This is a genomic window from Sphingomicrobium sp. (genome assembly GCA_036563485.1).
Classification (GTDB): domain Bacteria; phylum Pseudomonadota; class Alphaproteobacteria; order Sphingomonadales; family Sphingomonadaceae; genus Sphingomicrobium.
On sequence record DATCMI010000001.1, the window covers coordinates 1,284,685 to 1,339,922 of the forward strand.

Genomic DNA, 55,238 nt, shown 5'->3' on the forward strand with positions numbered 1-55,238 from the left:
GTCACCCACAATGCGGTGACGATGAGCCGCATGCACCGGCTCTACGGCGTGACGATGATCGAGAAGGGCGTGAGCCGGCTCGTCTCGGTCGATCTGCAAGGCGCGGAGACCCTGCTCGCGGCCGAATGAGCAATAGCTAAGTTCCGCTATTGCGAATGACTATCAATAACACTAGAGAGCGTGGCGACCGTCCTAAGGGGAAACAATGGACCGCCTGCCTTTCGTACTCGCTGCGGCGCTCGCCTGCGGCATCACTCCAGCTTACGCAGCCGAGGTGGATGAAGCTGCCGCTCCTGCTGCCGGCGCGGAGACCGAGGCCACCGACCAGCCCGACATCATCGTCACCGGCGTTCGCGAAAAGGGTTACAAGCGGGACCGCGCGAGCAGCGCGACCAAGATCGATGCGCCGCTTCGCGATATCCCGCAGACCGTCAATGTCGTCACCCGCGAGGTGATCGAGGACCAGCGTGCCCTGTCGATCCAGGACGTGCTCAAGAACGTGCCCGGGGTCGGCTTCTCGTCGGGCGACGGCCAGCGCGACCAAGTGTCGATCCGCGGGTTCACCGCCATCGCCGATCAGTTCGTGGACGGCATGCGCGACGACGCGCTTTACTTCCGCGACCTGTCCAACATCGAACGGGTGGAGATCATCAAGGGCCCTGCATCCGTTCTTTATGGACGCGGGTCGTCGGGCGGGCTGATCAACCGCGTTCGCAAGATCCCGCGCGATACCCATGCGACCCTGATCGGCAGCTTCGGCTCGTTCGAGAACCGCCGCGGCGAGTTCGACGTCGGGGTTGCCAGCGGCATGGTCGCCGGCCGGCTGACCGGCGCCGTCGAGAAAGCGGACAGCTATCGCGACAAGGGCTTCCTCGACCGCAAGGCCATCGCGCCGTCGCTGTTGTTCAAGCCGGCGACGAACCTCAGCCTGCTCCTCCAGGCCGATTATCTCGACGACGAGCGGATCACCGACTTCGGCATCCCGGCTTTTCAGGGCCGGCCCGTCGATGTCGACCCGTCGACCTATTATGGCGCCGCGAACGCGCGCGATGTCGACACCAGCCGCTCGAAAGTGTGGTCGGCCGGCGGCCAAATCGCCTACCAAATCGCGGCCGGCACCCAGCTGCGCAATTCCTTCCGCTATTATGATTACCAGCTGCGGCGGAACAACACGCTGGTCGGCTCGGTCAATGAGGTTGCGAAAACGGCCTCGCTCAACCGGTCGAACGTCAACCGCGACGAGCATGGCTGGTTCAACCAGACCGAGGTGACGCATGATGTGGAGCTCGGGTCGACCCGTCATCAACTGCTGGCCGGGGTCGAGTTCGGCCGGCAGGTGAAGGGCCAGTTCTTCGCCACGCAGAACAACATCGCCACGGTCGACCTGTTCAACCCGATGCTTCCGGTCCTGCCGCTGCTGGTGACGGTGGCGCCGTCGACCAACAACGTCGGCTACTTCAGGACGGCCGGCGTCTATGCCCAGGACCTCGTCAGCATCGGCGATCACCTGAAGGCGCTGGTCGGCGTCCGCTGGGACCGTTTCAGCCAGCGCACCGAACCGAGGATCGCGACCCAGCCGACGCTTTCGCGCACCGACCGCAAGGTCAGCCCGCGTGCAGGCCTGGTGTGGCAGCCGGACAGCCGGCAAGCTTATTATGCGTCGTGGAGCCGCTCCTTCCAGCCGTCGGGCGAATCCTTCCCGCTGGCGGCCAACAACACGGACATCGAGCCGGAGCGCACGACCAATTACGAGCTCGGCGCCAAGTACGACTTCTTCGACAAGAAGCTGAGCGCGACGGTGTCCGTGTTCCGCCTGCAGCGCGAGGGTATCAAGACCACCGATCCGGTCACCAAGGTGCTGATCCCGATCGGTACACAGCGGACCGACGGCGTCGAGCTTTCTGCCACCGCGGACCTGAGCGACGGTTGGGCCGCGGTTGCCGGCTACGCTTTCCTCGATGCCAAGGTGATCAAGTCGATCGGCGTGGATTCCGGTCAGCCGATCGAGGGCAAGAGGGCCACGATCACGCCCAAGCACAGCGCAAACCTGTGGCTGACCAAGAGCTTCGGCGACCGCTACGGCTTCGGCTTCGGCGGCAATTATGTCGGCGAGCGCTTCGCCAATCCGGGGAATACGGTGCGCCTGCCGTCATACTTCACGGCGGACGCGATGGCCTGGACCCGCGTCGGCCCGGCGCGGCTGCAGCTCAACGCCACCAACCTGCTCAACCGCCGCTACATCGTCTCCGGCCACGGCACGAACGGCAATCTCAACGTCCCCGGCGCGCCGCGCGCGGCGATGCTGACCGTACGGTTCGACCGCTAGGCCGATGCGGCGCGGGAAGCGCATCGCAGTCCAGGTCCACCTGTGGCTCGGCCTGATCGTCGGGCTGCTGTGGTCGCTGCAGGGGCTGACCGGTGCGACGCTCGTCTTCCACCGCGAGCTCGACCGCATCGCCCACGCCGAATGGCGGGGCACGCCCGGACCGCCGCTCCCCGCCGACCGGCTGATCGCGTTGGCAGAGCAGCAGACCGGCCAGCCGGTAACCGCGCTCGGCATCCTCGATTCCGGCCGCGACCTGCGCACCGCCACCTACAAGGATGCGTCCGGCACGCAGCGCATGCTGCTGATGGATGCGGCGACGGGCCGCGTCGTCGGCGAACGGCTTCCGCAGCCCGGCAAGCCCGAGGACGGGTCGACCTCGCGCTTCATCTACATGCTGCACGAGAAGCTCGTGTCCGGCGAAACGGGCGAGACGATCATCGGCACGTCGGGCATCCTGCTGCTGTCGAGCTCGCTGCTCGGCCTGTGGATCGCCTGGCCGCGGCCCGGCAATTGGCGCGCTTTGTTCTCCCCGCGCGGCTGGAAGACGCTGCAGCAGAAATTCTACAGCTGGCACCGGGTCGCGGGGCTCGTGTTCGGATTGCTCTACGTGCTGATCGCGATGGGTGGGGTCTACATGATCTTCACGGAATCGATCCGCCACGGCCTGGGCAAGGTCATCACCCTGCAGCAGCCGTACAAGGCGCCGGCTGACGCGCCAGCGGCGGGCGCGGCGGTGCCGGCGCAACAAGCGCTCGCCAGCGCCGAGAAGCTGTTCCCGAACGCGGAGTTCGTCCGCCTGGCAATGCCGGCGCCCGACAAGCCCTTCTACGTCATCCGCTTGCGCCAGCCGGGCGAGGTCCGCGCCTGGTCGGGCGCGACCAGCATCACGGTCGATGCTGCTAGCGGCAGGGTGGTGCAAGTGCAGGACGCGCTCGCCAAGCCGCCTGCCGACCGCCTCGCCGATGCGCAATATTCGATCCACAACGGCGAGATCCTCGGTCTCTTCGGGCGGCTGATGATCATGCTTGCGGGCTTGAGCCTGCCGACCTTCTACATCACCGGCGTATGGCTATGGTTCCGCAAGCGTCGGCTGACGCGGCAACGGCAGGCACCCGCAATCAGCGCGCGAGCTCAGCCGCTCGCTTCTTGATCCTTTTGAGGTCGTCGACGAAGCGCGCGCGTTCCTCGTCGCGGCGCTCGGGGTCGGGCATGCGCAGCAGGAAGCTGGGGTGCACGGTGACCCAGCATTCGCCGCCGTCGGCGAGCTGCAGCGGCTCCCCGCGCACCTTGCTGATGGTCACTACCTTGCCGATCAGCGACCGCGCCGCGGTTGCGCCCAAGGCTACCGTCAGCGGCGGACGGATCAGCTCGCGCTCCTGTTCCTGCCACCAGCGGCAGGCTTCGATCTCGCCGGCATCGGGCTTGCTGTGGATGCGCCTTTTGCCCCGCCGCTCGAACTTGAAATGCTTGACTGCATTGGTGACGTATACCGTGGCGCGGTCGATTCCGGCTTTCTCGAGTGAGGCGTCGAACAGCTGACCCGCAGGGCCGACGAACGGCCGTCCTTCCAGGTCTTCATTGTCGCCCGGTTGCTCGCCGACGAACATGATCGGCGCGTCGAGCGGGCCTTCGCCGAACACTGTCTGGGTTCCGCATTTGTAGAGCTCGCACCGGGTGCAATTGCGCGCGTCCTTCAGCAGCGCTTCCCACGCCGCGCGAAGGTTGCCGCCGGGCTGCACCGAGCGCTCCGCGGCCACGGCGTTCTCCAGGCCCTCCTTGGCCACCGAACGGTCGATCATCTCCAGCTCCCGTGCGCGCGCTCCGGCGATCAGCGGGGCAACGAGCGAGGTCTCGGGCATGTTGCGCCAATATTTCTTCGGCATCTCCTTCAGCATCGCGCCGACCTTCAGCCGCGCCGGGTTGAAGATGTTCGAATAATAGGTCCGCCAGGTCTCCTCGAGCGGATCCCCGTCGGGCGCATCGGCGCGGGTCGCGCCAGGGCCTTCCTCTAGGCTTTTGCCGTCCCAGTGCACGGACAGCTCCGGGGTCAGGATCGACCAGCACATGTTGGTGAAGCGGTTCACGAAGAAAGGCGCGGCGCGGCGGACGATATGATGGTCCGGCTCGAAGAAGGCGACGAAGCGGTCGTCGATTTCGCGGAAGCGGACGAAGGCATGCATCTTGTGCACGTCGCGCAGCACCTCCTTGGCGAGACCCTGAAGGCGCCGGACCAATGGATCGGCCTCGTCGTCGATGACGTGGCGGTCCGCCTTGATCCTGAGGAGGAGCGCGTAGAGCAGGGCGAACCGCTCGGGGTCCGAATGGCAGATGGCGGCCTTGGCCAGTTCGACGAACCCGCGCGGAACGGCGAAACTGGCGCCTTCGCGCGACGGCGCCTCGCTGCCGAACAGGTCTCCGGCATCGCCCTGCACCTGCCAGACCACCTCGCTCGCCGGCACATCGGCGTCGGCGAGGCCGCGCGCAGCGTCACGCCAGCCTTCGAAATCGTCGGGACGGGAGAGGCCGACGCGCCGCACGTCAGGCCGCGAACAGCTCCAGCTGCGTCTGCTTCGGCGCAATCAGCGAGCGCAAGTCGGCGCGGTCGGTGAGCAGTGTCGGCGCCCAATCGAGCGTGCTGATGAAGGGCCGCACCTTGGCGATCGACACGGTGAGCCGCGCGACATCGTCGAGCCGAAGCTTGCGCCAGCGCCGCGACGAGACGATCCGGTCGACCGCCTCGGTGCCGAGCCCCGGCACGCGCAGCAGCAGTTCCTTTGGGGCGCGGTTGATGTCGACAGGGAAGCTGTCGCGGAACTTGAGCGCCCAGGCGAGCTTCGGGTCGATGTCGAGCGGCAGCATACCGTCGTCGCCGGTGGCGGACTGCACTTCCGCCGGCTTGAAGCCGTAAAAGCGCATCAGCCAGTCGGACTGGTAGAGCCGGTGCTCGCGCATCAGCGGCGGACGCTTGAGCGGGAGGACGGCGCTCGCGTCGGGGATCGGCGAGAAGGCCGAATAATAGACGCGGCGCAGGCTGAAGCGGTCGTAGAGCGTGCTTGCGCGCGCGACAATGTCGCGATCGTTGGCACTGTCGGCGCCGACGATCATCTGCGTCGACTGGCCTGCCGGCGCGAACTTTGGGGCGGACTTGAAGCGCTTCGTGGCGTCCTTCGCATCGGCGATGCTCGACTTCATGTCGGCCATCGCGCCCTCGATTTGCGGCGCACTTTTTTCGGGCGCGAGGTCGGTAAGGCCGCGCTCGGTCGGAAGCTCGACGTTGATCGATACGCGGTCGGCATAAAGCCCCGCCTGCCGCACCAGCTCCGGATCGGCGTCGGGGATCGTCTTCAAATGGATGTAGCCGCGGAAGTCGTGGTCTTCGCGCAGGGACCGCGCCACCTCGACGATCTGCTCCATCGTATAGTTCGACGAGCGGATGATGCCGGACGAGAGGAACAGCCCCTCGATATAATTGCGCTTGTAGAAAGCGAGGGTGAGCTGAACGACCTCTTCAGCCGTGAAGCGGGCGCGCCGGACGTTCGAGCTCTTGCGATTGATGCAATAGGCGCAGTCGAAGATGCAGCTGTTGGTCAGCAGAATCTTCAGCAGCGAGATGCAGCGGCCGTCCGGCGCATAGGCATGGCAGATGCCCATGCCTTCGGACGAGCCCATGCCCTGGCCGCCGCGGCTGTCGCGCTTGCTCGTGCCCGACGACGCGCACGAAGCGTCATATTTCGCGGCATCGGCGAGAATCGCGAGCTTGGAACGGGTATCGAGCTGCGCCACACGTTCGATATATGTTCCAGAACTTCTGCTGTCCATACAGGCATTTAGCGGTACGCTTGCCGCGCTCCTCCGCGGCTCCTACCAAGCAGCAATGACCAAGCTCCCGCTGCGCCTCGCCGCCTCCGTCCTCCCCGTCTTCGCGCTTGCCGCCGGCCAGCCGCAGGCGCGCGTCACGCCGATGACGCCGGACGTCTATGCGAAGTACGAGAGCATTCGGCCGGAAGCGGACTTCATCCGCCGCGAAGCAATGGTGCCGATGCGCGACGGGACCAAGCTCTACACGGTCATCTTCATGAAAAAGGGCACGCGGAACGGGCCGATCCTGCTGTCGCGGACGCCCTACAACGCCGGCGGCAGCACCAATCGGACGGCGAGTCAGTCGCTCGTCGACGTGCTTCCGATCATGTACCGCGAGTTCGTCAACGACGGTTACATCATCGTCCAGCAGGACATTCGCGGGCTGCACAACAGCGAAGGCGAGTTCGTGATGAACCGCCCGATCGTGGGGCCGCTGAACAACACGGGCATCGACGAGAGTACCGATGCTTATGATGCCATCGACTGGCTGGTGAAGAATGTGCCGGAGTCGAACGGCCGTGTCGGCACGATCGGCTCTTCCTACCTCGGCTTCCTGACGTTGGCTTCGGAGATCAATCCGCATCCCGCGCTCAAGGCCGCGGTTCCGCAGAGCCCGATGGTCGACGGCTGGATGGGCGACGACTGGTTCCACAACGGCGCCTTCCGCACCAGCAGCCTCGACTTCGCGCTGGGGCAGAGCACCGGCAAGGCCGACGCGGGCGCGCAAGTCCCGCTTCATACCGGCGACGATTATACCCGCTACCTCGAAGCCGGCTCGATCGCCGATTATGCGCGCAAGTGGGACTTCGAGGACGTGCCTTTCGTCCAGAAGCTGTTCCAGAACCCGGCCTACACCGATTTCTGGCGGCTGCAGGCGGTGGACCAATGGCTCGCCGCTCGGCCGCTGACCGTGCCGACCATGCTCGAAGTGGGGCAGTGGGACCAGGAGGACAGCTACGGCGCCCCGGCCGTCTACAAGGCGCTCAAGGACAAATATGAAGGCAGCGGCCTTCTTCACCTGGTGATCGGCCCGTGGCGGCATTCCGGCGCCAACCATTATGGCTATGACCTCGGCGACCTGACCTTCGCCGGCGACACCGCGCTCGAGTGGCGCCGCGACTATCTCAAGCCCTGGCTCGATCATCATCTGAAGGGAAGCGCCGACCCCAAGCATCCGCCGGTGCTCACTTACGCGACCGGCATCGACAAATGGGAAGGCAGTCCGCGCTGGCCGATGGGCACGCCGACGCCCCTATTCCTGGGGGCGGGCATGACGGCGAGCTTCGCAAAGCCCGCGCAGGCCGGGCGCGACGATTATGTTTCAGATCCGGCAAGCCCGGTCCCGTACCTGCCGCGGCCGATCACCGGCGAGGGCTGGCGCAGCTGGCTGGTGCAGGACCAGCGCTTCGCGGACGGCCGCCCCGACGTGATCAGCTACACCACCGCGCCGCTCACCAAGCCGGTGCACATCATGGGGGCGCCCAAGGTCCAGCTGTTCGCCGCCACCAGCGGCACCGACAGCGACTGGGTCGTCAAGCTGATCGACGTCTATCCGAACGAGAATCCTGAGGATGCCGGCCAAGGTGCCAAGCGGGACATGTCCGGCTTCCAGCTGCCGATCGGCATCGAGATCTTCCGCGGCCGCTATGTCGACAGCTTCGCCAAGCCGAGAGCGCTCCGCCCCAGCAAGCCCGAACAATTTAATTTCGAGCTTCCGAACGTCGATCATGTGTTCCTTCCGGGGCACAAGATCATGGTCCAGGTGCAGTCGAGCCTGTTCCCCGTCTACGACCGGAACCCGCAGACCTTCGTACCGAACATCTTCTACGCAAAGCGCAGCGACTACCGCGCCGCGCGGCAGAGCGTCTTCACCGGTGGAGCGACGGCCAGCGCGGTCTACCTGCCGATCGTCCCGTAAGCCTACCGGCTTAAGGCCGTAGCCGGAACGCAGCCTCGCGCGCGCCCGTTTCCACTTGGAACCAAGTGGAGAGTGATCATGGCGGACGACCGCGAAATCGAAGAGAAATTCTGGGAGGAGCTGAAGGGCAGCCCGTTCATCATGCTCGGCGTCGAAGGCGAGCGCGACGGCGCGACCCAGCCGATGACGGCGAACTTCGAAGACCAGGACCGCGAGGCCGGCATCCTGTGGATCTTCACCGACAACACGCACGACCTCGTCAAGGCGATGGGCCAGTCGAGCCGAGCGCTCGCATCCTACACCGCCAAGGGCCACGACCTGTTCGCCAGCCTGCGCGGCACGCTGACAATCGACAACGACCGCGCGACCATCGATCGGCTGTGGAACCCGATGGTGGCCGAATGGTACGAAGGCAAGGACGACCCCAAGCTGACTCTGATCCGGTTCGACGTGGAGAACGCCAAAGTCTGGCTGAGCGACGTGGAAGGCTTCCTGAAGCCGGCGATCAACAAGCTGTTCGGCCGCAAACCGGAAAGCGGGATGGGCGAGAAGGTGGCCGAGCTCAGCCTCTAGGAAGCGACCGCTTCTTCGACCTTATTCTTGATGTGATCCGTCGGCGGCTTGTGAATCGAGCGGTAACGCGCTTCGACGATGCTGAACAATCCGAACAGCAGCAGGCCGCCGGCCACCCCATATTCGACCGGCCCGCGAAGCGCGTCGAGCGCCTCCTCGAGCCCGCCGGCCCCGGCCGCATCGTGGTTGAGCGCCGAGCGGGCGAGTAACCAGCCGACGGTGAGGAAGACGATCCCGCGCGCGGCATAGCCGGCGCGGCCCATCCACCTGACCCAGCTCTCGCGCGCCCTGGTGTCGAGATTGTCGAGGAAGGAGCAACTCCACACCTTGTACAGCTGGACCAGGCCGGCACCGATCAGCACCGCGGCTGCGACAATCAGGACCAAGGTCCCCGCGGGCATTTCCAGCGCATCGGCGGCATGCTTGTGCGCATCACCGGAGTCCGAGCGGCCCTGCGTCATGATCCGGGCTGCTTTATAGCCGAGGAACAGGTAGATGCCGCCGCTGAAACCGGCGGCAATCCGCTTGCGCGTCGACTTGGCGTTGTGGCGGCCGCTGTCCATGCCGAACGCGGCATCGCTCAGCCGCCACAGGCCGTAGCCGGCCATGCCGACGACGAGCACGACCATCAGCGTCGCGCCGAACCCGCGCTGCAGATATTCGAGCGCGCCCGTTACGTCCTCGGTGCGGCCGCTGACGAGCGCCAGCCAGGCGATGACGATGTACAGGATTCCCCGGACCACGAACCCGAACCGCGCCCACCACTGGAACTTGCTTTCGCGGGCGAGGTCGTCTGGCATGCAGGCGTAACGACCCGCGCGCCACCTATGTTGCACAACAAAAAAGCGGCGCCCCCGGAGGGACGCCGCCTTTTGATGTTCAGCTCAGGAGCGGACGCTTATGCGTCTTCCTTCGCCTTGTGATGAATGACGGCCGCCTTGTTCAGGATCTCGAGGATCTTGGCGAGCGCCGCCTTCTCGTCGGTCTGCTCCATCGCGGCCAGCTCGCGCGCCAGGCGCGAGGAAGCGGCTTCGAAGATCTGCCGCTCGGAATAGCTCTGCTCCGGCGCATCGTCGGGACGGAACAGGTCGCGGGTCACTTCGGCGATCGAGGTCAGGTCGCCCGAGTTGATCTTGGCTTCATATTCCTGGGCCCGGCGCGACCACATGGTGCGCTTGACCTTCGGCTTGCCCTTCAGCGTTTCGAGCGCATCCTTCATGGTCTTGTCCGACGACAGCTTGCGCATGCCGACCGAGTCCGCCTTGGCGACGGGAACCCGAAGGGTCATCTTCTCCTTCTCGAACCGGAGCACGTAGAGCTCCAGGCTGGTCCCGGCGATTTCGGTGCTTTGGAGTTCGATGACCCGGCCTACGCCATGCTTGGGGTAAACAACATAATCGCCGACATCGAAGCTAAGCGCCTTAGTAGCCATTGAGTACCTTTCCAGTTGCGGCGAGCGGAGCCGACACGTTTCGCATCGTCCCCCAAAACGACCCTTGCGGCCGTGGCTCTGCTGCCTGTTCTTGGCTTCCCTTGAAGATGGGCCGTGAATTTAGGGCCGCAGCTGAATCGCTGGCGGCCCCGTGTGACGATTTTATATCACAACTGACTTCAAATTGCGAGTCCGAGCTGGAGCGGCTGGCTCTGCGCGTCTTCACACAGATTATGAAGGCCAAGGCCAAGCAGCCTGATGCCTTTCGGCAGCGGATGAAGCGCGGCCAGCAGCGCCTGTCCAGCAGCGGTGAAAGCCGTAAGATCCTGAACCGGCGTGGAAAAGCTTCTTGACCGGGTGATCAGGGTGAAGTCGCCATATTTGACCTTGAGCGTCACGGTCCGGCCGGTGACGTCGGCGCGCTTCACCCGGTCCCACGCATAGCCGGCGATGCGCTCCAGCTCGGCCGCCAGCCGCTTGGGATCGGACAAGTCCTCGTCGAAGGTGCGTTCGGCGCTCACTGACTTGTACGGCCGGTCGGGCTTCACTTCCCGCTCATCGATCCCCCGGCAGATCCGATAGTACCAGCTGCCCGAGCTTCCGAACTGTGCTTCGAGCGCCGGCAGGCTCCACTCGCGAAGGTCGGCGCCGGTGACGATGCCCAGCCGCTCCATCTTGCTCGCGGTGACGGGGCCAACGCCGTGGAAGCGCGCGACGGGCAGGCTGGCGACGAACTCCGGTCCTTTTTCCGGCGTGATCACGCACAGCCCGTCGGGCTTGCGGTGATCGGAGGCGAGCTTGGCGATGAACTTGCAATAGGACACGCCCGCCGAGGCGGTGAGGCCCGTCTCCTCGCGAATGCGGCGGCGGATGTCCTCGGCGATGGCGCGCGCGGTGCCGAGCCCGCGCCGATCCTCCGTCACGTCGAGATAGGCCTCGTCGAGGCTCAACGGTTCGATGAGGTCGGTGTAGTCGGCGAAAATGGCGCGGATCTGGTGCGAGACGGCGCGATAGACGTCGAAGCGCGGCTTGACGAAGACCAGGTCCGGGCAGCGGCGCTTGGCGGTGACCGACGGCATGGCCGAACGGACGCCGAACTTGCGCGCTTCGTAGCTCGCGGCAGCGACGACTCCGCGATGGCCGCCGCCGACGGCGACCGGCTTGCCCTTCAGCGACGGATCGTCGCGCTGCTCCACCGACGCGTAGAAGGCGTCCATGTCGACATGGATGATCTTGCGTACGGGGCGGTCCACGCTTTGCATCACGGCGCTTACCTGATTAAGGCCCGCGGCCATGAACATCCACGAATATCAGGCGAAAGAGCTACTCGCGAAATATGGCGTGCCGGTCCCGGCCGGCCATGCGGCAATGAGCGTTGACGAGGCGGTCGAAGCGGCATCGAAGCTTCCCGGGCCCTTGTGGGTCGTCAAGGCGCAGATCCACGCCGGCGGCCGCGGCAAGGGCAAGTTCAAGGAGTTGGGCGACCAGGCCAAGGGCGGCGTCCGCCTCGCCCACTCGGTCGACGAAGTTCGCGAGCATGCGCAGGAGATGCTCGGCAAGACCCTGGTCACGGTGCAGACCGGGCCGCAGGGCAAGGAAGTCCAGCGCCTCTACATCACCGACGGCGTCGACATCGACAAGGAATTCTATCTCGCATTGCTGGTCGACCGGGAGACTGGGCGGATCGCCGTCGTCGCGTCGACGGAAGGCGGGATGAACATCGAGGATGTCGCCCACGAAACGCCGGAGAAGATCGAGACCATCACCATCGATCCGGCGACCGGGCTGATGCCGCACCACGGCCGCGCAGTCGCCGGCGCGCTCGGCTTGTCGGGTGACCTCGCCAAGCAGGCGGCTCGGGTGCTCGCGGAGGTCTATGATGCGTTCCTCGGCACCGACGCCTCGCAGATCGAGATCAATCCGCTGGCGGTCACGGACAAGGGTCAGCTGATGGTGCTCGACGCCAAGGTCGGGTTCGACAGCAATGCCGGCTTCCGCCACCCCGACCTCGAAGAGCTTCGCGACCTCACCGAAGAGGACCCGATGGAGGTCGAAGCGTCGAAATACGACCTTTCGTACATCAAGCTCGACGGGTCGATCGGCTGCATGGTCAATGGCGCAGGCCTGGCGATGGCGACGATGGACATCATCAAGCTGAACGGCGCCGAGCCCGCCAACTTCCTCGATGTCGGCGGCGGCGCCAACAAGGAGAAGGTCACTGCGGCGTTCAAGATCATCCTCAGCGACCCGGCCGTCAAAGGCATATTGGTGAACATTTTCGGCGGGATCATGCGCTGCGACATCATCGCCGACGGCATCGTCGCCGCCGCCCGGGAGGTTCAGCTCAACGTCCCGCTGGTCGTCCGCCTCGAAGGGACCAACGTGCAGCAGGGCAAGGACATCCTCGCCAACTCGGGCCTGCCGATCATCGCCGCCAACGACCTCGGCGACGCCGCCAGGAAGATCGTTGCCGAAGTGAAGCAGGTGGAACCCGCATAATCGTTTCCGTTCGGGCTGAGCTTGTCGAAGCCCTGCATTTCTTGAAGTGAAGGACAGCCCTTCGACAGGCTCAGGGCGAACGGTTGGAGAGTGAACGAATGAAGCTACTCGTCGCCGTCAAAAGGGTGATCGACTATAACGTGAAGCCGCGGGTGAAGATGGACGGCTCCGGCGTCGATCTCGCCAACGTCAAGATGAGCATGAACCCGTTCGACGAGATTGCCGTCGAAGAGGCGATCCGGCTCAAGGAAAAAGGCGTCGCGACGGAGATCGTCGCTGTGTCGATCGGCCCGGCCAAGGCGCAGGAGACTTTGCGTACCGCGCTGGCGATGGGCGCCGACCGCGCCATTCTCATCCAGACGGACGAAGAGGTGGAACCGCTCGCGGTCGCCAAGATCCTCGCGAAGGTCGCGGCCGAAGAGCAGCCGCAGATGATCATCCTCGGCAAGCAGGCCATCGACGACGACAATAATGCGACCGGGCAGATGCTCGCCGCTCTGCTCGGCTGGCCGCAGGGCACCTTCGCGTCGAAGGTCGAGCCGGCGAACGACAATGTCACCGTCACGCGCGAAGTCGACGGTGGCCTCGAAACCGTGAAGCTGAACCTGCCGGCGGTCGTCACCACCGACCTCCGCTTGAACGAGCCGCGCTACGCCTCGCTGCCGAACATCATGAAGGCGAAGTCGAAGCCGCTCGCGACCAAGACGCCGGACGATTATGGCGTCGACATTGCGCGGCGGCTGCAGACGGTCAGCGTCGCCGAGCCGGCCAAGCGCCAGGCCGGGATCAAGGTGGGCAGCGTCGACGAACTCGTCGAGCGCCTGAAGGGCATGGGGATCACCAAGTCATGAGCGTACTCGTTCTCGTCGAACATGACGGCAGCGCCATCAAGGATGCGACGCTCGCCACCGTCACCGCCGCAGCCAAGCTGGGCGATGTTCACGCGCTTGTCGTCGGCAACAATGTCGATGCGGTCGCGCAGGCCGCTGCAAAGATCGCGGGCGTCGGCAAGGTGCTTACGGCGAGCAGCGCCGCGCTCGAGCATCAGTTGCCCGAAGCCGCCGCGCCGGTCGTCGCCAAGCTGATGGACGGTTACGACGCTTTCCTCGCGCCTGCGACCACGACCGGAAAGAACATCGCGCCGCGCGTCGCCGCCTTGCTCGACGTCATGCAGATCAGCGACGTGCTGACCATCGAGAGCGCGGACACGTTCACGCGCCCGATCTACGCCGGCAACGCGATCGCGACGGTGAAGTCGAGCGACGCGAAGAAAGTGCTCACCGTCCGCACCACGGGCTTCGATAAGGCTGCTGCCGACGGCGGCTCCGCCTCGGTGGAGCAGGTCGATGCAGGTCAGGACAGCGGCGGCAGCACGTTCGTCTCCCTCGAGGCTTCGGAAAGTGAACGGCCGGAACTGACCAGCGCCGGCGTCATCGTTTCCGGCGGCCGCGCGCTCGGCAGTAGCGAGCAGTTCCATGCCTTGATCGATCCGCTCGCCGACAAGCTCGGCGCCGCCGTCGGCGCATCGCGGGCCGCCGTCGATGCCGGCTATGCGCCCAACGATTATCAGGTCGGCCAGACCGGCAAGATCGTCGCGCCCAACGTCTATATCGCGGTCGGCATTTCCGGCGCGATCCAGCACCTCGCGGGCATGAAGGATTCAAAGACGATCATCGCCATCAACAAGGACGAAGAAGCGCCGATCTTTCAGGTCGCGGACATCGGCCTCGTCGGCGACCTGTTCAAGATCATCCCGGAGCTGACCGAGAAGCTCTGACGCTGGACGGCTGACGCGCCCTGGGATAGCCTGAGCTTCGCTCGGTGCTCACAGGGGGAGTGTGCGGTCGTGCGTCGAAGAAATTTGATAGCGGGGTCGATCGTCGCGCCATTGCTGTTGGGCGCGTCGGAGCCGCTGCGCCTGCAGCCGTCCAGTCCGTGGGTGGTCGACTACGCCGACCAGAGCTGTCGACTGATTCGCACCTTCGGGGAGGGCAAGCAGCTGACGAAGCTTTTGTTCCAAAGCGAGGGACCGGGCTCAATCGAAATGATCGTGATCGGCGAGCCAATGCGAAGTTCTGGTCCGGTGATGCGGGCGAAGCTGATGCCCGTCGACAACAAGCTAAAACCGGGCGCGACCGCTATGACAGCCGATCGCAGGCAGACTGCAGCACTATGGTCAGATGTTGATTTTCTGCCGTCCGAGGCGATGGAGCGGGACGAGCAGGCGGCGCGCTATTACGCCGCAACGGGCATTCGCCCGCCGGCCGAGCCGCTGCCAATGCAAGCTGCGAAGAAGGCTGAGAGGCAGAGGTTTGCGAACTAAACGGTCGCCATCTCATTTGAGCCGGGGAAAGGCCGCAATGTCATTCTCGAAACGGGTTCCATGGGCGAACCGCTACAGGCTTTTGATCAGTGCGCTCGCGACTCACTGAAGGATTGGGGGGTTGATCCTGATCTGCAAGAGAAGATCGTGCGGCCACTTTGGGCCGCAGCATCACGCAATTGGATCGGTGCAGACGACTACCCAACGAAACTGGCGGTGCAAGGGGAGGAGTCGACAGTTGCAATTCGGCTTCTCGTCGATGCCACCGGCAAGCCCACAAAGTGCACAAGTCTGACGCACTACAGAGAAAAAGAATTCAATGAGATCACGTGCGCCAAGGCGATGGAGAGGCTGCGTTTCGAGCCGGCCGAGCTATCCGACGGCACAAAGGTACCAAGCTACTATACCCAGCACATCACATTCCGCTTGATGAACTGAATAGGCGCCGGCGCACGATCTTCGCCGCCGGTATCCGCCTCCCGATTAATCGCCGCTGACGTGCTCGGGTTTGCCCTTGCGCTTGGTCGAGGCCATTTTCTCGAGTTCTTTCTCGCTCATCGATTCGGCCATCGACTTTGACGCGCCCTTGAGTTTGCTCTTGGGCGTGTCGCCCCGCTTGGCGGACAAAGCGGCGCCGGCGGCTTTCTGCTGCGCTCCGGACTTAGCTGGCATGATCGCATCTCCTGTTGGTCAGGCTCCGCGAATGAAACGCTCCAGCTCCGCGAAGGCTTCGTCGTCCGGCACCTGACGCGGCGGGTGCTTGCAGAAGGCGGTCGACGGCGCGTGGATCGGTCCGGCCATGCCGCGGTCGAGCGCGACGCGGGCGCAGCGGATCATGTCGATGGCGACGCCGGCGCTGTTGGGCGAATCCTCAACCGACAGGCGCATCTCCAGGTTCATCGGTACGCCGCCGAACAGCTGCCCTTCCATGCGCAGGAAGCAGACCTTGTTGTCGTTCTGCCAGGCGACATAGTCGCTTGGGCCGACGTGGATGTTCTCGTCGTCGAGGCGGCGGTGGGCGACGGACTGGACGGCTTCGGTCTTGCTGACCTTCTTCGACGCCAGGCGCGAGCGTTCGAGCATGTTGAGGAAGTCGGTATTGCCGCCGGTGTTGAGCTGATAGGTGCGGTCGAGCTTCACGCCGCGCTTCTTGAACAAATCGGTGAGCACGCGGTGGACGATAGTGGCGCCGAGCTGGGCCTTGATGTCGTCGCCGATGATCGGGACGCCGGCATCCTCGAAGCGCTTCGCCCAGGTCTCGTCGCTGCCGATGAAGACCGGCATGCAATTGACGAACGCGACGCGGGCTTCGAGCGCGCATTCGGCGTAGAATTCGGTCGCCTGCTGCGATCCCACCGGGAGATAATTGACCAGCACGTCCGTGTCGGTCTCGCGCAGGACTTCAACGACCTCTTCCTTGGTCGGCTCGCGCTCCGCGTCGGCAAGCAGGAAGGTCCGCTCCTCGTGGAAGTTCGCCATATGGTCGGCGACACCGTCGAGCACCTTGCCCATGCGCACCTTGGCGCCCGTCTCGCCGACATGATCGCAGAAGACCGCCGTGCAATTGGGCGGTGCGAAGATCGCGTCGGCGACGTCCTTGCCGACCTTGCGGCTGTCGATGTCCCAGGCCGCGACTATCTTCAGATCCTTCGGCCGGTATCCGCCGAGGTCCCAGTGAGACAAACCGATCTGCTCGTTGGCGCCGCCGTTCGAATAATGGGCGATGCCCTGCACCAGCGAGCTGGCGCAATTGCCGACGCCGACCAGGGCGACGTTGATGTCGGTACGTTTCGGGTCGTGAAGGCTCATGCGGCGTTCCGTTCGGCGGCGAGGCGTTCGTCGCGGTTGAAGTGCAAGGGCGAAAGCTCCGGGGCTTGAACCTCGACCCCCTCAGGCAGTTGCGGCGCGGCGACCCTGCTGTTGCTGTTGGCTGGCGCGTAGCGGTCGATCATCCACGCGCAGAAGTCCGCAAATGCCTGCGGGTCCCTGGCGGGACTGGTGTGGTGCGGGGCGATGCCGAGATGCTCGGGCGTGAAGCAGAAGGTGACGGTCACGTCGAAATCTTCGAGCGCGCCCATCATCCGGTCGAACCAATCGACCGCATTGGGGCGGAAGCTGTCCGCCCAGCTGAGCCCGGTGCGGATGCGCCGCGTGCCCAGCCGCTTCATCGTCGCGACCGCTTCGTCGAGCCGCGGGTCGTGAAAGTGGAACCACTGCATCAGACCGATGTCGGCGGCGTGCTTGGCATAGATGTCGAGCGCCGGCTTGGGCGTGCCGTCCTCGCGGATCAGGCCGAGGTAGAAATGGCGGTAATAAGACGAACCCTCCGCCTCGCGGTGGCGGGTTTCCGCGCCCCAGCTCTGCGGCAGGTCGAACAGCGAATACCAGAAGACGCGCGGGACGCCCGCGGCCTTCAGGAGCTCGATCGTGCGCTCGATCCCGAATGCCTGCACCTCTTCGGCGCCGAAGCTGCTGACGCCCACTTCGGTGACCCACACGGGCTTGTCGGTGACGGCCTTGATCTCCGCGATCTTGTCGGGCCAGGCGCTGAGCGGCCACAGGTTCCAATCGAGCGGGAAACCATGAACGGCGACCACGTCGACCGCGTCGAGCGCGCCGTGCCGTTCCATCCGCCGCAGCCAGTGGGTGTCGATCGGCGACATGCCGCCAAGCACCCGCGTCATTGCCGGATTGACGCTGCGGATCGCTTTGCCGGCCGCGATCACATGATCCGCGAACATCCGCCACTCGGGGTCGATCTCCGGGTCCCAGTGCGACTTGTTGTTCGGCTCGTTCCAGATCATCGCCGCTTCGATCATGCGGCATTCCCCTTGGCCGGATAGACGGCCGCTGGACCGTACTGCGCGTATGGCCGGTCCGCGACGCGGCAGAGATAGACTTCCTCTTCGATGCGGCTGTCGATGGAGAAGCCCGATGCGCGAAGCATCGCCTCGGTGCAGGCGCGGTTCGGCGCCCACCAATTGGTCCAGTCGTGGGAATATTGCCGCTCGATGAAGTGCAGCTTGGGATAGCCGGATTCGAAGAACATCTCGGTGTCGGTGAACTCGTAATCCTCTTTCAGCTCCAGAACCTGCTTCGATCCGCGCTGCATCGACTGGAACAGCATCAAATCCTTGGCGACGTGCTCGCGAATGAGGTCGAGCGCGAGCAAGGGGTGACGGAGGTGGTAGAGAACCCCCATGAAAATGACGAAGTCGAACTTCTCGCCGATCGCGCCGACTTCGTAGACGTCCATCTTCGCAAATTCGATGTCGGCGAAGCCGAGCGTCTCGGTCGCGAGCCGGGCCTGGGCGAGATAGCGGTCATCGCTGTCGATACCGAACACGCGGCTGGCACCGCGCCGCTTCATCTCGATCGAGTAGAAACCGGCGTTGCAGCCGATGTCGAGCACGCTCTTGCCAGACATATCCTCCGGCAGGTGCGGTGCGAACCTCTTGAACTTCGATCCCGGATAGTCGCCCAGGAAATGATCGGGCGCGGTCCACACGCCGTGCAGGTTCATGTTGTGGAACCAGGGCGCGAGCTCGTCGATGCGCCGCTTCAGATCGCGGTCGGCAACAGGTTCGATCCTTCGCTCAGCGACGTTCATCCAGCCCCCTGATCAGTGGGTTCTCTCAACCACCAAACGTCCTGCCGGGCAGATCGGTTCGGGGTTGGAATGACCCGTTCATGTGAGGCGCAACCGTTCAGCGCACAGGTTTGTTCCTTTGGGGGAACAACAAAGCTCTCCTGTTGTTCAGCCGGAACGATGGCGGATGGACAAAAGGCGGTAGGGGGTGCGGCCGCGCAAGAGGCGCCTTGGGAAGCCGATGTCAGCTGGCTGACGGACGATGTGGCGCTCGGCGGCTGCTTCCCGATGGAACGCGCCGACCATCTCGCGCGGGAGCACGGCATCGGCGCTGTCGTCGACCTGCGCAAGGAAGACCGGGACGATGAGGAGCGGCTTGACGCCGCGGGAATCCGCTTCCTGCACCTGCCGACCCCGGACCTGGAACCAGTGACGGTCGAAATGCTCGACGAAGGCGTCCGCTTCACGCGCGCGCACACGGACGCGGGCATCAAGGTGCTGATCCACTGCCAGCACGGGATCGGCCGCTCGGCCCTGCTGGCGCTGTGCGTGCTGGTCGACCGCGGATGGGAGCCGCTCGACGCGCTCAACCATGCCAAGGACAGGCGCTGGCGCGTGTCGCCGAGCCGCTCGCAATATGAGGGCTGGGCGCGCTGGCTCGCCTCGCGCGGCAAGCAGGCGCCCGATTACCACACGTTCGGCTGCATCGCTTACCGTCACCTCGCCGGGCAGTAGCGCGCGGGTGCTGGTCTACGGGGATCATGAAGAGCGCGCGGGCCCGCGCCGCCTGACTGCGGAAATCAACGCGCGCCTCGATGCAGTGGCGGCCATGCCGGCGGGCATCGGGCGGCATGCCGCGCTGGTCGCTGCGCTGATCGACGCCGGGCAGCTGCAGCAGGGCATCGCCGACCATTTGTTTGCCGAGGCCCGAAAGTGCGATCGCAAGCACCCGCTGGTCGAGGACCTCGGGGCCGCATTGCTGCAGCTTGGCCGCGCCGTGTGCCGATCCTGGGACAGCGGGTTTACGGAAGTGGGGGCGCTGCCGCGCTTCGACGTCGGCAACGGCGCGCCGGATGAGGTCACCATCCGCGTGCCCGAGGGGTTCGCCTTCTACGCGCTCTACCCGGAAGCTTATGCGGATGCGGCGCGGCGGCTCGACCTTGCGGCGCCGCCGCGGGTGATCGGGTTGCGCAGCATCGGGACCAGCTTAGCCGCCGTCGTCGCCGCAGCACTGGGTGCGCCGCCGCCGGTCAGCGTCAGGCCGTTTGGGCACCCGGCGGAGCGTGAGATCGACATCGACGAGTGCCTGGCCCGCGAGTTGCTGGACGGCGAGGCGCACTATGTGATCGTCGACGAGGGGCCGGGGCAGTCGGGCAGCTCCTTCGCCGCCGTCGCCCGCTGGTTGCGGGAGCGCGGGGTAAGCGACGAGCGGGTTGCGCTGCTTCCCAGCCATGCGGGGTCGCCGGGCGCGGCAGCGACGGACGAGCGGCGACGCTGGTGGCGCAGCACGCAGCGGCAGGTGGCCGACCATGGCGACAGGCTTGGCGAGCTGGCCGGCGAATGGGCGGCGAGCCTGGTCGGACCCCTGGACGGCCCCGCGCGTGAGATCACCGGCGGTGGCCCATGGGAGCGGCGCAAGTTCCTCGTCGCCGCCAACGGGGAGCGCTTCTTGATCAAGTTCGCCGGCCTCGGCGCGATCGGGGAGGCAAAGCTCGCCATTGCCCGGGCGCTGCACGTCGATCGCCTGAACGCCGAGCCCGTTGGACTTGTGCACGGCTTCCTCATCGAACGCTGTTGCGAGGGAGCGCCCCTGGCACGCGGAGAAAAGCCGATCGGCGAAATCGCACGCTACATCGGCACCCGCGCTCGGCTGCTCCCGGCGATGCGGGAGAGCGGCGCAAGTATCGAGCTCCTGCTGACGATGGTGCGCCGGAACCTATCCTTGGAGTTCGGCGATAGGTTCGAGGCCGCGACCGACCGCTTCGAACCGGCGGAACTCGAAAGGCGCGTGGTGCGCGTCTGCACCGACAACAAGCTCCAGCCGCACGAATGGCTGAGGACGCCTGACGGGCGCCTGCTCAAGGTGGATGCGCTGGATCATCATCGCGCGCATGACCTGATCGGCTGCCAGGACTTTGCGTGGGACGTCGCCGGCGCGATCGTCGAGTTCGGTCTGAGCGAAAGCGAGGCGGCAAGGCTGATCGAAGCCGCCGAGGAACAAGCGTTCCGGTCGGTCGATTCGCAGCTGCTCGACTTCTATCGTCTTGCCTATCTCGCATTCCGGGTCGGGCAGGCGCGGCTCGCGTCCGCGATGGTTTCGAGCGGCGTCGAGCAGGAGCGGATGGATGCGGCGGGTGACCGTTATGCCGCCGAGCTTCAACTTCTTCTTGAACGTAGCAAAGCCGCGACTCGGCCCAACTCCTCGGTCGGTTGATACACGGAACGAACCGGGGCGGGAACAAACCCGCTGCCCAAGCGGTTGATGAAGAAGATCCCGGAAGCCGCTGAATTGCGGCTGATAACAAAATTAGGAGAAGAGCGTGGGGGAACGGGTACTCGTAACTGGCGGAGCAGGCTTCATCGGCAGGGCCGTGGTCCGTGAGTTGCTCGAGCGGGGCAACGAAGTTCGGGTTCTCGATAGCCTCATCGAACAGGTCCACGGCGACCGCGAGCGCCCGGCCGACCTTTCCGACGAAGCGGAACTGATTGTCGGCGACGTGCGCAACGGCGACGTCGTCGAACGGGCGCTGAAGGGCGTCGACAGCATCATCCATCTCGCCGCCGAAGTCGGCGTTGGCCAGTCAATGTACGAGGTCGAGCGCTACACGTCCGTGAACGAGGTCGGCACCGCGGTGCTGCTCGAAAAGCTGATCGCCAACCCCGTACGGCGCGTCGTCACGGCGTCGTCGATGAGCATCTACGGCGAAGGCCTGTACGAGGACGCGGACGGCAAGCTGGTCCAGGACGCCGAGCGCAAGCCGCGCACATCCGATACGCAGAGCTGGGACCCGGTCGACGGCCAAGGCCGTCCGCTGAAGCCGGTCGCGACCCCCGAATGGAAGCGGCCGAGCCTCGCGTCGATCTACGCGCTCGGCAAATATGTGCAGGAGCGGCAGACGCTGATCATGACCCAGGCCTACGGGATGGAGGGCACCTGCCTCCGCCTGTTCAACGTCTACGGTCCGGGCCAGGCGCTCTCGAACCCCTACACGGGCGTGCTTGCTATCTTCTCGTCGCGGCTTGCGAACGGCCAGCGGCCGCTGATCTTCGAGGACGGCGAGCAGCGCCGGGACTTCGTCTATGTCGGCGACGTCGCCCGCGCGTTCAACGAAGCGCTGGTGCATCCGCAAGCGAACGGCGAAGTGTTCAACATCGGATCGGGCGTCGAGCGGACGGTCACCGATGTCGCCCATTCGATCGCCCGTGCGCTGGGCCGCAACGACATCGAACCGGATATCGTCGGCAAGACCCGGATCGGCGACATCCGCCACTGCTTCTGCGACGGCAGCAAGGCCGCCGAGAAGCTCGGCTTCCGTGCCGAAAAGGACTTTGACGAAGGCCTGGCCGAACTCGCCGAATGGGTGGCGGACCAGGAAGCCGAGGACCGCGTGGACGAAGCGCGGGCGGAACTCGAGGCCAAGGGCCTCGTCGCCTGATGCTGGGGAGCGACAGTAGGCCGATCCTCGTCACCGGCGGCGCCGGGTTCATCGGTTGCAATATCGCCGACCGGCTCGCGAGTGCCGGCCACGAAGTGCGGATCTACGATGCACTGTCGCGGCCGGGCGTCGAGCGTAACCTCGCCTGGCTGAAAGAACGCCACGGCGCCAAGGTCACGAGCATCGTCGGCGACGTCCGCGACGAGGACGAGGTCGTCCGTGCGGCCAGCGACGTGCAGGCGGTGTTCCACATGGCGGCGCAGGTCGCGGTGACGACCAGCCTGGTCGACCCGCGCGAGGATTTCGACATCAACATCCGCGGCACGATCAATGTGCTCGACGCGGTCCGGACGCGCAGCGATCGGGTGCCGGTGATCTTCGCGTCGACCAACAAGGTCTACGGCGACTTCGCCGACCTGCCGTTCACCTGCGACCGCGACCGCTACGAGCCGGAAGGCGCGCTGCAGGAAACAGGTATTGATGAAAGCCGGCCGCTCGATTTTCATACGCCTTACGGCTGCTCAAAAGGCGCGGCCGATCAATATGTCCTCGATTATTGCCGCAGCTTCGACATTCCGACCGTCGTGTTCCGGATGAGCTGCATTTACGGGCAGCGGCAGATGGGCACGGAGGACCAGGGTTGGGTCGCCCACTTCCTGATCCGCGCGCTCGAAGGCAAGCCGGTCACGCTCTATGGCGACGGCAAGCAGGTGCGCGACATCCTCGATGTCTCGAACGCGGTCGATGCTTATGTCGCGGCGCTGGAGCGTATCGACGACGTGCGCGGCCGCGTGTTCAACCTCGGCGGCGGGCCCGGCAATGCGATCAGCCTGCTTCAGCTGATGGACGAGATCCCGCACGTGATCGGCCGCGACGTCGATGTCCGGTTCGAGGATTGGCGCCAGGGCGATCAGCGCTGGTTCGTCGCCAATACGGCAGCCGCGCGCTCGGCGCTGGAACTCGGCAAGCCGGTCGGCTGGCGCGACGGCGTGGCGCGCCTGGCCGAATGGCTGGCGCAGGAGCGCGGCATTCCAATCGACAGCCACGCGCAAGTGGCGAGCGCCGCCGAATGAGCGGACTGCGCCTCCTCCTCGTCACCGACGCGGTCGGAGGCGTGTGGAATTACAGTCTCGAGCTTGCCCGGGCGCTGAAGCCGCTGGGAATCGATACGATCCTTGCGGTGATGGGGCCGTCGCCCAGCGCTGACCAGCGGGACGCCGCGGCGGGCATCAAGCTGATCGACACCGGACTTCCGCTCGAGTGGATCGAAAGCGACCCGCAGGCGATCGGCCGTGCCGGGGAAGAGCTGGCGCGGATTGCCGCGCGCGAACATGCCGACGTCGTCCAGACGTGCAGCGCCGCACTGAATGCGGAGGCGCCGTTCGGCGTGCCGTGCGTCGCCGTCCAGCACAGCTGCGTCGCCACCTGGTGGGAAGCAGTGCGGGGGACCGATCTTCCCGAAGATTTCGCGTGGCGCACCGAACTGGTTGCGCGCGGGCTGCGCCGGGCAGCGGCGGTCGTGGCCCCGAGCCGCGCCTTCGCCGCCGCGACGCAGCGCACCTATGACCTCGAAGAGCCGGTGATTGCCGTTCACAACGGGCGCACCGCGCGTGCCGTGCGGGCGCTGCCGCAGGGCGAATTCGTGCTCACCGCCGGGCGGCTGTGGGACGAAGGCAAGGACGTGGCGACGCTCGACCGCGCGGCAGCGCGGATCGCTGCCCCGTTCCAGGCCGCCGGTTCCGCGCAGGGACCGAACGGCGCCACCATCGCGCTCGCCGATCTCACGATGCTCGGTCATCTCAGCGAGACGCGCCTGAACGGATTGCGGGCGGCGCGGCCGGTGTTCGCGTCGGCGGCATTGTACGAACCGTTCGGACTATCGGTGCTGGAAGCGGCGCAGGCCGGATGTGCGCTGGTCCTGTCCGACATTCCGACGCATCGGGAGCTTTGGGACGGCGTTGCCATGTTCGTCGAGCCGCGTGACGATCGCGCGTTCGCCGAGACGATCAATAGCCTGCTCGGCGAGACAGCGCAGCGCAACCGCATGGGCGAGGCAGCTTGCGACCGTGCCCGTCAGTACACGGCGGAAGCGACTGCGCGGGGGATGGCGGCGATCTACGAGCGCGTCGCGGTGTCTGAAACCCAGCTCATCGCAGGTGCGGCATGAGGATCGTCTATTTCACCCATTCGCTGCGCTCGTGCTGGAACCACGGCAATGCGCACTTCCTACGCGGCGTGCTCAGCGAGCTAATCGAGCGCGGCCATGACGTGCGCGTGCTCGAACCCGAAGCGCCGTGGAGCCTCACCAACCTCCTCGACGATCATGGCCCGGAAGCGCTGGCGCCCTATCGCAGCAACTATCCCGAACTCAGCTCGCGCACCTATAGCCGGCCGGAAGAGGGCGCCGCCCATGCTTCGGGCGCAGACCTCGTCATCGTCCACGAATGGAACGATCCGGAGCTGGTCGCCGCCGTCGGCCGTCTTCGGGCGCGCGGCGGACGATTCACCTTGCTGTTTCACGACACCCATCACCGCGCCGTTTCGGCACCAGAGGAAATGCGCGCGTACGACCTTCACGCTTACGACGGCGTGCTCGCGTTCGGAGCGACTCTTGCCGACGTCTACGAGCGGTGGGGTTGGCGCGACCGCGTGTTTGTCTGGCATGAGGCGGCTGACACGCGGCGCTTCCACCCGCCGGCCCAGGAGAGCGATCGCGAGGGCCTGGTCTGGATCGGCAATTGGGGCGACGGCGAGCGCAGCCAGGAGATCGTCGATTTCCTGCTTAGGCCCGCGCAAGAAGCGCAGCTTCCACTCGACATCTACGGCGTCCGCTATCCCGCAGAAGCGAAGCAGACGCTGGCGCAATATGGTGCCCGCTACCACGGGTGGATCGCCAATGCGGCGGCGCCTGAGGTGTTCGCCCGGCACATGGCGACGGTTCATGTCCCGCGCCGCTTCTACACCCAGGTGCTGCCCGGCATCCCGACCATCCGCGTGTTCGAGGCGCTGGCCTGCGGCATCCCGTTGGTGTCGGCGCCGTGGAGCGACAGCGAAAAGCTGTTCCGCGTCGGCACCGACTTCCTGATGGTTCGCGACCGTGCGGAGATGCGGCGCGCGCTCGATGATCTGAAGAACGACCCCGGGCTCCGCCAAAGCCTCGTCACGAACGGGCTGGAGACCATCCTTGCGCGCCACACCTGCGCGCACCGTGTCGATGAATTGCTGTCAATCGTGGAGCGTCTGCGCGCTCCGGTTCTGGAGAGCGCTGCGTGAAGATTGCCTTTTACGGTTCGAGCCTGTTGTCGTCCTGGTGGAACGGCGCCGCGACTTATTATCGCGGCCTGCTGCGCGACCTGGCGAGCCGCGGTTACGAGATCACCTTTTACGAGCCCGACGCTTACGAGCGGCAGCAGCACCGCGACATGGAACCGCAGCCCTGGGCGCGGTCCGTCGTCTATCCCGCGACCGAGGAAGGGCTCCGCTACGTGCTCGGCGAAGCGCGCGCGGCTGACATCGTCGTCAAGGCGAGCGGCGTCGGCGTCTTCGACGACGAGCTGATCGCCGGTGTGGTGCAGCATGCGCGTCCCGGCGCGCTCAAGATCTTCTGGGACGTGGACGCGGCCGCCACTCTCGACGAGATGCGCGGCGCGGAAGATCATGCGGTTCGCCGGGCGCTGCCGGATCTCGACCTGGTGCTGACCTATGGCGGCGGTCCGCCCGTCGTGAACGCCTATGAAGGCTTCGGGGCTGCGCGCTGCGTTCCCGTCTACAATGCGCTCGATCCGACGACTCATCACCCGGTCGACCCGGATCCGCGCTTCACGGCGGACCTGTCGTTCCTGGGCAACAGGCTTCCCGACCGCGAGGCGCGGGTCGAGGAGTTCTTCCTCAAGCCCGCTGCCGCGCTGGCCGACCGCAGCTTCCTGATCGGCGGCAACGGTTGGGAGTCCAAGCAGATGCCGGAAAATGTCCGGCACCTCGGCCACGTGTTCACGCACGAGCATAATGCGTTCAACTGCACGCCGCTCGCGGTGCTGAACGTCGCTCGGGACAGCATGGCCAACATCGGCTTCTCGCCCGCGACACGGGTGTTCGAAGCCGCTGGAGCCGCCGCCTGCCTCATCACCGACGCATGGGAAGGCATCGAGCAGTTCCTGATCCCGAACGAGGAAGTGCTGGTCGCGCGCGACGGCCAGGACGTCGCCGACCACGTCCGGGCGCTGACGCCGGAGCGAGCCCGCACGATCGGCGACGCCGCGCTGAAGCGGGTGCTTAGCGAACATACTTATGCGCACCGCGGCGAGCAGGTCGACGAACTCTTCCGCAAGGAAATGGCCAGCCGCCTGGAAGAGGTGGCGGCATGAAGCTCGTCGTCCTCGGCCTCAGCCTTTCGTCGTCGTGGGGCAATGGCCATGCGACCACGTTCCGCGCGCTGCTCAAGGCCTATGCGGCGCGCGGTCATGACATCCTGTTCCTCGAGCGCGACTTGCCCTGGTACCGGAACAACCGCGACATTGCGGAGCCGGACTATTGCCGCCTGGAATTCTACCATTCGGTGGAAGAGCTGGCGCATTGGGCCGACGAGATCCGGGGCGCCGATGCCGTCGTGGTCGGCTCCTACGTGCCCGAAGGCGTCGATGTCGCCCGCTATGTCCAGCGTACCGCGCGCGGCGTCACTGGCTTTTACGACATCGACACGCCGGTCACGCTCGCCAAGCTCGAGCGCGGCGACTTCGAATATCTCTCGCCCGAAGTGATCCCCGGTTACGACGTCTATCTGTCGTTCACTGGCGGGCCGACGCTGAACCGCTTGGAACGGCAGTTCGGGTCGCCAATGGCACGAGCGCTCTATTGCTCGGTCGACCCGGACGCCTATCCGGTGCTGGACGTGCCGAAGAAATGGGACCTCACCTATCTCGGCACCTACAGCGACGATCGCCAGCCGACGCTCGAGAAGCTGCTGATCGAGCCCGCGCGCAAGCTGCCGCACCTGAAGTTCTGCGTCGCCGGCCCGCAATATCCCGAGAGCATCGAGTGGCCCGCCAATGTCGAGCGGATCGACCATCTGCCGCCGGCCGAGCATGCGGCGTTCTACGCGGCCTCGCGCTTCACGCTGAACGTCACGCGCCAGGACATGATCGCCGCCGGCTGGTCGCCGTCGGTCCGCTTGTTCGAAGCTGCGGCCTGTGCGACCCCGGTGATCTCGGACACATGGGACGGGATCGACAGCCTGTTTCAGCCCGGCCGCGAGATCATCCTTGCAGATGGCAGTGAGGACGTCATCGACATGCTCACGTCCAGCGCCGACGCTTCTGCGATCGGCAATGCCGCACGGGCGAGAATCCTTTCCGGCCACACGGCCGAACACCGCGCTTCTGAACTGGAGCGTTCAATCCTAGAGGCTGCCGAGCGCAAGAGCGGCAGCGCAGTGAAAAGGGAGCGGAGAGTGAAGCCCCAGAACCAGAAGATTGCGCTTGTGACGGGGGGCGCGGGCTTCATCGGATCCAACCTGTGCCGGCGTCTGCTGGATGAAGGCGCCCGCGTCCTATGCCTCGATAATTTCCAGACCGGCCGGAGCGAGAATGTCCGGCTGTTCGAAGGCGACCCGCAGTTCGAATTCGTCGAACATGACGTGATCGACGCGTTGCCGCAGTGGCTGCGTGGCGGGCGGACCAAGTTCACCCACATCTACCACCTGGCCTGCGCCGCTTCGCCGCCGCACTACCAGGCCGACCCCGAGCATACGATGCTCACCAATGTGCTCGGCACGCGCAACCTGCTGCGCCTGGCCGAGGAGACGGGAGCGCGCCTGCTGCTGACCTCCACCAGCGAGGTTTACGGCGACCCGGAAATGCACCCGCAGCAGGAGGATTATCGCGGCTGGGTCAGCTGCACCGGGCCGCGTGCCTGTTACGACGAGGGCAAGCGGGCTGCCGAAACGCTGGCGTTCGACTTCCTGCGTGCTCGCCGCGCCAACGTGCGCGTTGCCCGCATCTTCAACACCTACGGCCCGAAGATGCGCTGCGACGACGGGCGCGTCGTGTCTAACGTCGTGTGCCAGGCGCTGTCCGGGGACGACATCACGATCTACGGCGACGGCTCGCAGACGCGGAGCTTCTGCTTTGTCAGCGACATGGTCGAAGGGCTTTGCCGGCTCATGGACAGCGACACGGCGGTCGGCATGCCCGTCAACCTCGGCAACCCCAACGAGCTGACCGTCAAGCAGCTGGTCGACATCGTCATTGCGATGACCGGCTCGCCTTCACGCGTGACCTATCAGGCGCTGCCGGAAGACGATCCGCGCCGCCGCAAGCCGAACATCAGCCGCGCCAAGGAATTGCTCGGCTGGGAACCGACGGTCGACCTCGAGACGGGGCTTGAGGCCACCATCGAATGGTTTGCCGACGAGCAAAACCGGATCGCGGCGCCGATGTATATCGACGCGCCGGCCATCGCGACGGCAGCCGAATAGCCCAACCATGAGCGAAACGATGATGCGCGCCGCGGTGGTGACCGGCGCAGGTAAGTTCATGATCCAGGACGCGCCGCTGCCCGAGCCCGGGCCGGGCCAAGTGCGGATCAAGCTCGAAGGCTGCGGCGTCTGCGCGTCGAACCTGACTCCTTGGGAAGGTCCCGAGTGGATGCAGTTCCCGACCGAGCCGGGCGCGCTCGGTCACGAGGGCTGGGGTGTTGTCGATGCAGTCGGCGAGGGTGTCACCGGCTTCAAGGAAGGCGACCGGGTCGGCGCGCTCAGCGGCCATGCTTATGCGCAATATGACTTAGCCGACGCCGCCGACGTCGTGAAGCTGCCGGACGCGCTCGACGGCGTCCCGGTGCCGCTGGAGCCGTTCGGCTGCGCGTTCAACATCTTCCGCCGCAGCGACATCAAGTCGGGTCAGACGGTGGCAATCCTCGGCATCGGCTTCCTGGGCGCTATCCTCGTCAAGCTTGCCAGCGATGCCGGGGCGCGGGTGATCGCCATCTCGCGGCGCCAGGAATCGCTCGACCTGGCGACCCGCATGGGTGCGTCCGAGACGATCCCGATGCATGATCATTGGCAGATCATCAGCCAAGTGAAGGAGCTTACGGGCGGCACCTTCTGCGACCGGGTGATCGAAGCGGTCGGCAAGCAATGGCCGCTCGACCTCGCAGCCGAGCTGACGCGGGAAGGCGGGCGGATGATCATCGCTGGCTATCACCAGGACGGTCCGCGGCAGGTGAACATGCAGCTGTGGAACTGGCGCGGCTTCGATGTGATCAACGCCCACGAGCGCGACCCCGCCGTGTCGCGCCAGGGCATGCGCGAAGCCGTCGAGGCAATCGAAAGCGGGCGCATAGACCCCAATGACGTGGTGACTCACCGCTACTCGCTCGACCAGCTTGGAGATGCGCTGAACGCGACGCGCGATCGGCCCGGCAATTTCGTCAAAGCCGTCGTCCTTCCCTGACATGGTCACGCTCGGTTTTCTCGGCACCGGCTGGATCGGCCGCAACCGCATGGAAGCGATGCTCGCCACCGGCCAGGCGAAAGCGGTCGCGGTGTGCGACCCCAATGAAGAAATGGCGCATGGAGCGTTGGAAGCGGCGCCCGACGCGCGGATCGTCGGCTCTTTTGAAGAGCTGCTCGCCTGCGAACCCGACGGCGTGGTGATCGCGACGCCGAGCGCGCTTCATGCCGATCAATGCGTCCAGGCGTTGCGGCAGGGCGCGGCCGTGTTTTGCCAGAAGCCGCTCGGCCGCACTTCGGCTGAAGTCGAAGCGGTGCTCGACGCCGCACGCCTGGCCGACAAGCTCCTCGGCGTTGATCTGTCATACCGCCACACCGCCGCGATGCAGGCGATCCGCGAGCGGGTGCGTGCCGGCGAGCTCGGCAAGGTGTTCGCCGCCGACCTGACTTTCCACAACGCTTACGGTCCGCAGAGCGGCTGGTTCTGGGATCCCAAGCTGTCGGGCGGCGGGTGCTTGATCGATCTTGGCGTCCACCTTGTCGACCTGGTGCTGTGGCTGTTCGATTTTCCCGAGGTGCTGGACGCGCGCGGCACTCTGCTCCGCGACGGCCGTCCGGCCACACGGCAAGAAGTCGAAGATTATGCGACCGCCGAGCTTAAGCTCGCCAATGGCCTCACTGCGCGCATCGCCTGCTCATGGAACCTCAGTGCCGGCCGCGATGCGGTCATCGGCGCGAGCTTCTACGGCACAGCCGCAGGCGCGCAAATGCGCAACGAGAACGGCTCCTTCTTCGACTTTTCGGCCGAGTTGATGCGGGGGCAGAGTTCAGAGGCGCTGGCATCGCCGCCGGACAATTGGGGTGGGCGCGCAGCCGCCGAGTGGGTGAGGAAGCTGAGCGCCGGTGAACGGTTCAGCGGAAGCACGACGGGCTTGCTCGAAACGGCCCGAACCCTCGACCGGCTCTACGGGCGGTGATCATTCGCGAATGATTGAAGCAGTTTGATCATCCAAGGATGAACATGCCCCCGGCATGTCCATCTTGGATGATGGTGCCCAGGGACGGAATCGAACCGCCGACACCGTGATTTTCAGTCACGTGCTCTACCAACTGAGCTACCTGGGCGCGCTTGGCGAACGGCTGCTGCCTTTCGCGGCGAACGGCTCCCCTAGTCGTCGCCTCCGCCGCTGTCCACCCTGCCCGGATCGGCTGGGGGGCCGGGAATTCGATAGCCATCGCCGAGCCATTGCAGCAGGTCGCGGTCCTTGCAGCCGCGGGTGCAGAAGGGGGCGTAGTCGGCCTGGGCAGGCTGGCTGCACAGCGGGCATTTCTTCGACTTGTCAGAACTTCTCGGCATAGGCGCCGGACATGGGGAGCGATGCGTCTGCCCGCAACTCGACGGCGCCGCCGATCTGGCGCGAGAGCTGGTCGAGCCAGTCCTGGTGGGCCTGGAGCACGGCCGTAACCGCCGGGTGCGCGACCAGCCGCTTGGACCCCGGCTGCTCGAAGGTGACGCGGCGAAGCAGTACGCGAGCCTCCAACGCCGCACGATCTTGCGCCAGTTCCACCAGCGAAGCGCGCCTTCGCGGCCGAACGATCTGCACGAAGCCGAACCCGTTCACCGCGGTACGCTCGAACGGCTGCAGCAGTTCGGCGTCGATCGCCGCGGCCGCGTCCTGGCGCGCCGCCTTGCTCCCCGTCGTGGGCAGGTCGATGCCGATCGACCCGCCGATATCGAGGCGGAGGATTGCCCGAGCCGCCTCGCGGGCGCCGACGACCGCCAGCTCGTCCGCAGGTAGATAGCCGTCAACGTCGATGAGGGTCATGGCCGGCGTTGGCGAGATCCGCAGCTCACCGCCCGCGAAGCGGACGACGCCGCTGCGTGCTTCGTCGATCAAATCCCACCAGCCCGCCTGGCCAAGCCGATCGACAGGAGCGGGGAAGGACAGCGATTCCCCGGCCAATGCCTCGGCCTCCCCGGCGGGGTCGTTACTCACGGCGGCAAGCGGGCGCTTCCACGGCTCCGCGCCGGGGATCGCCTCGCGAGTCACTTCGATGATCAGCTCAGCGCCCTCGGTCGCGCCGCGAGCGCCCTTGGCCAGCAGATACTCCTGGCCGCCAGCCTCGGCGATCGCCATTGGCCGAGTGCTTCTAAGCCGCGCCACGAGGCGGCTGCCGGCGCGAACGATGCCGTCGATCAGGATCCGGGCTTCGGCGATCCTGCCGTCCTCGACGCGCGCTGCACGGCTCTCGCCGATGCCGCGCTCGATCAGCCATTCAGGCAAGCCGGTAACCGGCGGACTTGAGCATCACGCGCGTCTCCGCGACGGGCAATCCGACCACGTTCGAGTAGCTGCCGGCGATATGGCGGACATAGACCTCGCCATAGCCCTGGAGCGCATAGCCGCCCGCCTTGCCCCGCCACTCGCCATGGCTGGCGTAATAATCGATCTCTTCATCGGAGAGCCGCTTCATCGCGATCATCGTTTCGACGAGCCGCTCGCGAATGCCCTTGCCGGGAACCGCGAGCGCGACGCCCGTCAGCACCCGGTGGCGGCGACCGGACAGCAGCTTCATGCAGGCGCGGAGCGTCGCTTCGTCCTCGACCTTCGGGAGGATTCGGCGGCCGACGGCGACGACCGTGTCTGCCGCCAGCACAAGCGCGTCCGGCTCCTTCGCGGCAACTGCCAGCGCCTTCTCGCGCGCCAGGCGCAGCGCATGCTCGCGCGGCAGCTCGCCCTTGGGGACGCTCTCGTCGATGTCAGGGGGGAGGACGGCGTCGGGCGTGACCCCGATCCGCGCCAGCAGGTCGATGCGGCGCGGGCTCGCCGAGGCGAGGATCAGCCGCATGTCGACAGCCTAGCCGTTATAGCCGGGCGGGCCTCCGCGGCCGGGCATGAAGCGGTAGGTGATGCGACCCTTGGTCAGGTCATAGGGCGTCATTTCGACGAGCACTTCGTCGCCGGTCAGGACGCGGATGCGGTTCTTGCGCATCTTGCCGGCGGTGTGGCCCAGGACTTCGTGGCCGTTCTCGAGTTCGACGCGGAACATCGCGTTCGGGAGCAATTCGACCACCCGACCGCGCATCTCGAGCAATTCTTCCTTGGCCAAGCGATTCCTCTCGTATTTTCCGGGATAAAAGCCGCGGTGCCTTAGCGGCGGGAGCAGGAAAAGGAAAGGCGCTCCCTAGACGGTGAGGACGGTCGACCCGCTGGTGCTGCGGCTTTCGAGCGCGCGGTGCGCTTCGGCGGCGTCCTTGAGCGGGAAGCGCTGCTTCACTTCGATGCTGACCTTACCGCTGGTCACGACGTCGAACAAGGCGCGCGCGGAGGCCTGAAGGTCGGCTGCGTCGAACGTATAATCGTACAGCGTCGGCCGGGTCAGGAAGAGCGAGCCCTTCTGTGCGAGCAGCAGCGGGGACAATGGCTCGACCGCGCCTGAGGCATTTCCGAAGCTTGCCATCGTTCCGCGCCGGCGCAGACAGTCGAGCGACTTGGCAAACGTGTCCCGCCCGACCCCGTCGTAAACCACGGCAACTTTGTCACCGGCGGTGATGCGATCCACCTCCGCGACAAAGTCCTGGCGCGTGTAGACGATCGGATAATCGCAGCCGTGAGCCTGAGCGAGCGCCGCTTTGTCATCGGTGGAGACGGTGCCGATGACAGTTGCGCCAAGTGCCTTGGCCCATTGGCAGAGGATCAGGCCGACACCGCCCGCCGCGGCGTGGACCAGCACGACGTCCCCCGCCGCCACAGGATAGACGCGGCGGACCAGCATTTCAGCCGTCATGCCTTGCAGCATCATGCCGGCCGCCTCATCGAACGAGATCGCGTCCGGCAGCTTGACCAGCCGGTCTGCCGGGATCAGCCGCTGTTCGGCATAGCCGCCGACTGGACCGCCATAAGCAACGCGATCGCCTGCCTGGAGCGCCGTCACCCCTTCGCCGACGGTCTCCACGACCCCCGCGCCTTCGACGCCGGGCGTGAACGGGAGCGCCTGGGGATAGAGCCCCGTGCGGTGATAGACGTCGATGAAGTTGAGGCCGGCAGCATGCTGGCGGATGCGGACTTCACCGGATCCCGGCTCGCCGACTTCCACGTCCTCCCACTGCAAGACTTCAGGGCCGCCGTGCTGATGGATCCGGATCGCGTGGGTCATGGCCGTTCTTCAACGCCCTCGCAGCGGAAAAGAAAAGCCCCGCTCCGGCGGACCGAAGCGGGGGCTGATCTTACCGACCGGTCGGGCTGCCTTAGTGGGCAGCGCCTCCGGCGAGCGCCGCGAGAAGAAGCAGCGCGACGATGTTGGTAATCTTGATCATCGGGTTCACGGCCGGGCCCGCGGTGTCCTTGTAGGGGTCACCGACGGTGTCGCCGGTCACGGCCGCCTTGTGGGCTTCCGATCCCTTGCCGCCGTAATTGCCGTCTTCGATATACTTCTTGGCGTTGTCCCAAGCGCCACCGCCCGAGGTCATCGAAATGGCGACGAACAGGCCCGAGACGATCACGCCGAGGAGCAGCGCGCCGAGGGCGGCGAAGCCCTGCTCGCGGCCAGCAACCGTGGCGATGACGAAGTAGACGACGATCGGCGTGAGCACCGGGAGCAGCGAGGGGATGATCATCTCCCGGATCGCAGCCTTGGTGACGAGGTCGACGGTGCGCGCGTAGTTCGGCCGGCTAGAGCCGTCCATGATGCCCGGGTTGGAGCGGAACTGCTCACGCACGTCGAGAACCACGTTGCCCGCCGCGCGGCCGACCGCGGTCATGCCCATCGCCCCGAACAGGTAAGGCAGGAGCGCGCCGAGCAGCAGGCCGACGACGACGTACGGGTTGGACAGCGAGAAATCGATGCCCTCTGCGCCGATGCCGAGCTCGCCCGCGAACTCGCGAAGGTCGGTCGTGTAGGCGCCGAACAGCACCAGCGCCGCAAGCGCCGCCGAGCCGATGGCATAGCCCTTGGTCACCGCCTTGGTCGTGTTGCCGACGGCATCGAGCGCGTCGGTGCGGGTGCGGACTTCGTCTTCCATCCCCGACATTTCGGCGATGCCGCCGGCATTGTCGGTGACAGGGCCATAAGCGTCGAGCGCGACGACCATGCCGGCAAGCGCCAGCATGGCGGTGGCCGCGAAGGCGATGCCGATCAGGCCTGCGAGCAGGTAGGAAGCGATGATCGCGACGCAGATGACGATCGTCGGCATGGCCGTCGATTCAAGGCTGATCGCCAGGCCTTGGATGACGTTGGTGCCGTGGCCGGTTTCCGACGCCTTCGCGATGGAGCGGACCGGACGATAGTTGGTGCCGGTATAATATTCGGTGATCCAAACCAGCAGGCCGGTAACGGCAAGGCCGATCAGCATGCAGAAGAACAGGTCCCAGCCGGTGAAGCCGCCGGTCTGGTCTGCCACTGCGCCCTCGACGACCGGGCCGGCCGCAGCCGCGCCGCCGCCAATGGTCGCGCTGAGGTCGCCGAGCGCGAGATAGGTCGCAAGCCACAGGGCGGGAACCGACAGCAGAGCCGTCGTCCAGAAGCCCTTGTAGAGCGCGCCCATGATCGAGCCGCTGCTGCCGAGGCGAACCATGTAGGTGCCGATGATGGACGTGATGATGCAGACGCCGCCGACGAGCAGCGGGAGCGCCATCAGCTCGGTGATGTTCGACGCCGCATTGCCGATCAGAAGGGCAGTCAGGACCATGGTCGCACCGACGGTGACGACATAGGTTTCGAAGAGGTCGGCGGCCATGCCCGCGCAGTCGCCGACATTGTCGCCGACGTTGTCGGCGATCACCGCCGGGTTGCGGGGATCGTCTTCCGGGATCCCGGCTTCGACCTTGCCGACCAGGTCGGCGCCGACGTCGGCGGCCTTGGTGAAGATGCCGCCGCCGAGACGGGCGAAGATGGAGATCAGCGACGCGCCGAAGGCGAGGGCCACGAGGCCGTTCACGACTTCGCGGCTCTGCGGCTCAGCGCCGCGAACTTCCACGAGCACATAGAACAGGCCGGCGATCGCGAGGAGCGCCAGGCCCGCAACGAGCATGCCGGTGATGGCGCCCGAACGGAAGGCGGTGGTGAGACCGCCCTGCAGGCTGGTGCGCGCGGCTTCGGCTGTGCGGACGTTGGCGCGGACCGAGATGTTCATCCCGATGTAGCCCGCGGCACCCGACAGCAGCGCGCCGACGACGAAACCGATCGCCGGAACGAGGCCGAGGAAAACGCCCACCAGCACGGCAACCACGACGCCGACGATCGCAATCGTCGTGTACTGGCGGCCGAGATAGGCTTTGGCGCCTTCCTGGATGGCGCCGGCGATGTCGACCATCCGCTGGTTGCCCGCGGAGCTCGCAAGTACCTGTCGGCTGGTGATGATGCCGTACAGCACGGCAATCACCCCACAGGCGATCGCAATCAAAGTCAGATCCATGAAATTCCCCGTTTGACGGCTAATGTCCCCTCCCGGCGTGCAGGAGCAGCCGGTATTCCACAGCCTTATTTGGGGTTTACGCGGCTGGCAACCGCGGCGTCTGAACGGGCCTCAGTGCAGAAGAAGGGCGGCGGCCATGCCGCAGGCGAGGCCGCTAAGCCCGATCGCCCATTGGCGGAGCGGAAATCCGCTGATTGCGATGACCCTGATGCTCAAATCCCAGCCTCTCCGGAAGCTCGACCGGGGCGCCGCGCCAAGTGAGGGAGAGATCAGGCTCACCGGACGCGATCGTCCCGACCCGGCTAATCCTCGTCCCTTCTGGTAAAGAAAGTGTTGCCGGGTCGAGATCCGCAGGCAAAGCGGCGAGCAGCGCATAATCGTCGCCGCCGGTTGCTGCGAACAGCCGCGCCTGAAGATCCTGGCCACGTTCGGCGACGAAGGCGCTCGACAATGGCAAATCGTCGAGGCGGATCGAGATCGCGCGGCCGCTCGCTTCGGCGATGCGCCGAGCGTCGAGGAGCAGTCCGTCGGACACGTCCATCATCGCGTTGACGTGGGGCGCCAGCACCTGCCCCGCGCCAAGCTGCGGAATCGGACGCCGGTAGATGTCGACGAGTGGGCCGGATGCGCGAGGATCGCCCCGAAGCTGCGCCAGCCCCGCGGCGGAATCGCCGATCGTCCCGACCAGCCAGAGCGTATCGCCGTCTCGCGCCCCGGATCGCTCCGGCACCGCACCGGCAGCGCGGCCGATAGCGGTCAGCCCGAACACGCGCGGCCCGCCGGGCGGAAGCGAGAAGGTGTCGCCGCCGATCAGCGGCAAGCCGTAGCTTTCGCACGCATGCTCGACGCCTCTCAAGAAGGCGCTGTCCCATTGGTCGTCGTCCGACAGGCCGAACGACAGGAGCGCCCCGGCCGGAACCGCCCCTTTGCCGGCAAGGTCCGACAGGTTTACCGCCACCAGCTTCCAGCCGACGCTCGCCGCAGGGTCGCCGGGCAGGAAATGTACGCCCTCGGCAATGCTGTCGTGGGTGATGGCGAGGCTATCGAGCACCGCCACATCGTCGCGCAGCCCGCGCGCCGCGGGGCTCACCGCCATGCGCCGCAACTGCGCGATTACCTGTGCTTCGCGAGAGCCCATTGCCGACCGCAGGAAGGAATGCTCAACATCGGCTCATATGAAGCGGAAATCTCTAATCGTCCAAGCTGCCGCCTGCCTCTTTCTCGGCCTGCTTGCCACGCCCTCGCATGCCACGACGGACGACCCGTCGCGGATGGTTCCCGAGCTGAGTGCCGGCAAGGTCGTCACCTGGCCACAGATGGACGGGGGCGCCGCGGGCAAGATGACGGTGTGGGTCTGGCTCCCGCCCGGCTACGCCGCGCACGGCGGCAAGCGCTACCCGGTGCTCTACATGCACGACGGGCAGAACCTGTTCGATCGAAAGCTGACGAAGTTCGATCAGGAGTGGCAGGTCGACGAAGCCATCCCGCGCATGGCTCGGCAGGGCGACCTGCGCGAATGGATCGTCGTCGGCGTGCAAAGCCCCGGGTCCCGCTACCACGCGCTGTTCCCGCAGAAGCTCCTGGATTTCCTTCCGGCGGATTTCCAGAAACGCGTCCTGACGCTCGATAGCGGCGATCCCAAGGGGCCGCTCACAGGCGACGCTTATCTTCAGTTTCTCGTGAAGACGGTGAAGCCGCGCGTCGACCGGTCGTTCCGCACGCTTGTGGACCGCGCGAACACGGCGGTCATGGGCTCGTCCATGGGCGGACTGATGAGCTTCTACGCCATGGCGGAATATCCGGAGGTCTTCGGCCAGGCGGCCTGCGTGTCGATGCACGTCGCGCTCGCCAGTCCGACGGAGCAGGGCACCGACCACGAAAAGGCTGCGACGGACGCGGCCGAGGCCTTCCGCCGCTATCTGAAGATCAGCCGGATGCGCCCCGGGGCCAATCGCCTGTACATCGATCATGGCACGAAGACGCTGGACGGCAGCTATGGCCCTTATTCCGCGAAACTGGTGCCCGTGCTCCACAAGGCCGCCTGGGCCGATGGGCCGAACTTCATGTTCCGCACCTTCGCGGGCGCCGAGCATAATGAGACGGCCTGGGCGCAGCGGATCGACATCCCGCTCGCCTTCCTCGACCGCGCGGATCCTTAGGCCTTCGCGCCCCTCGCCTGCTTCGCGATCGCGTCGAGCAGGCCGTTGACGAAGCCGCTCTCGCGCTTGTCGTAAAAGGCGTGGGCAACATCGACATATTCGGAAATGACGGACGCGACCGGCACGTCGGCGCGCGCGACGAGCTCATAGGCGCCGGCCCGGAGGATCGCGCGCATCGGACGGTCGAGCCGTTCCAGCGTCCAGCCCTCCGCCAGCCGCCCGCTGATCAAGCTGTCCAGCTCTTCGCGCCTGGCATCGGCGCCGCTGACGACATCGTCGAAGAAGTCGCGTTCGGCATCGTGATAGATCTCATCCTCGATCATCGCCCCCAGCCGGTGCTCGTGGAATTCGTGGAGGAGGCGCGGGATCGGAGTCCCTTCCATGTCGTGCTGGTAGAGCGCCTGGACGGCGGCAAGGCGCGCTGCGGAGCGCGAACGGGACCGGGTCTGACTCATTGCGCCGTGGCCCTAGCGCCCGCTTGAGCGGCGAGGAAGGGGCGGAGCGGCCGGGCGACCTGATCGGGCGCTTCCCACGGCGCGAAATGGCCGACCGCCGGCAAGCGCTCGATCGTCAGGTCTTCGACAAGGAGGTCGAGGCCTTCGAGCTGGCTGGGAAGCAGCGCCTTGTCGCGCATGCCCCAGACGACGAGCGTCGGAATCCTGATCGAGGGGAAGCGCTTCAACAGCCATTCGGGAACGGGAACGGTAAGGAACGGTGGCGGGACGATGATGCGCGCCGCGCGATACCAGTTGAGCATCGCGGTGAAGGCGCCGGGTTGCGACCATTCGGCGATATATTGCCGCCGTTCATCTCCTGGGATGCTGTCGAGGTCGACATGGGCGCCGAAGCTCTTGTCGAAGAACCAGTCGAAGCCCTTCATGCGGATGAAGCGCTCGAAGCCGGGCACCTTGAACGCATTGATATATTGCGAGGCGGCGCGCTGCTCGGCGTCCTCGATCAACGTCCGCGCGAAGATCGCCGGGTGCGGAGAGTTGACGATCGCCAGCCGCTGAAGTCGGGGATCCTGGCGAAGCGCGGCAGCCCAGGCCACCGCGCCGCCCCAGTCATGGCCGACCAGCGAGAATTGCTCCATGCCGAGCGCATCGGCCAAGGCGAACAGATCGTCGACCAGCAGGTCGGTCTTGTAATTCGCCTTGCCCTTCGGCTTGTCCGATCCCGCATAGCCCCGCTGGTCGGGCATGATCAGCCGGAAGTCTTCGCTTAGCAGCGGCGCCAGCGCGCGCCACGTGCGGTGGGATTCCGGGAAGCCGTGGAGCATAATCACCGGGGGAGCAGCCGGATCGCCGGACAGCCCGACGTTCAACGTCACGCCCGTGCTCAGGCGGACCTGGCGGAACTCCGTAACTCCCCTCCCCTTCAGGAGAGGGGCAGGGGGTGGGGACAAGTCAGACATAGATTGGCGCCTCCGTTGCCCCACCCCGCTCGCCTGCCGGCGAGTCGACCCTCCCCTGAAGGAGAGGGTAGGTCACGGGTAGCTGACGGTCTTTGGCACTTCGGGAAGCGGGATGAACTCGTGGTCGTCCCCGGGGACGAGCGGGAAGCGCATCGCCTTCCAGTCTTCCTTGGCCTGGTTGATGCGGTCCCGCGAGGAGGAGACGAAATTCCAGAACACGTAACGGCGAGTGCTGAACGACTGCCCGCCAAGCAGCATCAGCTTGCCGCCGCGATCGCTCGACACGGTCGCCTGATGTCCGGGCCGAAGAACATAAAGGACGAACGGCTCCAGCGCCTGTCCGTCGAGGTCGGCCTCGCCGCCGACCATCATCACCGCGCGCTCATCCGCCTGCGCTTCGATCGGCAAAGCGCCGCCCGCGCCGAGCTCGATATCGGCGAAGATGGTCGGCGAATGGCACGGCGTCGCCGCCGTCGAGCCCCACAGCGAGCCCATCAGCACGCGCGCCTTGGCGGCTCCGTCCTCGACCAGCGGAAGGCCGGTGCTCGCGATATGGTCGAACGCCGGGTCGATCTCTTCGCGGCCATCCGGGAGCGCCAGCCAGGTCTGCATGCCGTAGAGGCTTGGACCGTCCGGCCGCTCCGTCTCGGGAGAGCGTTCGGAATGAACGATTCCAGTCCCGGCCGTCATCAGGTTGACCGCGCCCGGTTCGATCACTTGATGCGACCCGACGCTGTCGCGGTGCTCGATCGCGCCTTCGAACAGATAAGTGACCGTGGCAAGATTGATATGCGGGTGCGGGCGCACGTCCATGCCCATGCCGGCCGGCAGCCGTGCGGGGCCGAATTCGTCGACGAAGATGAAGGGGCCGACCATGGTCCGCTCGCGCGCCGGAAGCGTTCGGTGAACCTTGAAGTCGCCGAGGTCGTGCGTGACCGGCGTGATCACCTGCTCGAATGCCGTTTCCATCAAGCTTCTCCCGGAGCGGTTGCGCGGATTGCCAGCGCGTGGACCCGCTCCTTCATCAGGTCGCCGAGCGCGGCATAGACCATCCGCTGGCGCTCGACGCGATTCTTGCCGGCGAAGCTCGCGCTTTCGATCGCCAAGCTGAAATGGCTTTCGCCTTCAGGATTGTAGCCGCCGTGGCCGCGGTGCTTCTCGCTGTCGTCGACAAGCTCGATCCGGCTCGGCTGCAGGCTTTCGAGCCGCCGCAGCATTTCGGTGGCCACCGGGCCGGTTCTTTGCGCGTTCATGGCCCCTATATAGAGGCGTTCAATGGCATCGAAACAAGGCAAGCTGCACGGAAGGGTCGAAGGAGCGCGGTCGCGGTGCGCCGTGCCGGGCTGCGCCGAGCCGGGCGAGTTCAAGGCCGTGGTCAGGCCCTCCAACTTCGACGGTCCGGGGGATTTCTGGCTGCTGTGCCTCGACCATGTCCGCGAGCACAATTCGAAGTATAATTATTTCGAAGGCATGAGCCCGGAGGAGATTACCGAGGCACAAGGGCCGCTGGCCGGATGGGAGCGGCCAAGCCGCAAGTTCGCGCACGTCGGCGCCGACCCGGCGCCAGCCTGGGCCGACTTCGCCGATCCGCTCGACGCCATTGCGGCGCGCTTCCGCACCGCGGACCGCGGGCCGCCCGAAAGGTTCTCAAAAAGCGAGAAGCGGGCGCTGACGGCGCTCGGGCTGGGGCAGGAGGTCGACCTCCATACCGTGCGCAAACGCTATTCGCAGTTGGTCCGCCGCTATCACCCCGACCGAAACGGCGGCGACCGCACTCACGAGAAGAAGCTCGGCGAGGTGATCGAAGCTTGGCAGACGCTGAAGACTGCCAACGCTTTCGCTTAGTCGCGGTCGGGTGCTCCGAGCGGGAAATAGGGACGGTACGGCCGCGCATCCTCAACGCAGCGGCTGACCGGCGGGAGCGCAAGCAACTCGGCCCTCAGGGCTGACAGCCGAGGGCAGTCTTGGGGAATGCGTTCGACCCAATCCGCGTAGAAAAGCGCTGGCGCAGCGGCGCAGGTGACCAGCGATACGTGCGGCGGCAGATCGTTCTTTTCGAGCCATTCCTCCAGCCACCGATAGGCTTTCAGCAGCTTGCTCTTGGCGCCGGCGATCTCATCCTCATTGGGCCTCTCGCGCAGGCCGAGTTCGGGCTTGTCGCGGCTGATGAAATGGGCGGCGACGACGCGCTGCATGTTGCCCATCACATAATTGTCGAACACCCGGTCGATCATCCGCGCCTCGACTGCTTTCGCCGGATCGGCGGGGATCAGCGGGGCCGGCCCGGGGTGATGGACCGCGAGATGCTCGACGATGCTCGTCGCCTCGACGATCACCCGATCGCTATCGACCAGCACCGGAATGTGGCCGCCGGGGTGCGCCTTGCCCGGGAACTGCTCGCCGAGCGGCTGGTCACCGGCCATGTGCACGAACTCGAACGGCGTATCGTTCGCGTACAGCGCAATCAGCGCCTTCCAGCAGTAGGACGAAAAGGGGTGCCCGTGAAGCTGGAGGCTCACCAGCGGCCCTCCGCCATGGCCTGCTGCCGAGCCTCTTCGCGTTCGCTCGCCGACGGGGGCGTGATGGCTGCCGTGTCCACGGGCCCGGTCGGGCGGTAGGTGATGACGGCCGTGCCACGCGACGTAACCGTCTTCTCCGTGACCTCGAGGCCGCGCGCCGGCGTACCGTCTCCGAACAGCCGCTTCCCGCGCCCGAGGACGACCGGGAAGATCATCAGCGTCAGCTCGTCGAGCAAATTGGCTTCGAGCAGTTGCGGGTAGATCGTGCTGCTGCCCTGAATAACGAGGTCGGGACCGTCGCCGGCCCTCACTTCGGCAAGCGCATCCATGCCGCCAAGCCGAATGCTCTTGTCCCACTCGAGCGGCTGGTCGCCCTGCGTCAGGACATATTTGGTGCAGGCGTTGAACCGGTCGCGAATTTCCGCCTCCTCCTCGCCGGCGTAGGGCCAATAGGCCGCGAAGATGTCGTAAGTTCTCCGGCCCAGGAGCAGGTCAAAAGGCCCGCCGAACAGCCGGCCGATCGGCTCGAATGCCTCCATGTCGCCGATCGGCGCCAGCCAGCCGCCATGGCCGAACCCGCCCGTCGGATCCTCCGTCGGCCCGCCCGGCGCCTGGATCACGCCATCCAGCGAGATGAAGGCTGCGCCTTTGATCTTACGCATCGGCGGGCACTCCTTCGACGGCGGCTTCGAGCGCGGCGATGTCGATCTTGCGCATCGTCATCATCGCCTCGAACGAGCGGCGTGCGCGCTCGCCGCCGCTGCTGTTGAGCTCGAGCAGGCGCCGCGGCGTGATCTGCCAGGAAAAGCCCCAGCGGTCCTTGCACCAGCCGCAGGCGCTTTCCTCGCCGCCGTTCTGCGTGATCGCGTTCCAATAGCGGTCGGTCTCCTCCTGGTCTTCGGTCACGACCATGAAGCTGACCGCCTCATTCGGCTTAAAATTGGGGCCACCGTTGAGCCCGACGAAGCTGCGGCCGAGGACTGTGAACTCGACGGTCAACTCGGCGCCAGCCTGGCCGCCGGGAAAGTCGCCGGGCGCATGCATCGGCGCGCCTACCGAGCTGTTAGGGAAGGTTGCGGCGTAGAACTCGGCCGCGTTGCGCGCCTCGCCGTGGTCGAACCACAGGCAGGTCACTAGATTGTCAGTCACGACTGGCCTCCCTCGATGAGCATGAAGAATGCGTTGTCCGGATCGTTGGCCTGGATGATCATTCCGCCGCCGGGCACTTCGGTGGGGCCGAAAAGCACTTCGCCGCCGCCGGATTTCACCGCCTTTATGCTTCGTTCCAGGTCCGCGGTCCGGAAGCAGTAACGCCAGGCGGGCTGGCGGTCGCCTGGCGCGAACATGGCGCCAATCATGCGTCCGCCATGCTCGATGAACCGGTAGTCGCCCATGGGGCCCATCGGCATCGCATCGCCCCACGTCCATCCGAACAGCGGCAGGTAGAAATCGCGCGCTTGGTCGAGGTCCCCAGTGACGAGCTCTTCCAGGCGGCGTGACCGACCCTATCAGGCGAAAAGACGTTGCTTTCGGCGTCGCTGCTCCCGCGCATCACGTAGAAGGGTGCGCCGAACGGATCGGCAAGCATGGCCAGCCGTCCGACCTCTTCGATGTCGAACGCGGGCATCAGCACCTTGCCGCCGGCGGCCTCGGCCTTCGAGACGGTAGCGTCGACATCGTCGACCCCGATGTAGCCGAGCCATGTGGGTCGAGCGCCGTGCGCACGCATGTCGTCGCCGATCTGCATGACTCCGCCGACGTTCCCGTCCTCGGCGCGGATCATTCGGTAGTCCATGGGCCCGGCCGGTTGCGGTTCGATGTCCCAGCCGGCGGCCGCGTCGTAAAAGGCCTTGGCCCGTGCATGGTCGCTGGTCAGCAGCTCGTACCAGATGAAGTCGCCCTGCCGGTTAGGCATGCTGTTTCTCCAGTTCGACCACCGGCGAGAATCCGCCGAAGATCATCCTTTTGCCGTCGAACGGCATGTCCGCGATCTCATTGAGGCGGGGGTCTTCCATGAACGCCTTCATGCCGGCGTCGCGGGTCGCCTTATCCGGCCATTCGATGAAGGAGAAGACCACTGCCTCGCCTTCCTGCGCCTGGACCGCGCGGCGGAAGTCGGTCTGCTTGCCGTCCGGCACATCGTCGCCCCAGCATTCGAGCACGCGGATGGCACCATGCTCGAGGAACAGAGCATCGGCCGCCTTGGCGTGGCTGACGAAGGCGTCCTTGTTGCCGCTTGGCACCGGCAGGACGAAACCGTCGAAATAGCTCATGCTGCTTCTCCCTCGAGCGCGGACGCGCCCTGCTCAGCCGCCGCGGCGTCCATCCACATCGGCTCCCAATGATGGCCGTCCGGATCTTCGAAGCTGCGGCCGTACATCATTCCGCCCATCTCCTGCTTGGGGCCGGGATCGGCCTTGCCGCCATTGGCCGCGGCGGTCTCGACCATCCGATCGACGTCGGCGGGGCTTTCCGCCGAAAGCGCGAGCAGCACCTGGCTGGTCTCATGCGCGTCGGCGATCCGCTTCTGCGTGAAGTTCAAATAGAATTCGTGGCGCAGCAGCATCACGTGGATCGCATCGGAAAGCACGATCATGGCGGCCTGCTCGTTGCTGAACTTGGGCTCCTTGCGCCCGCCGATCGCCTCATAGAAGCGGACCGACCGCTCGAGGTCCGTGACCGGCAGGTTCACGAAAATCATCCGTGACATTTCTCTCTCCTCCTCAACTCGATTCGCTTGCCTTTTGCGCCCATCAGTTATAAATAGCAACTGTGGAGTTAGAAAAAGTAACTAAGCGTGAGCGGCCCTCAGTCAGGCGCGTCTATGACGACGCGTGCGGGACTGCTCACGCGTTGCATTTGATCGGCGAGCGGTGGGCAATGCTCATCATCCGTGAGCTTGCCTTCGGGCCTCGCCGATTTTCCGAGTTGAAGGCCGATCTTCCAGGCATCAGTGCCAACGTGCTCACCCAGCGCCTTGGGGAACTCGAGAGCCGCGGGATCGTGCGGAAGATCAGTTTGCCGCCCCCCGCCTCGGTACAGGTTTATGAGGCGACTCCTTGGGGCCTTGAAGCGGCGCCATTGATCGGCGCGCTTGGAAAGTGGGCCGCGCGCAGCCCGGATCATGACCCTAGCTTGCCGATGAGTCATGCGGCGCTGATGATGTCGTTTGAAACGCTGTTTGACCCGGCGCGCGCCGCTGACATGGACGCTCGTCTCGGCTTCCGCTTCGGCAACGTCGACTATGTTGCGACCGTTCGCTGTGGCTCAATCAGGGTCGAGCGGCGGCCGATCGAGGATGTCGATGTGACCTTCACCGGAACGCCGATGAACATGGTCGCGGCGATCCACGGCGGCGCGCCGCCCGAGCAGGTCGATGTCCGAGTCGAGGGCAGCCCGGAAATCGCGCGCCGGTTCATGAGCTTGTTCCCGCTGCCGCCGAAAGCCTTTTGACGCGTTATTGAGGCACGCCTTCCGCTCGCCTAAGGGCTTCACCCATGAACGACATCGCCAACGCCAATCCCGAAAGCCGCGCCGAAACGGTGATGGCCGCGCCCGACAAGATCGTGAAGGTTCGCGATGTCTTCGGCGTCGACAGCGACATGGAAGTGCCGGCGTTCAGCGAAGCCGACGAGCGGGTGCCGGACCTCGATCCGACTTACGTCTTCGACACCGATACGACGCTCGCAGTCTGCGCCGGCTTTGCGAAGAACCGGCGAGTCATGGTCCAGGGCTATCACGGGACCGGCAAGTCGACGCACATCGAGCAGATCGCAGCGCGGCTGAACTGGCCGCTGATCCGCATCAACCTCGACGCGCACATCAGCCGCATCGACCTGGTCGGCCGCGACGCGATCGTGCTTCGCGACGGCCAGCAGGTGACGGAGTTTCGCGAAGGGCTCCTGCCCTGGGCGCTCCAGCATCCCGTTGCCCTGGTGTTCGACGAATATGATGCCGGGCGGCCGGACGTGATGTTCGTGATCCAGCGCGTGCTGGAGGCGGAGGGCAAGCTCACCTTGCTCGACCAGAACCGCGTGATCCGGCCGAACCCGTGGTTCCGGCTGTTCGCGACGACCAACACGGTCGGGCTCGGCGACACGACCGGCCTTTATCATGGCACGCAGGCGATCAACCAGGGTCAGATGGACCGCTGGAACATCGTCACGACGCTCAATTATTTGCCGGCGCAGGTCGAAGCGCAGATCGTGCTCGCCAAGTCCGGCGAATATGACGATCCGAACGGCAAGCAGACCGTCGAGAAGATGATCAAGGTCGCGGAGCTCTCGCGGCAGGGCTTCATCAACGGCGACATCTCGACCGTGATGAGCCCCCGCACCGTGATCAGCTGGGCGCAGAACGCCAGCATCTTCGGCGACGTCGGCTACGCCTTCCGCGTCAGCTTCCTCAACAAGTGCGACGAAAGCGAACGCCCGCTGATCGCCGAATATTACCAGCGCGTGTTCGGGCAGGACCTGCCCGAAAGCGTGGTCGGAAAGCGCTGAAAAAAAAAGGGGCGCCACCCGAAGGTGACGCCCCCATTCTTCGTTACGGCGTCGATTAGGCGTGGAACATCAGGTCGCTCATCTGGACGCCCGACCCCTGCACGACGATGTGCAGGTCGTACGAACCGTTGTGATCGGAATCGACGAACAGGTTGGTGCCCTTCATCTTGACCGCGCTCGCATCGATACCGAACGCCGTCAGGTCGATCTTGTCGACGCCCGACTTAAAGTCGGTGATGCGGTCGTTCCCATCGTTGCCGACGAACACGAACTTGTCGGCGCCAGCGCCGCCCGTGAGCGTGTCGTTGCCGGTGCCGCCGATCAGGATGTCGTTGGCGTCACCGCCCAGCAGCTTGTCGTCGCCAGCGCCACCGAAGATGGTGTCGTTGCCGCCGTTGCCGACCAGCTTGTTGTCGAGCCCATTGCCCTTGATCGTGTCGTTGCCGACGCCGCCAACGGCATTCTCGATATTGGCGCCATAAGCGATCCCGATGTTATCGATCGGCGACCCGTCCGCCTTCACGCCGTTGCGGGTGAAGAAGCTCGTGAGCTGCGCATCGGTGGTGTAGCCGAACGTTGCCTTCAGGAACGCCCGCTGTTCCGCGGTCGCGGCATAACCAGCGCTGCTGAACGCGCCATCGTTGATGTCGATGACCGAGTTCGACGTGAAGCCCGACAGGTCGAGCGTGTCGTTACCGGCGCCATCCCATATGGTGATGATCGGAATCTTGTTCTGGGTGAAGTCGTACAGACCGCTGCCCGCATTGCTGTTGAAACCGTAAACGGTGTCGCCAGCGCGCGTGGTGTGATCGGCGCCGTACATGTTCTGAACCGCCAGGATGTCGTGCACCGCCGGCGTCTGGGCATAGAGGAACACCAGCTTGTCGAAATCGATCGCGGCCTGGCCCGTCTTGCGGCCCGAGAAGTAGCTCATGATCGTGTACTGCTGGGAATCCTGGTAGAAGTAGGCGTTCCCTTCGTACGTAATCGTCTGGCCCGCGCTGGCGTTGTAATCGCCGCCGTGGGACAGGCCGAGGCTGTGGCCCAGCTCGTGCGTGATCGCGAAGTTGCCGTACGAGCCATACGTGAAGTCCGAGAAGGAATCGTCGGCATCACGCGGCAGAACCGGGTTGTTCGGATCGCCGTTCGGGGAGTTGTAGTACCAGTTGATCATCACGTCGCCGCTGACCTTGCCGTACTCGCTCGTCCCGTAATAATTGTTGATCGCTTCCGCTTGCGGATAATAGGCATGGGCGCCGGCAGCCGGGCTCATGTAGACCGCACCAAACATGATGTCGGCTTCTTCGCCGGGGGCGGCAGCTTCGATCTTAATGTTGACGAGGTCGTCCCACAGGGCGATCGCATTGGCTGCGGCGACCATCTGGTCGGCACGGAACGCTTCGAACAACCCATAGGTCTCGGCGTAGTAAGCGTCGTCGTTGTAGGCGGAACCGTCCGAATAGCGCAGCTCACCGAAGTAGCTGTCCATGAACTGCTCGTAGGTCCAGAACCCGAAGGTCAGGACGCCATCGTCGAGCGCGCCGTCATTGCCGTACGCCCAGCTGGTGCCGTTGCGATTAAGGTTCTCGGCTGCCTCTTCGGCAGTCCAGATTTCCTTGCCGTTCGGCGCCTTGGTGCCCGCATAGGGATCGGCCGAAGCGTCAAGCGTGCCGCCGGCAACGCTGCCCGTTGACAGCAGTGACATGCTGCTGAGGCTGCGAGCGTCGAACACTTCCGCATCAAACTTGCCGTGCGCGGCGGCGGCACCACCGATGTCGCGGTCAATCGAACTCTTAATCATCAACAAACCCCTCCAAAAAAGACTTTAACTCGGTCTAGAGATCCGAACGAATTGGCTTATGCAGCTTCGCTGGCACCGCTCCGAGGATTCGGGAAAAAGCGTTGACCGGACCCTGGACGACCAGCTTGTCCTGGACCCGGGTGATCTGGGCTTCCGACTTGATCGGAGCCGACGCCTTCATGTCTTTGATGCTTCGCGCCGGCGTAACCGCCAGCGACAGCTTGCGATAACCATCGCCGCGGGGCGACGCCGACAATGCCACACGAAGCAGCAGTGTCTCGTTGGGCAGCGCCATCGCCGCAGGTTCGAGATCGGCGGCGGAAGCGGGCCCGACCGGAAGGCTGGTGACCGCCTGCGCCTTCTTCACCAACTGGCCGCAAATGGCTTGCGCTTCAGACGCGCTCAGGCTGCCGTCAGGCGTGCAGGCGATCACTACGCGCTCAACGCCCATCAGCGTCTTCGACGGAATTGATGCCATCGCTGTCGATGTCCCCGCGAGTGAAATGGCGACTGCAAATCCTGACCGTGAAATCAACCGGTTGCCCCCCGCGGTGTGTGTGTCGCTCGAATCGTAAGCGGCTTAATTTTCAGGATTTTTTAACCATGTCAACGCGCGATGTGAGTCCCGCGATGATACAGGTGGGAAAGATTTGTACCCCTGTTTTCAGGTAGGGATTGCTGCGCCACATGCGCACTCGCGGGCGCCAGCGAATTTGCCTACATGCCGCGGCGATGGCCGACCGCAACCCCCTCGACGACTTCCGCCGCGCTTTGGCCGGCGCCGCGCGCGCGATCGCCCGTGACCCCGAGGCGGACGTGGCATTCGCGGCCGAATCGCGACCCGGGTCGGGGAAAAGCGCCCGGGTACCTTCGCCAGGGCCGGGGCTCGAGCCGCGGCTGGTCGCGGAAGCGCGCGGTGCGGCAGATTCCGCGGCGCTGCGGCTTCGTTACCACGATGCCGATCTCCACGCCCGGAATGCACCGGTCGATGCCGAGGCGCGGGCAGTGTTCGATGCGCTGGAGACGGCGCGCTTCGAGGCGCTCGGAGCGCGTACGATGGCAGGGGTGCGGGACAATCTGAGCGAATTCACCCAGTCGCGGGTCCGTAGCGACGCGATCGTTCGGGCCCGCGATGCCGACGAAGTTCCGTTGGCGACTGCGATCGGGCTGCTCGCGCGCGAACGGCTGACCGGCGATGCTGCCCCGGCAGCAGCCCGCGCGGGGCTCGAGCTTGTCCAGCCGTGGATCGAGGAACGGGCCCGCGCCGAGCTCGATGGACTGGCGTTCACGGTGGACGACCAGGCAGCCTTCGCCAAGCTGGCAAGGCGCCTGCTCGAGGACCTCGACCTGGCGTCGGCCGAGGAGCCGGTCGAGGAAGAGCCTGACGAAGGTGGCGACGACGAGGAGGGAGACGAGGGCGGCAGCGAGGACCAGGCCGACGAAGGGGACGAGACAAGCCCCGGCGGCGGCGACATGGAAATGCGCGGCGAGGAGACCCAGGACGACAGTGCCGAGGGCGAGTCGAGCGAGGAAATGGAAGCCGGCGAGGAGGACAGCTCGACCCGCGACGACACGGGCGAAAGCCTGTTCGCCGGTCCGTCGCGCCGCAACTGGGACCTCTCACCGCCGACCGAATATAAAGCGTTCACGACCAAGTTCGACGAGACCGTCGAGGCGGACGACCTGTGCGACGAGGAAGAGCTCGGGCGGCTTCGCGCCTATCTCGACCAGCAGATGGCGGGATTGTCGAATGTGGTCACCCGCCTCGCGAACCGGCTGCAGCGGCGGCTGCTGGCGCAGCAGGCGCGCAGCTGGGACTTCGACCAGGAAGAGGGGCTGCTGGACGCCGCGCGGCTGGCGCGCGTGGTCGTCAGCCCCGGCCATTCTTTAAGCTACAAGGTCGAGCGCGAAACCGAGTTCAAGGACACGGTCGTCTCGCTGCTGATCGACAATTCAGGATCAATGCGCGGGCGGCCGATCGCGATTGCCGCGATCTGCGGCGACATCCTCGCACGCACGCTCGAACGGTGCGGCGTCGCCACCGAGATCCTCGGCTTCACGACGCGCGGCTGGAAGGGCGGCCAAAGCCGCGAAGCCTGGTTGTCGGCCGGACGGCCCGCGACCCCGGGGCGGCTGAACGACCTTCGCCACATCGTCTACAAGCGCGCCGACGAGCCCTACCGCCATGCGCGGCGAAACCTCGGGCTGATGATGCGCGAAGGGCTGCTCAAGGAGAATATCGACGGCGAGGCCTTGCTGTGGGCCCACAACCGGCTGATCGCGAGGGCCGAGGAGCGACGGATCCTGATGGTGATTTCCGACGGCGCTCCGGTCGACGATTCGACGGCGAGCGCGAACGGCGGCACCTATCTCGAGCGCCACCTGCGGCAGGTTATCGACTGGATCGAAAAGCGCTCGACGGTCGAGCTGATCGCCATCGGCATCGGCCACGACGTAACGCGTTACTACACGCGCGCAGTGACCATCATGGACGCCGAGCAACTCGCAGGCGCGATGGTCGAGCAACTCGCCAGCTTGTTCGAAAGCGCCTGAGCCAGGCAAAAAAAATGGGCCCGGCGCAGTTACGCACGCCGGGCCCCCCTCGTTACGCGACGCGAGGGAATTGTGTCCGCTCTGCGGACCCGGCAGGGAAAAGGGGAAAACCCCGCCGAACCAGGCGCTTATGCCCGATTCGCGGGGTATGAAGGCTGAACGCGGCGTGCAGCCCGCGTTCAGGAGAAAATCAATGCTTTCAGAAGCTTGAGACCGCTTACGCGGCCTGCTGATCCTCAGCAGCCTTCTTGCGCAGTTCGCGCTTCAGCTTGCGCGCAGTGGCGCTGAGCTTTTCGTCGCTGGTCTTGAGCAGCCAATTGTCGAGGCCGCCGACATGCTCGACCGAACGAAGGCCGTGCGTCGACACGCGCAGCTTCACGCTCTTGCCGAGCGAATCGGAGATCAAAGTGACGTTCTGCAGGTTCGGCAGGAACGTGCGCTTCGTCTTGTTGTTGGCGTGGGAAACATTGTTGCCCACCTGCCGGCCCTTGCCGGTCAGCTCGCAAACCCGCGACATGGTATCTATCCTGATTTTTGGACGAGCCTCATGCGAGGCCCGAAGAGCGCCGCCCGTTAGCCGCTCGGGCGCGCTTCGTCAACGCCACGACCTTGCCCAAGCCTGGCAACCCAAGCGCATCTATTTCGTTGGTGAGCCGAAAGGATTACCCAGCCTCATGCGCGCAATCATCTTCATCCTCATCATCGCCGTCCTTGCCGGCATCGCCGCCTTCGCGACCGGCTTCCTCAACATCAGCCAGACGCGCGATGCGCAGGCGCCCAATGTCGCCGCGACCGGAAGCGGGGTCAGCGCCAAGGGCGGGCAGGCACCGGCGTTCGACGTCCAGACCGGATCGCTGAAGGTCGGCGCCAAGGACCGCAATGTGACGGTTCCGACGCTTCAAGTGCAGAAGCCTGAGGATCAGCAGGCAGCGGCGACGAACAACGCGCAATAACCGTTCGGTGTGACTCGCGGCGCTCGGTTGGCTAGCGGGGCTTGATGAGCTTCCCGCTGCCACCGCCGATGCGCCGCGCACTCGACCTCGCGGCGGAAGCGGCCGCGTCGGGCGAAGTGCCGGTCGGCGCGGTGGTCACGCGCGGCGACGAGATCATCGCCGGAGCACGCAACCGGATGCGCTCGTCGGCGGACCCCACCGCGCACGCGGAGATGGTGGCCATCCGGGCAGCGGCGGCGAAGCTCGGCACATCACGCCTCGACGATTGCACCTTGTGGGTCTCGCTCGAACCCTGTCCGATGTGCGCCTCGGCGATCGCTTTGGCGCGGCTGCAAGCCCTCCGCTTCGCCGCCGAAGACTCGAAGGGCGGGGGAGTCGTCCACGGCCCCCGGATCTACGCGCAGCCGACCTGCCATCATCGGCCGGACGTGCTCGGCGGCATCGGCGAGGACGAAGCCGCGGCGCTGCTTCGGCGCTTTTTCGCCGAGCGCCGCTAGCGGACGTAGGGTACGAGGCGGATCTCGACCCGCCGGTTCGCCGCCTTCTGGGTCTCGCTCGTCTCGACAGCGTAGAGCGGCGCCGTCTGGCCAAGGCCCTTCGACGCGATCCGCGCCTTCGAAACCCCGTGCGACGACAGATAAGTCGCGACCGCCGCGGCGCGCTTGGCCGACAGCGACTGGTTGCCCGCCGCGGTGCCCGACAGGTCCGTATGCGCGAACACGTCGACGAACGTGCGGTTCTGCGTCTTCACCGTGCGGGCGATCTCCAGCAGCGTCGCATCGAACTGCGGGTTCACGCTTGCGCTGCCGGAATTGAAGGTCAGCGCGGCGGGAATGCGGATGACCAGCGACGGGCCGACGCGCAGCACGTCGAGGCCGATGCCGGCCGTCTGCCTGCGAAGCTCCTGCTCAAGCTGGGCCATGTAAGCGGGGGCAGTCGCCGGGGTGAGCGCACGGATCTTCGCGCCCGCCATCTTTGAAGCTCGCGACTTCTGGCCGCCGATCACATCGCCATAGAGATAAGGTGCGCCGAGCCCGAGCGGAGTTAGGGTTGCCGGAGGCACCACCGGCGGCGGCGCTGCTGTCTCGCAGGCCGCAAGGCCGAGCGTCGAGCAGGCCAGGAAAAAGACGGCGGTTTTGCAACGAAGGGTCACGTTCGGCGGCTCCGCAAATCGAGGGGACAAGCGCCCAAACCTTCGGGCACGCGATGGTTCCGCAGGTGAATTGAACCTGCCATTGAGCGCGCTTCTTGTGAAGAAGGGCAGTGGGAGGCTACATCCGCCATCCACGCTTATGAGCGACCACTTGACCCCGATCCCCTGGTTCGCCGTTCTCCTCATCCTGGCGCTGATCGTCTTGAACGGCGTGCTGTCGATGAGCGAGCTGGCTATCGTCTCGTCCCGCGAGGCGCGGATGAAGGCGCTTGCCCGCGGCGGCAGCCGGGCCGCGCAGACGGCGCTCGATCTCGCCGCCGACCCGGCGCGCTTCCTGTCGACCGTGCAGATCGGCATCACGCTGATCGGCATCCTTGCCGGCGCCTTTTCCGGCGCGACGCTGGGCGAGCCGGTGGCGCAGCGCCTCGCCGGGCTGGGCATTGCTGAAAGCACGGCCGACACGGTCGGGTTCGGCATCGTCATCGTCCTCACCACCTTCGTGTCGCTGGTGATCGGCGAGATCGTACCCAAGACGATTGCATTGCGGTCGCCCGAGCCCATCGCCGTGGTGATGGCCCGGCCGATGCTATGGCTTTCGAAGCTGACCGCCCCGTTCGTCTGGCTGCTCGACCGGTCGAGCGGGCTCATTTTCAAGCTGATGGGGCTCGACAAGGCGTCGAAGAACCAAGTGACGGCCGAGGAATTGCACCTGGTCGTCGCGGAAGCGCAAAGCGCGGGCGTGCTGGAGGAAAGCGAGCGGGCGATCATTTCCGGCATCGTCCGGCTCGCCGACCGGCCGGTCCGCGAAGTGATGACCCCGCGGACCGAAATCGACTGGATCGATGCCGGGTCCGGCCCCGACGAAATCCGCGCGGCGCTGCTCGACACGCCGCATAGCCGCATCCCGGTCGCCGACGGGTCGATCGAGAATATCATCGGCGTCATTCGGACCCGCGACGTCATGTCGGCGCTGCTGCAGGGTGAGCCGATCGACCTTGCCCGGCTGTGCCGCAAGGCGCCGGTCGTCCCCGACCTGATGGATGCGATGGACGCTTTGGTGGTGCTGCGCAGCGCCGACGTGCCCTTGGCGCTCGTCCACGACGAATATGGTCACCTCGACGGCATCGTCACGCCGGGCAGCATCCTTGCCGCGCTTGCCGGCACGTTTGCCAGCGACGTCGAGCATGACGATGAGCCGGCGCTGGTCGAGCGAGACGACGGAAGCTGGCTCGTTTCAGGCGCCGCGAGCGCGGACCTGTTGACCGACAGGCTCGGCATCGCGCTCGACAGCGACCGCGATTATTCGACGGTCGCCGGCTTTGCCTTGTCGGTGCTCAAGCACCTGCCCGAAGTCGGGGAGCGATTCTCACACGACCGCTGGTCGTTCGAGATCGTCGACCTCGACGGCCGCAAGATCGACAAGCTGATCGCGTCTCCGCCGCGCAGGAAGCAGGCCGAGGCGGAGACCGCTTCCTAAAGCTTGCCGAACTTCTGTTCGAAGCCGTCGGTGTCGTTGCGCGCCAGGTAATCGGCCTGCTCGACGATCCGGTCGCGCGTGATGCGGCCGCGAAAGGCGCCGAGCTGTCCATCGAGCCGCTCGATCTCATTGGCGGACAAGCCGGCGATCTGTTCGAAGGTGAAAAAGCCATGAGCGTGGAGCGTCTGCGCGAACTTCGGACCAACGCCCTTTAGGCGGCAAAGGTCGTCAGCGGCGGCTCCGCCTTCGAGCGCCTGGTGGACCGGCGCGTTGATGATGTCCCCCGCGACGTCGGTCGCAGCCGCCGCGGCTTCGCCGGCGATGCCTCGCCCTTCGGCAGGCTCGCGCTGCTGCTTCTGCATGTGCGGCCGCACCGGCGCGCTATCCGTCAGCGTCACGCGCTGCTTTGGGCGCATCAGCAGCAAGGCCAGCACCAGCGCCGCCACGATGGCGATCACCCACCAATATTCGCGGATCAGATCCATATTTCTCTCACCAATTATAGTCTGCGTTGTAGCGGCGGCGGACCTCGACGATGTAGGCGAGCAGCAGCCCCAAAAGGAACCCTAGGAGCAGGGCGAGAGCAGCCTGCGCGATCAGCGGCACGCCCCAGGACCGTGACCAGCTGGCCTTGCTGACGCCCGGGATGTCCTCCATCAGCCGCACGA

The 55,238-nt window shown here is 65.6% G+C and carries 61 protein-coding genes and 1 tRNA gene (2 of these 62 only partly in view); 28 read left to right on the top strand and 34 right to left on the bottom strand.

From position 1 onward, the window contains the following. From smc to VIL42_06725, 3 genes are all read left to right on the top strand, one after another. Window positions 1–129: the 3' portion of a chromosome segregation protein SMC gene (smc, locus tag VIL42_06715; protein ID HEY8592541.1), read on the top strand. Its footprint begins 3,294 nt before the window's first position; only the last 129 of its 3,423 coding nucleotides appear in the window; its start codon lies beyond the left edge, outside the window; the stop codon is at window positions 127–129. Window positions 130–205: 76 nt separating this feature from the next. Beyond that, window positions 206–2,326 (top strand): TonB-dependent siderophore receptor, encoded by a 2,121-nt coding sequence (locus VIL42_06720; protein HEY8592542.1) that lies wholly within the window; start codon window positions 206–208, stop codon window positions 2,324–2,326. Window positions 2,327–2,330: 4 nt separating this feature from the next. Next, entirely contained in the window at window positions 2,331–3,476 is a 1,146-nt protein-coding gene (locus VIL42_06725; protein ID HEY8592543.1) for a PepSY-associated TM helix domain-containing protein, read from the top strand. Here VIL42_06725 and VIL42_06730 read toward each other — a convergent pair. Both VIL42_06730 and VIL42_06735 read right to left on the bottom strand, forming a co-directional pair. Continuing rightward, window positions 3,445–4,863 (bottom strand): UdgX family uracil-DNA binding protein, encoded by a 1,419-nt coding sequence (locus VIL42_06730; protein HEY8592544.1) that lies wholly within the window; start codon window positions 4,861–4,863, stop codon window positions 3,445–3,447. The two genes, VIL42_06725 and VIL42_06730, sit on opposite strands and share 32 nt — an antisense overlap. Window position 4,864: 1 nt before the next feature. Further along, window positions 4,865–6,109, bottom strand: coding sequence for a putative DNA modification/repair radical SAM protein (locus VIL42_06735; GenBank protein HEY8592545.1), 1,245 nt, complete (start codon window positions 6,107–6,109; stop codon window positions 4,865–4,867). A 91-nt stretch (window positions 6,110–6,200) separates the two neighbouring features. Here VIL42_06735 and VIL42_06740 point away from each other — a divergent pair, with 91 nt between their 5' ends. Next, window positions 6,201–8,105, top strand: coding sequence for a CocE/NonD family hydrolase (locus VIL42_06740; GenBank protein HEY8592546.1), 1,905 nt, complete (start codon window positions 6,201–6,203; stop codon window positions 8,103–8,105). A 78-nt stretch (window positions 8,106–8,183) separates the two neighbouring features. Next, entirely contained in the window at window positions 8,184–8,678 is a 495-nt protein-coding gene (locus VIL42_06745) for a pyridoxamine 5'-phosphate oxidase family protein (protein HEY8592547.1), read from the top strand. Here VIL42_06745 and VIL42_06750 read toward each other — a convergent pair. From VIL42_06750 to dinB, 3 genes are all read right to left on the bottom strand, one after another. Further along, on the bottom strand, window positions 8,675–9,478 hold the full coding sequence (locus VIL42_06750; protein ID HEY8592548.1) for a DUF1206 domain-containing protein: 804 nt from the start codon (window positions 9,476–9,478) through the stop codon (window positions 8,675–8,677). The genes VIL42_06745 and VIL42_06750 overlap by 4 nt on opposite strands. A 98-nt stretch (window positions 9,479–9,576) precedes the next feature. Then, a complete protein-coding gene (locus VIL42_06755) occupies window positions 9,577–10,110 on the bottom strand; it encodes a CarD family transcriptional regulator (protein HEY8592549.1) in 534 nt (177 codons plus the stop codon). Between the two features lie 179 nt (window positions 10,111–10,289). After that, window positions 10,290–11,363: a DNA polymerase IV gene (gene dinB / locus VIL42_06760; protein ID HEY8592550.1), complete on the bottom strand. Its 1,074-nt coding sequence runs from the start codon at window positions 11,361–11,363 to the stop codon at window positions 10,290–10,292. 40 nt (window positions 11,364–11,403) lie between these two features. Between dinB and sucC the strand changes: the two genes are divergently transcribed. The 5 genes from sucC to VIL42_06785 all read left to right on the top strand — a co-directional run bounded on the left by sucC (window position 11,404) and on the right by VIL42_06785 (window position 15,370). Continuing rightward, the gene (sucC, locus tag VIL42_06765) at window positions 11,404–12,609 is read left to right on the top strand and encodes an ADP-forming succinate--CoA ligase subunit beta (GenBank protein ID HEY8592551.1); all 1,206 of its coding nucleotides are present in this window, start codon (window positions 11,404–11,406) and stop codon (window positions 12,607–12,609) included. 98 nt (window positions 12,610–12,707) lie between these two features. Then, window positions 12,708–13,460, top strand: a complete 753-nt coding sequence (locus VIL42_06770; GenBank protein ID HEY8592552.1) for an electron transfer flavoprotein subunit beta/FixA family protein — start codon at window positions 12,708–12,710, stop codon at window positions 13,458–13,460. After that, window positions 13,457–14,386, top strand: a complete 930-nt coding sequence (locus tag VIL42_06775) for an electron transfer flavoprotein subunit alpha/FixB family protein (protein HEY8592553.1) — start codon at window positions 13,457–13,459, stop codon at window positions 14,384–14,386. Before VIL42_06770 ends, VIL42_06775 begins: the two co-directional genes overlap by 4 nt. 162 nt (window positions 14,387–14,548) lie before the next feature. Continuing rightward, window positions 14,549–14,932, top strand: a complete 384-nt coding sequence (locus tag VIL42_06780; protein HEY8592554.1) for a hypothetical protein — start codon at window positions 14,549–14,551, stop codon at window positions 14,930–14,932. A gap of 60 nt (window positions 14,933–14,992) precedes the next feature. Beyond that, window positions 14,993–15,370 carry an energy transducer TonB gene (locus VIL42_06785; GenBank protein ID HEY8592555.1) on the top strand — a complete coding sequence of 126 codons (378 nt, stop codon included), beginning with the start codon at window positions 14,993–14,995 and terminating at the stop codon, window positions 15,368–15,370. Window positions 15,371–15,415: 45 nt separating this feature from the next. Here VIL42_06785 and VIL42_06790 read toward each other — a convergent pair whose 3' ends face one another. The 4 genes from VIL42_06790 to VIL42_06805 are packed head-to-tail and all read right to left on the bottom strand — an operon-like array spanning window position 15,416 to window position 18,542. Continuing rightward, window positions 15,416–15,604, bottom strand: coding sequence for a DUF3008 family protein (locus VIL42_06790; protein HEY8592556.1), 189 nt, complete (start codon window positions 15,602–15,604; stop codon window positions 15,416–15,418). Between the two features lie 18 nt (window positions 15,605–15,622). Continuing rightward, window positions 15,623–16,741, bottom strand: coding sequence for an inositol-3-phosphate synthase (locus VIL42_06795; protein ID HEY8592557.1), 1,119 nt, complete (start codon window positions 16,739–16,741; stop codon window positions 15,623–15,625). Continuing rightward, entirely contained in the window at window positions 16,738–17,751 is a 1,014-nt protein-coding gene (locus VIL42_06800; GenBank protein ID HEY8592558.1) for a glycosyl hydrolase, read from the bottom strand. Before VIL42_06800 ends, VIL42_06795 begins: the two co-directional genes overlap by 4 nt. After that, the gene (locus VIL42_06805; protein ID HEY8592559.1) at window positions 17,748–18,542 is read right to left on the bottom strand and encodes a TIGR04290 family methyltransferase; all 795 of its coding nucleotides are present in this window, start codon (window positions 18,540–18,542) and stop codon (window positions 17,748–17,750) included. The genes VIL42_06800 and VIL42_06805 overlap by 4 nt, the downstream gene beginning before the upstream one ends. A gap of 159 nt (window positions 18,543–18,701) precedes the next feature. On the opposite strand from VIL42_06805, the gene VIL42_06810 reads away from it, so the two are divergent. The 10 genes from VIL42_06810 (at window position 18,702) to VIL42_06855 (ending at window position 30,601) form a co-directional block, all read left to right on the top strand. Then, the gene (locus VIL42_06810) at window positions 18,702–19,256 is read left to right on the top strand and encodes a dual specificity protein phosphatase family protein (protein HEY8592560.1); all 555 of its coding nucleotides are present in this window, start codon (window positions 18,702–18,704) and stop codon (window positions 19,254–19,256) included. Between the two features lie 7 nt (window positions 19,257–19,263). After that, the gene (locus VIL42_06815) at window positions 19,264–20,955 is read left to right on the top strand and encodes a hypothetical protein (GenBank protein HEY8592561.1); all 1,692 of its coding nucleotides are present in this window, start codon (window positions 19,264–19,266) and stop codon (window positions 20,953–20,955) included. 106 nt (window positions 20,956–21,061) lie between these two features. Next, on the top strand, window positions 21,062–22,177 hold the full coding sequence (locus tag VIL42_06820; protein ID HEY8592562.1) for an SDR family NAD(P)-dependent oxidoreductase: 1,116 nt from the start codon (window positions 21,062–21,064) through the stop codon (window positions 22,175–22,177). Further along, on the top strand, window positions 22,177–23,250 hold the full coding sequence (locus tag VIL42_06825; protein ID HEY8592563.1) for an SDR family NAD(P)-dependent oxidoreductase: 1,074 nt from the start codon (window positions 22,177–22,179) through the stop codon (window positions 23,248–23,250). The genes VIL42_06820 and VIL42_06825 overlap by 1 nt, the downstream gene beginning before the upstream one ends. Further along, complete coding sequence (locus VIL42_06830; GenBank protein HEY8592564.1) at window positions 23,247–24,344, top strand: glycosyltransferase family 4 protein; 1,098 nt, start codon at window positions 23,247–23,249, stop codon at window positions 24,342–24,344. Before VIL42_06825 ends, VIL42_06830 begins: the two co-directional genes overlap by 4 nt. Beyond that, a complete protein-coding gene (locus tag VIL42_06835; protein HEY8592565.1) occupies window positions 24,341–25,450 on the top strand; it encodes a glycosyltransferase in 1,110 nt (369 codons plus the stop codon). The genes VIL42_06830 and VIL42_06835 overlap by 4 nt, the downstream gene beginning before the upstream one ends. After that, a complete protein-coding gene (locus VIL42_06840) occupies window positions 25,447–26,541 on the top strand; it encodes a glycosyltransferase (protein HEY8592566.1) in 1,095 nt (364 codons plus the stop codon). The genes VIL42_06835 and VIL42_06840 overlap by 4 nt, the downstream gene beginning before the upstream one ends. Then, window positions 26,538–28,649 carry a GDP-mannose 4,6-dehydratase gene (locus tag VIL42_06845; GenBank protein ID HEY8592567.1) on the top strand — a complete coding sequence of 704 codons (2,112 nt, stop codon included), beginning with the start codon at window positions 26,538–26,540 and terminating at the stop codon, window positions 28,647–28,649. The genes VIL42_06840 and VIL42_06845 overlap by 4 nt, the downstream gene beginning before the upstream one ends. Before the next feature lie 7 nt (window positions 28,650–28,656). Next, window positions 28,657–29,625, top strand: coding sequence for a zinc-binding dehydrogenase (locus VIL42_06850; protein ID HEY8592568.1), 969 nt, complete (start codon window positions 28,657–28,659; stop codon window positions 29,623–29,625). A 1-nt stretch (window position 29,626) separates the two neighbouring features. Further along, complete coding sequence (locus VIL42_06855; protein ID HEY8592569.1) at window positions 29,627–30,601, top strand: Gfo/Idh/MocA family oxidoreductase; 975 nt, start codon at window positions 29,627–29,629, stop codon at window positions 30,599–30,601. Between the two features lie 72 nt (window positions 30,602–30,673). On the opposite strand, the gene VIL42_06860 is transcribed toward VIL42_06855, so the two are convergent. The 8 genes from VIL42_06860 to thiL form a co-directional block, all read right to left on the bottom strand. Next, window positions 30,674–30,749: transfer RNA gene (locus VIL42_06860), tRNA-Phe, on the bottom strand. 43 nt (window positions 30,750–30,792) lie between these two features. Then, a complete protein-coding gene (gene yacG, locus VIL42_06865) occupies window positions 30,793–30,981 on the bottom strand; it encodes a DNA gyrase inhibitor YacG (GenBank protein ID HEY8592570.1) in 189 nt (62 codons plus the stop codon). Continuing rightward, entirely contained in the window at window positions 30,965–31,909 is a 945-nt protein-coding gene (locus tag VIL42_06870) for a ribonuclease (protein HEY8592571.1), read from the bottom strand. Before VIL42_06870 ends, yacG begins: the two co-directional genes overlap by 17 nt. Beyond that, window positions 31,902–32,474, bottom strand: a complete 573-nt coding sequence (locus VIL42_06875; GenBank protein ID HEY8592572.1) for a nucleoside triphosphate pyrophosphatase — start codon at window positions 32,472–32,474, stop codon at window positions 31,902–31,904. The genes VIL42_06870 and VIL42_06875 overlap by 8 nt, the downstream gene beginning before the upstream one ends. A gap of 9 nt (window positions 32,475–32,483) precedes the next feature. After that, window positions 32,484–32,735: a translation initiation factor IF-1 gene (gene infA / locus VIL42_06880; GenBank protein HEY8592573.1), complete on the bottom strand. Its 252-nt coding sequence runs from the start codon at window positions 32,733–32,735 to the stop codon at window positions 32,484–32,486. Window positions 32,736–32,810: 75 nt separating this feature from the next. Then, entirely contained in the window at window positions 32,811–33,782 is a 972-nt protein-coding gene (locus VIL42_06885) for a quinone oxidoreductase (GenBank protein HEY8592574.1), read from the bottom strand. Between the two features lie 91 nt (window positions 33,783–33,873). Further along, window positions 33,874–36,039 (bottom strand): sodium-translocating pyrophosphatase, encoded by a 2,166-nt coding sequence (locus tag VIL42_06890; GenBank protein HEY8592575.1) that lies wholly within the window; start codon window positions 36,037–36,039, stop codon window positions 33,874–33,876. A 154-nt stretch (window positions 36,040–36,193) separates the two neighbouring features. Next, complete coding sequence (thiL, locus tag VIL42_06895) at window positions 36,194–37,177, bottom strand: thiamine-phosphate kinase (GenBank protein HEY8592576.1); 984 nt, start codon at window positions 37,175–37,177, stop codon at window positions 36,194–36,196. Window positions 37,178–37,214: 37 nt separating this feature from the next. Here thiL and VIL42_06900 point away from each other — a divergent pair, with 37 nt between their 5' ends. Continuing rightward, window positions 37,215–38,198, top strand: a complete 984-nt coding sequence (locus VIL42_06900) for an alpha/beta hydrolase-fold protein (GenBank protein HEY8592577.1) — start codon at window positions 37,215–37,217, stop codon at window positions 38,196–38,198. Here VIL42_06900 and nusB read toward each other — a convergent pair. From nusB to VIL42_06920, 4 genes are all read right to left on the bottom strand, one after another. Next, on the bottom strand, window positions 38,195–38,653 hold the full coding sequence (gene nusB / locus VIL42_06905; protein ID HEY8592578.1) for a transcription antitermination factor NusB: 459 nt from the start codon (window positions 38,651–38,653) through the stop codon (window positions 38,195–38,197). The genes VIL42_06900 and nusB overlap by 4 nt on opposite strands. Then, window positions 38,650–39,612 carry an alpha/beta fold hydrolase gene (locus VIL42_06910; GenBank protein ID HEY8592579.1) on the bottom strand — a complete coding sequence of 321 codons (963 nt, stop codon included), beginning with the start codon at window positions 39,610–39,612 and terminating at the stop codon, window positions 38,650–38,652. Before VIL42_06910 ends, nusB begins: the two co-directional genes overlap by 4 nt. A 72-nt stretch (window positions 39,613–39,684) precedes the next feature. After that, window positions 39,685–40,581 (bottom strand): pirin family protein, encoded by an 897-nt coding sequence (locus tag VIL42_06915; protein ID HEY8592580.1) that lies wholly within the window; start codon window positions 40,579–40,581, stop codon window positions 39,685–39,687. Further along, window positions 40,581–40,865: a BolA family protein gene (locus VIL42_06920; GenBank protein HEY8592581.1), complete on the bottom strand. Its 285-nt coding sequence runs from the start codon at window positions 40,863–40,865 to the stop codon at window positions 40,581–40,583. The genes VIL42_06915 and VIL42_06920 overlap by 1 nt, the downstream gene beginning before the upstream one ends. 22 nt (window positions 40,866–40,887) lie before the next feature. On the opposite strand from VIL42_06920, the gene VIL42_06925 reads away from it, so the two are divergent. Further along, complete coding sequence (locus VIL42_06925) at window positions 40,888–41,457, top strand: DnaJ domain-containing protein (GenBank protein ID HEY8592582.1); 570 nt, start codon at window positions 40,888–40,890, stop codon at window positions 41,455–41,457. On the opposite strand, the gene VIL42_06930 is transcribed toward VIL42_06925, so the two are convergent. From VIL42_06930 to VIL42_06960, 7 genes are read right to left on the bottom strand one after another with little or no spacing between them, the layout of a single operon-like run. After that, a complete protein-coding gene (locus tag VIL42_06930) occupies window positions 41,454–42,131 on the bottom strand; it encodes a glutathione S-transferase family protein (protein HEY8592583.1) in 678 nt (225 codons plus the stop codon). The two genes, VIL42_06925 and VIL42_06930, sit on opposite strands and share 4 nt — an antisense overlap. After that, on the bottom strand, window positions 42,128–42,793 hold the full coding sequence (locus VIL42_06935; GenBank protein HEY8592584.1) for a dihydrofolate reductase family protein: 666 nt from the start codon (window positions 42,791–42,793) through the stop codon (window positions 42,128–42,130). Before VIL42_06935 ends, VIL42_06930 begins: the two co-directional genes overlap by 4 nt. After that, window positions 42,786–43,280: a VOC family protein gene (locus tag VIL42_06940; protein ID HEY8592585.1), complete on the bottom strand. Its 495-nt coding sequence runs from the start codon at window positions 43,278–43,280 to the stop codon at window positions 42,786–42,788. Before VIL42_06940 ends, VIL42_06935 begins: the two co-directional genes overlap by 8 nt. Beyond that, window positions 43,277–43,573 (bottom strand): VOC family protein, encoded by a 297-nt coding sequence (locus tag VIL42_06945; protein HEY8592586.1) that lies wholly within the window; start codon window positions 43,571–43,573, stop codon window positions 43,277–43,279. The genes VIL42_06940 and VIL42_06945 overlap by 4 nt, the downstream gene beginning before the upstream one ends. Further along, the gene (locus tag VIL42_06950; protein ID HEY8592587.1) at window positions 43,486–44,046 is read right to left on the bottom strand and encodes a VOC family protein; all 561 of its coding nucleotides are present in this window, start codon (window positions 44,044–44,046) and stop codon (window positions 43,486–43,488) included. The genes VIL42_06945 and VIL42_06950 overlap by 88 nt, the downstream gene beginning before the upstream one ends. Next, window positions 44,039–44,404 carry a DUF1428 domain-containing protein gene (locus VIL42_06955; GenBank protein HEY8592588.1) on the bottom strand — a complete coding sequence of 122 codons (366 nt, stop codon included), beginning with the start codon at window positions 44,402–44,404 and terminating at the stop codon, window positions 44,039–44,041. Before VIL42_06955 ends, VIL42_06950 begins: the two co-directional genes overlap by 8 nt. After that, window positions 44,401–44,841 carry a VOC family protein gene (locus VIL42_06960; GenBank protein ID HEY8592589.1) on the bottom strand — a complete coding sequence of 147 codons (441 nt, stop codon included), beginning with the start codon at window positions 44,839–44,841 and terminating at the stop codon, window positions 44,401–44,403. The genes VIL42_06955 and VIL42_06960 overlap by 4 nt, the downstream gene beginning before the upstream one ends. A 62-nt stretch (window positions 44,842–44,903) precedes the next feature. Here VIL42_06960 and VIL42_06965 point away from each other — a divergent pair, with 62 nt between their 5' ends. Further along, a complete protein-coding gene (locus VIL42_06965; GenBank protein HEY8592590.1) occupies window positions 44,904–45,584 on the top strand; it encodes a winged helix-turn-helix transcriptional regulator in 681 nt (226 codons plus the stop codon). Between the two features lie 44 nt (window positions 45,585–45,628). Beyond that, window positions 45,629–46,633, top strand: coding sequence for a cobaltochelatase subunit CobS (cobS, locus tag VIL42_06970; GenBank protein HEY8592591.1), 1,005 nt, complete (start codon window positions 45,629–45,631; stop codon window positions 46,631–46,633). Window positions 46,634–46,688: 55 nt separating this feature from the next. Here the strand turns inward: cobS and VIL42_06975 are convergent, their stop codons facing one another. Next, window positions 46,689–48,434: a M10 family metallopeptidase C-terminal domain-containing protein gene (locus tag VIL42_06975; protein HEY8592592.1), complete on the bottom strand. Its 1,746-nt coding sequence runs from the start codon at window positions 48,432–48,434 to the stop codon at window positions 46,689–46,691. Window positions 48,435–48,468: 34 nt separating this feature from the next. Then, a complete protein-coding gene (locus VIL42_06980) occupies window positions 48,469–48,912 on the bottom strand; it encodes a hypothetical protein (protein HEY8592593.1) in 444 nt (147 codons plus the stop codon). A 254-nt stretch (window positions 48,913–49,166) separates the two neighbouring features. On the opposite strand from VIL42_06980, the gene cobT reads away from it, so the two are divergent. Beyond that, window positions 49,167–50,987: a cobaltochelatase subunit CobT gene (gene cobT / locus VIL42_06985; protein HEY8592594.1), complete on the top strand. Its 1,821-nt coding sequence runs from the start codon at window positions 49,167–49,169 to the stop codon at window positions 50,985–50,987. 217 nt (window positions 50,988–51,204) lie between these two features. On the opposite strand, the gene rpmB is transcribed toward cobT, so the two are convergent. Beyond that, window positions 51,205–51,504 (bottom strand): 50S ribosomal protein L28, encoded by a 300-nt coding sequence (rpmB, locus tag VIL42_06990; GenBank protein ID HEY8592595.1) that lies wholly within the window; start codon window positions 51,502–51,504, stop codon window positions 51,205–51,207. Window positions 51,505–51,661: 157 nt separating this feature from the next. On the opposite strand from rpmB, the gene VIL42_06995 reads away from it, so the two are divergent. Continuing rightward, on the top strand, window positions 51,662–51,940 hold the full coding sequence (locus VIL42_06995; protein HEY8592596.1) for a hypothetical protein: 279 nt from the start codon (window positions 51,662–51,664) through the stop codon (window positions 51,938–51,940). A 44-nt stretch (window positions 51,941–51,984) separates the two neighbouring features. Next, window positions 51,985–52,437 carry a nucleoside deaminase gene (locus VIL42_07000; GenBank protein ID HEY8592597.1) on the top strand — a complete coding sequence of 151 codons (453 nt, stop codon included), beginning with the start codon at window positions 51,985–51,987 and terminating at the stop codon, window positions 52,435–52,437. Here the strand turns inward: VIL42_07000 and VIL42_07005 are convergent. Next, window positions 52,434–53,093, bottom strand: coding sequence for an OmpA family protein (locus VIL42_07005; GenBank protein HEY8592598.1), 660 nt, complete (start codon window positions 53,091–53,093; stop codon window positions 52,434–52,436). The two genes, VIL42_07000 and VIL42_07005, sit on opposite strands and share 4 nt — an antisense overlap. Before the next feature lie 151 nt (window positions 53,094–53,244). On the opposite strand from VIL42_07005, the gene VIL42_07010 reads away from it, so the two are divergent. Further along, entirely contained in the window at window positions 53,245–54,570 is a 1,326-nt protein-coding gene (locus VIL42_07010) for a hemolysin family protein (protein ID HEY8592599.1), read from the top strand. Here the strand turns inward: VIL42_07010 and VIL42_07015 are convergent. Both VIL42_07015 and VIL42_07020 read right to left on the bottom strand, forming a co-directional pair. Then, window positions 54,567–55,055, bottom strand: a complete 489-nt coding sequence (locus tag VIL42_07015) for a helix-hairpin-helix domain-containing protein (GenBank protein HEY8592600.1) — start codon at window positions 55,053–55,055, stop codon at window positions 54,567–54,569. The two genes, VIL42_07010 and VIL42_07015, sit on opposite strands and share 4 nt — an antisense overlap. Window positions 55,056–55,062: 7 nt before the next feature. Further along, on the bottom strand, window positions 55,063–55,238 hold the end of the coding sequence (locus tag VIL42_07020; GenBank protein HEY8592601.1) for a hypothetical protein. Its footprint extends 319 nt past the window's final position; only the last 176 of its 495 coding nucleotides appear in the window; its start codon lies beyond the right edge, outside the window; its stop codon occupies window positions 55,063–55,065.

Coding starts and splice junctions, on each gene's coding strand:
- VIL42_06720 (HEY8592542.1), top strand. CDS start 206: ATGGACCGCCTGCCTTTCGTACTCGCTGCGGCGCTCGCCTGCGGCATC.
- VIL42_06725 (HEY8592543.1), top strand. CDS start 2,331: ATGCGGCGCGGGAAGCGCATCGCAGTCCAGGTCCACCTGTGGCTCGGC.
- VIL42_06740 (HEY8592546.1), top strand. CDS start 6,201: ATGACCAAGCTCCCGCTGCGCCTCGCCGCCTCCGTCCTCCCCGTCTTC.
- VIL42_06745 (HEY8592547.1), top strand. CDS start 8,184: ATGGCGGACGACCGCGAAATCGAAGAGAAATTCTGGGAGGAGCTGAAG.
- VIL42_06750 (HEY8592548.1), bottom strand. CDS start 9,478: ATGCCAGACGACCTCGCCCGCGAAAGCAAGTTCCAGTGGTGGGCGCGG.
- VIL42_06755 (HEY8592549.1), bottom strand. CDS start 10,110: ATGGCTACTAAGGCGCTTAGCTTCGATGTCGGCGATTATGTTGTTTAC.
- sucC (HEY8592551.1), top strand. CDS start 11,404: ATGAACATCCACGAATATCAGGCGAAAGAGCTACTCGCGAAATATGGC.
- VIL42_06770 (HEY8592552.1), top strand. CDS start 12,708: ATGAAGCTACTCGTCGCCGTCAAAAGGGTGATCGACTATAACGTGAAG.
- VIL42_06775 (HEY8592553.1), top strand. CDS start 13,457: ATGAGCGTACTCGTTCTCGTCGAACATGACGGCAGCGCCATCAAGGAT.
- VIL42_06785 (HEY8592555.1), top strand. CDS start 14,993: ATGGGCGAACCGCTACAGGCTTTTGATCAGTGCGCTCGCGACTCACTG.
- VIL42_06790 (HEY8592556.1), bottom strand. CDS start 15,604: ATGCCAGCTAAGTCCGGAGCGCAGCAGAAAGCCGCCGGCGCCGCTTTG.
- VIL42_06795 (HEY8592557.1), bottom strand. CDS start 16,741: ATGAGCCTTCACGACCCGAAACGTACCGACATCAACGTCGCCCTGGTC.
- VIL42_06800 (HEY8592558.1), bottom strand. CDS start 17,751: ATGATCGAAGCGGCGATGATCTGGAACGAGCCGAACAACAAGTCGCAC.
- VIL42_06805 (HEY8592559.1), bottom strand. CDS start 18,542: ATGAACGTCGCTGAGCGAAGGATCGAACCTGTTGCCGACCGCGATCTG.
- VIL42_06810 (HEY8592560.1), top strand. CDS start 18,702: ATGGCGGATGGACAAAAGGCGGTAGGGGGTGCGGCCGCGCAAGAGGCG.
- VIL42_06825 (HEY8592563.1), top strand. CDS start 22,177: ATGCTGGGGAGCGACAGTAGGCCGATCCTCGTCACCGGCGGCGCCGGG.
- VIL42_06830 (HEY8592564.1), top strand. CDS start 23,247: ATGAGCGGACTGCGCCTCCTCCTCGTCACCGACGCGGTCGGAGGCGTG.
- VIL42_06835 (HEY8592565.1), top strand. CDS start 24,341: ATGAGGATCGTCTATTTCACCCATTCGCTGCGCTCGTGCTGGAACCAC.
- VIL42_06845 (HEY8592567.1), top strand. CDS start 26,538: ATGAAGCTCGTCGTCCTCGGCCTCAGCCTTTCGTCGTCGTGGGGCAAT.
- VIL42_06850 (HEY8592568.1), top strand. CDS start 28,657: ATGAGCGAAACGATGATGCGCGCCGCGGTGGTGACCGGCGCAGGTAAG.
- VIL42_06855 (HEY8592569.1), top strand. CDS start 29,627: ATGGTCACGCTCGGTTTTCTCGGCACCGGCTGGATCGGCCGCAACCGC.
- yacG (HEY8592570.1), bottom strand. CDS start 30,981: ATGCCGAGAAGTTCTGACAAGTCGAAGAAATGCCCGCTGTGCAGCCAG.
- VIL42_06875 (HEY8592572.1), bottom strand. CDS start 32,474: ATGCGGCTGATCCTCGCCTCGGCGAGCCCGCGCCGCATCGACCTGCTG.
- VIL42_06885 (HEY8592574.1), bottom strand. CDS start 33,782: ATGACCCACGCGATCCGGATCCATCAGCACGGCGGCCCTGAAGTCTTG.
- VIL42_06890 (HEY8592575.1), bottom strand. CDS start 36,039: ATGGATCTGACTTTGATTGCGATCGCCTGTGGGGTGATTGCCGTGCTG.
- thiL (HEY8592576.1), bottom strand. CDS start 37,177: ATGGGCTCTCGCGAAGCACAGGTAATCGCGCAGTTGCGGCGCATGGCG.
- VIL42_06900 (HEY8592577.1), top strand. CDS start 37,215: ATGAAGCGGAAATCTCTAATCGTCCAAGCTGCCGCCTGCCTCTTTCTC.
- nusB (HEY8592578.1), bottom strand. CDS start 38,653: ATGAGTCAGACCCGGTCCCGTTCGCGCTCCGCAGCGCGCCTTGCCGCC.
- VIL42_06910 (HEY8592579.1), bottom strand. CDS start 39,612: ATGTCTGACTTGTCCCCACCCCCTGCCCCTCTCCTGAAGGGGAGGGGA.
- VIL42_06915 (HEY8592580.1), bottom strand. CDS start 40,581: ATGGAAACGGCATTCGAGCAGGTGATCACGCCGGTCACGCACGACCTC.
- VIL42_06920 (HEY8592581.1), bottom strand. CDS start 40,865: ATGAACGCGCAAAGAACCGGCCCGGTGGCCACCGAAATGCTGCGGCGG.
- VIL42_06925 (HEY8592582.1), top strand. CDS start 40,888: ATGGCATCGAAACAAGGCAAGCTGCACGGAAGGGTCGAAGGAGCGCGG.
- VIL42_06935 (HEY8592584.1), bottom strand. CDS start 42,793: ATGCGTAAGATCAAAGGCGCAGCCTTCATCTCGCTGGATGGCGTGATC.
- VIL42_06950 (HEY8592587.1), bottom strand. CDS start 44,046: ATGCCTAACCGGCAGGGCGACTTCATCTGGTACGAGCTGCTGACCAGC.
- VIL42_06955 (HEY8592588.1), bottom strand. CDS start 44,404: ATGAGCTATTTCGACGGTTTCGTCCTGCCGGTGCCAAGCGGCAACAAG.
- VIL42_06960 (HEY8592589.1), bottom strand. CDS start 44,841: ATGTCACGGATGATTTTCGTGAACCTGCCGGTCACGGACCTCGAGCGG.
- cobS (HEY8592591.1), top strand. CDS start 45,629: ATGAACGACATCGCCAACGCCAATCCCGAAAGCCGCGCCGAAACGGTG.
- VIL42_06975 (HEY8592592.1), bottom strand. CDS start 48,434: ATGATTAAGAGTTCGATTGACCGCGACATCGGTGGTGCCGCCGCCGCG.
- VIL42_06980 (HEY8592593.1), bottom strand. CDS start 48,912: ATGGCATCAATTCCGTCGAAGACGCTGATGGGCGTTGAGCGCGTAGTG.
- cobT (HEY8592594.1), top strand. CDS start 49,167: ATGGCCGACCGCAACCCCCTCGACGACTTCCGCCGCGCTTTGGCCGGC.
- rpmB (HEY8592595.1), bottom strand. CDS start 51,504: ATGTCGCGGGTTTGCGAGCTGACCGGCAAGGGCCGGCAGGTGGGCAAC.
- VIL42_06995 (HEY8592596.1), top strand. CDS start 51,662: ATGCGCGCAATCATCTTCATCCTCATCATCGCCGTCCTTGCCGGCATC.
- VIL42_07000 (HEY8592597.1), top strand. CDS start 51,985: ATGAGCTTCCCGCTGCCACCGCCGATGCGCCGCGCACTCGACCTCGCG.
- VIL42_07015 (HEY8592600.1), bottom strand. CDS start 55,055: ATGGATCTGATCCGCGAATATTGGTGGGTGATCGCCATCGTGGCGGCG.